Origin of the sequence: Streptomyces sp. NPDC057623, from assembly GCF_042800355.1 — a bacterium.
Classification (GTDB): Bacteria; Actinomycetota; Actinomycetes; order Streptomycetales; family Streptomycetaceae; genus Streptomyces.
This window is the reverse complement of the sequence record NZ_JBHVGZ010000058.1, coordinates 1-56,313: the sequence shown is the minus strand read 5'-3', so window position 1 is coordinate 56,313 and position 56,313 is coordinate 1. Positions and strand designations below refer to the sequence as shown.

51 protein-coding genes, 2 rRNA genes and 2 pseudogenes (1 of these 55 only partly in view) are annotated in these 56,313 nt (G+C 71.7%); 16 read left to right on the top strand and 39 right to left on the bottom strand.

Features of this window, described 5'->3' with window-relative positions:
• Both ACFU95_RS38490 and ACFU95_RS38485 read left to right on the top strand, forming a co-directional pair.
• Positions 1–756, top strand: the 3' portion of a protein-coding gene (locus ACFU95_RS38490; protein ID WP_383838246.1) for a mannosyltransferase family protein. Its footprint begins 414 nt before the window's first position; only the last 756 of its 1,170 coding nucleotides appear in the window; the start codon falls outside the window, past its left edge; it ends in the stop codon at positions 754–756.
• A 238-nt stretch (positions 757–994) separates the two neighbouring features.
• On the top strand, positions 995–2,035 hold the full coding sequence (locus tag ACFU95_RS38485; protein ID WP_383838242.1) for a phosphatase PAP2 family protein: 1,041 nt from the start codon (positions 995–997) through the stop codon (positions 2,033–2,035).
• Between the two features lie 114 nt (positions 2,036–2,149).
• Here the strand turns inward: ACFU95_RS38485 and ACFU95_RS38480 are convergent, their stop codons facing one another.
• Positions 2,150–2,365, bottom strand: coding sequence for an I78 family peptidase inhibitor (locus tag ACFU95_RS38480; RefSeq protein WP_383421615.1), 216 nt, complete (start codon positions 2,363–2,365; stop codon positions 2,150–2,152).
• 446 nt (positions 2,366–2,811) lie between these two features.
• Between ACFU95_RS38480 and ctaD the strand changes: the two genes are divergently transcribed.
• Positions 2,812–4,506, top strand: a complete 1,695-nt coding sequence (gene ctaD, locus ACFU95_RS38475; protein ID WP_383838238.1) for a cytochrome c oxidase subunit I — start codon at positions 2,812–2,814, stop codon at positions 4,504–4,506.
• Here ctaD and ACFU95_RS38470 read toward each other — a convergent pair.
• From ACFU95_RS38470 to ACFU95_RS38455, 4 genes and pseudogenes are all read right to left on the bottom strand, one after another.
• Positions 4,430–5,493 (bottom strand): annotated as a pseudogene (locus ACFU95_RS38470) (helix-turn-helix transcriptional regulator). The gene ctaD and the pseudogene ACFU95_RS38470 overlap by 77 nt on opposite strands.
• 20 nt (positions 5,494–5,513) lie before the next feature.
• Positions 5,514–5,939, bottom strand: coding sequence for a hypothetical protein (locus ACFU95_RS38465; RefSeq protein WP_383838235.1), 426 nt, complete (start codon positions 5,937–5,939; stop codon positions 5,514–5,516).
• 90 nt (positions 5,940–6,029) lie between these two features.
• The gene (locus ACFU95_RS38460) at positions 6,030–7,325 is read right to left on the bottom strand and encodes an ABC transporter substrate-binding protein (RefSeq protein WP_383838232.1); all 1,296 of its coding nucleotides are present in this window, start codon (positions 7,323–7,325) and stop codon (positions 6,030–6,032) included.
• Complete coding sequence (locus tag ACFU95_RS38455) at positions 7,300–7,881, bottom strand: hypothetical protein (RefSeq protein ID WP_383838287.1); 582 nt, start codon at positions 7,879–7,881, stop codon at positions 7,300–7,302. Before ACFU95_RS38455 ends, ACFU95_RS38460 begins: the two co-directional genes overlap by 26 nt.
• Before the next feature lie 167 nt (positions 7,882–8,048).
• Between ACFU95_RS38455 and ACFU95_RS38450 the strand changes: the two genes are divergently transcribed.
• The 3 genes from ACFU95_RS38450 to ACFU95_RS38440 are packed head-to-tail and all read left to right on the top strand — an operon-like array spanning position 8,049 to position 11,878.
• Positions 8,049–8,525: a hypothetical protein gene (locus ACFU95_RS38450; protein ID WP_383838229.1), complete on the top strand. Its 477-nt coding sequence runs from the start codon at positions 8,049–8,051 to the stop codon at positions 8,523–8,525.
• Between the two features lie 12 nt (positions 8,526–8,537).
• Complete coding sequence (locus ACFU95_RS38445; protein ID WP_383838226.1) at positions 8,538–11,204, top strand: ATP-binding cassette domain-containing protein; 2,667 nt, start codon at positions 8,538–8,540, stop codon at positions 11,202–11,204.
• The gene (locus ACFU95_RS38440) at positions 11,201–11,878 is read left to right on the top strand and encodes an ABC transporter ATP-binding protein (RefSeq protein ID WP_383838224.1); all 678 of its coding nucleotides are present in this window, start codon (positions 11,201–11,203) and stop codon (positions 11,876–11,878) included. The genes ACFU95_RS38445 and ACFU95_RS38440 overlap by 4 nt, the downstream gene beginning before the upstream one ends.
• Here ACFU95_RS38440 and ACFU95_RS38435 read toward each other — a convergent pair.
• Both ACFU95_RS38435 and ACFU95_RS38430 read right to left on the bottom strand, forming a co-directional pair.
• The gene (locus tag ACFU95_RS38435; RefSeq protein ID WP_383838221.1) at positions 11,811–12,371 is read right to left on the bottom strand and encodes a transglycosylase family protein; all 561 of its coding nucleotides are present in this window, start codon (positions 12,369–12,371) and stop codon (positions 11,811–11,813) included. The two genes, ACFU95_RS38440 and ACFU95_RS38435, sit on opposite strands and share 68 nt — an antisense overlap.
• A gap of 116 nt (positions 12,372–12,487) precedes the next feature.
• Entirely contained in the window at positions 12,488–13,159 is a 672-nt protein-coding gene (locus ACFU95_RS38430; protein WP_383838218.1) for a transglycosylase family protein, read from the bottom strand.
• A 536-nt stretch (positions 13,160–13,695) separates the two neighbouring features.
• Here ACFU95_RS38430 and ACFU95_RS38425 point away from each other — a divergent pair.
• Together ACFU95_RS38425 and ACFU95_RS38420 are read left to right on the top strand one after the other, a co-directional pair.
• The gene (locus ACFU95_RS38425) at positions 13,696–14,484 is read left to right on the top strand and encodes a hypothetical protein (RefSeq protein WP_383838215.1); all 789 of its coding nucleotides are present in this window, start codon (positions 13,696–13,698) and stop codon (positions 14,482–14,484) included.
• A gap of 85 nt (positions 14,485–14,569) precedes the next feature.
• On the top strand, positions 14,570–14,923 hold the full coding sequence (locus ACFU95_RS38420; protein WP_383838212.1) for a hypothetical protein: 354 nt from the start codon (positions 14,570–14,572) through the stop codon (positions 14,921–14,923).
• Between the two features lie 62 nt (positions 14,924–14,985).
• Here the strand turns inward: ACFU95_RS38420 and der are convergent, their stop codons facing one another.
• From der to aroH, 5 genes are all read right to left on the bottom strand, one after another.
• The gene (gene der / locus ACFU95_RS38415) at positions 14,986–16,464 is read right to left on the bottom strand and encodes a ribosome biogenesis GTPase Der (protein WP_383838210.1); all 1,479 of its coding nucleotides are present in this window, start codon (positions 16,462–16,464) and stop codon (positions 14,986–14,988) included.
• Positions 16,465–16,543: 79 nt separating this feature from the next.
• Positions 16,544–17,131, bottom strand: a complete 588-nt coding sequence (locus tag ACFU95_RS38410) for a lysophospholipid acyltransferase family protein (protein ID WP_383838284.1) — start codon at positions 17,129–17,131, stop codon at positions 16,544–16,546.
• 62 nt (positions 17,132–17,193) lie between these two features.
• A complete protein-coding gene (gene cmk, locus ACFU95_RS38405; protein ID WP_383838207.1) occupies positions 17,194–17,880 on the bottom strand; it encodes a (d)CMP kinase in 687 nt (228 codons plus the stop codon).
• 117 nt (positions 17,881–17,997) lie between these two features.
• Positions 17,998–19,083 carry a prephenate dehydrogenase gene (locus ACFU95_RS38400; RefSeq protein WP_383838204.1) on the bottom strand — a complete coding sequence of 362 codons (1,086 nt, stop codon included), beginning with the start codon at positions 19,081–19,083 and terminating at the stop codon, positions 17,998–18,000.
• Positions 19,080–19,448: a chorismate mutase gene (aroH, locus tag ACFU95_RS38395; protein WP_030050930.1), complete on the bottom strand. Its 369-nt coding sequence runs from the start codon at positions 19,446–19,448 to the stop codon at positions 19,080–19,082. The genes ACFU95_RS38400 and aroH overlap by 4 nt, the downstream gene beginning before the upstream one ends.
• Before the next feature lie 128 nt (positions 19,449–19,576).
• Between aroH and ACFU95_RS38390 the strand changes: the two are divergent.
• The 3 genes and pseudogenes from ACFU95_RS38390 (at position 19,577) to ACFU95_RS38380 (ending at position 21,000) form a co-directional block, all read left to right on the top strand.
• Positions 19,577–19,791: pseudogene (locus tag ACFU95_RS38390) on the top strand (DUF6529 family protein).
• Positions 19,788–20,234, top strand: a complete 447-nt coding sequence (locus tag ACFU95_RS38385) for a Rieske (2Fe-2S) protein (RefSeq protein WP_383838202.1) — start codon at positions 19,788–19,790, stop codon at positions 20,232–20,234. The pseudogene ACFU95_RS38390 and the gene ACFU95_RS38385 overlap by 4 nt, the downstream one beginning before the upstream one ends.
• A 22-nt stretch (positions 20,235–20,256) precedes the next feature.
• Positions 20,257–21,000 (top strand): DNA polymerase beta superfamily protein, encoded by a 744-nt coding sequence (locus ACFU95_RS38380; RefSeq protein WP_383838199.1) that lies wholly within the window; start codon positions 20,257–20,259, stop codon positions 20,998–21,000.
• Here the strand turns inward: ACFU95_RS38380 and ACFU95_RS38375 are convergent.
• From ACFU95_RS38375 to ACFU95_RS38315, 13 genes are all read right to left on the bottom strand, one after another.
• Positions 20,926–21,675 carry a DNA polymerase beta superfamily protein gene (locus ACFU95_RS38375; RefSeq protein ID WP_383838196.1) on the bottom strand — a complete coding sequence of 250 codons (750 nt, stop codon included), beginning with the start codon at positions 21,673–21,675 and terminating at the stop codon, positions 20,926–20,928. The genes ACFU95_RS38380 and ACFU95_RS38375 overlap by 75 nt on opposite strands.
• Before the next feature lie 3 nt (positions 21,676–21,678).
• Positions 21,679–22,701, bottom strand: a complete 1,023-nt coding sequence (locus tag ACFU95_RS38370) for an ADP-ribosylglycohydrolase family protein (protein WP_383838193.1) — start codon at positions 22,699–22,701, stop codon at positions 21,679–21,681.
• On the bottom strand, positions 22,698–23,414 hold the full coding sequence (locus ACFU95_RS38365; RefSeq protein WP_383838281.1) for an NUDIX domain-containing protein: 717 nt from the start codon (positions 23,412–23,414) through the stop codon (positions 22,698–22,700). The genes ACFU95_RS38370 and ACFU95_RS38365 overlap by 4 nt, the downstream gene beginning before the upstream one ends.
• An 80-nt stretch (positions 23,415–23,494) precedes the next feature.
• Positions 23,495–23,722, bottom strand: a complete 228-nt coding sequence (locus ACFU95_RS38360) for a hypothetical protein (RefSeq protein ID WP_383838190.1) — start codon at positions 23,720–23,722, stop codon at positions 23,495–23,497.
• Between the two features lie 419 nt (positions 23,723–24,141).
• Positions 24,142–25,263: a pseudouridine synthase gene (locus ACFU95_RS38355; RefSeq protein ID WP_383838187.1), complete on the bottom strand. Its 1,122-nt coding sequence runs from the start codon at positions 25,261–25,263 to the stop codon at positions 24,142–24,144.
• On the bottom strand, positions 25,263–25,946 hold the full coding sequence (gene scpB, locus ACFU95_RS38350) for an SMC-Scp complex subunit ScpB (protein WP_383838184.1): 684 nt from the start codon (positions 25,944–25,946) through the stop codon (positions 25,263–25,265). Before scpB ends, ACFU95_RS38355 begins: the two co-directional genes overlap by 1 nt.
• Positions 25,943–27,016, bottom strand: coding sequence for a segregation/condensation protein A (locus ACFU95_RS38345; RefSeq protein WP_383838181.1), 1,074 nt, complete (start codon positions 27,014–27,016; stop codon positions 25,943–25,945). Before ACFU95_RS38345 ends, scpB begins: the two co-directional genes overlap by 4 nt.
• Before the next feature lie 18 nt (positions 27,017–27,034).
• Positions 27,035–27,652 carry a hypothetical protein gene (locus ACFU95_RS38340; protein ID WP_383838178.1) on the bottom strand — a complete coding sequence of 206 codons (618 nt, stop codon included), beginning with the start codon at positions 27,650–27,652 and terminating at the stop codon, positions 27,035–27,037.
• Positions 27,637–28,773, bottom strand: a complete 1,137-nt coding sequence (locus ACFU95_RS38335) for a ParA family protein (protein ID WP_078916304.1) — start codon at positions 28,771–28,773, stop codon at positions 27,637–27,639. Before ACFU95_RS38335 ends, ACFU95_RS38340 begins: the two co-directional genes overlap by 16 nt.
• A 399-nt stretch (positions 28,774–29,172) precedes the next feature.
• Complete coding sequence (ald, locus tag ACFU95_RS38330; protein WP_383838174.1) at positions 29,173–30,297, bottom strand: alanine dehydrogenase; 1,125 nt, start codon at positions 30,295–30,297, stop codon at positions 29,173–29,175.
• A gap of 135 nt (positions 30,298–30,432) precedes the next feature.
• Positions 30,433–32,520, bottom strand: coding sequence for a tetratricopeptide repeat protein (locus ACFU95_RS38325; protein ID WP_383838172.1), 2,088 nt, complete (start codon positions 32,518–32,520; stop codon positions 30,433–30,435).
• A 195-nt stretch (positions 32,521–32,715) separates the two neighbouring features.
• Positions 32,716–33,342, bottom strand: a complete 627-nt coding sequence (locus ACFU95_RS38320) for an NUDIX domain-containing protein (RefSeq protein ID WP_383838169.1) — start codon at positions 33,340–33,342, stop codon at positions 32,716–32,718.
• An 83-nt stretch (positions 33,343–33,425) separates the two neighbouring features.
• On the bottom strand, positions 33,426–35,114 hold the full coding sequence (locus tag ACFU95_RS38315; protein ID WP_383838278.1) for a CTP synthase: 1,689 nt from the start codon (positions 35,112–35,114) through the stop codon (positions 33,426–33,428).
• A gap of 532 nt (positions 35,115–35,646) precedes the next feature.
• Here ACFU95_RS38315 and ACFU95_RS38310 point away from each other — a divergent pair.
• Positions 35,647–37,449: a glycoside hydrolase family 15 protein gene (locus ACFU95_RS38310; RefSeq protein ID WP_383838275.1), complete on the top strand. Its 1,803-nt coding sequence runs from the start codon at positions 35,647–35,649 to the stop codon at positions 37,447–37,449.
• 66 nt (positions 37,450–37,515) lie between these two features.
• Positions 37,516–38,895: an FAD-binding oxidoreductase gene (locus ACFU95_RS38305; RefSeq protein ID WP_383838166.1), complete on the top strand. Its 1,380-nt coding sequence runs from the start codon at positions 37,516–37,518 to the stop codon at positions 38,893–38,895.
• A gap of 6 nt (positions 38,896–38,901) precedes the next feature.
• On the opposite strand, the gene ACFU95_RS38300 is transcribed toward ACFU95_RS38305, so the two are convergent.
• A complete protein-coding gene (locus tag ACFU95_RS38300) occupies positions 38,902–39,861 on the bottom strand; it encodes an LLM class F420-dependent oxidoreductase (RefSeq protein ID WP_383838163.1) in 960 nt (319 codons plus the stop codon).
• Between the two features lie 116 nt (positions 39,862–39,977).
• Here ACFU95_RS38300 and ACFU95_RS38295 point away from each other — a divergent pair, with 116 nt between their 5' ends.
• Positions 39,978–41,630, top strand: a complete 1,653-nt coding sequence (locus ACFU95_RS38295) for a PucR family transcriptional regulator (RefSeq protein ID WP_383838161.1) — start codon at positions 39,978–39,980, stop codon at positions 41,628–41,630.
• Positions 41,631–41,662: 32 nt separating this feature from the next.
• On the opposite strand, the gene ACFU95_RS38290 is transcribed toward ACFU95_RS38295, so the two are convergent.
• The 6 genes from ACFU95_RS38290 to ACFU95_RS38265 form a co-directional block, all read right to left on the bottom strand.
• Positions 41,663–42,799, bottom strand: a complete 1,137-nt coding sequence (locus ACFU95_RS38290; RefSeq protein WP_383838159.1) for a glycosyltransferase family 4 protein — start codon at positions 42,797–42,799, stop codon at positions 41,663–41,665.
• A gap of 297 nt (positions 42,800–43,096) precedes the next feature.
• Positions 43,097–43,858, bottom strand: a complete 762-nt coding sequence (locus ACFU95_RS38285; RefSeq protein ID WP_383838156.1) for a hypothetical protein — start codon at positions 43,856–43,858, stop codon at positions 43,097–43,099.
• 48 nt (positions 43,859–43,906) lie between these two features.
• Positions 43,907–45,625 carry a DNA repair protein RecN gene (gene recN / locus ACFU95_RS38280; RefSeq protein WP_383838272.1) on the bottom strand — a complete coding sequence of 573 codons (1,719 nt, stop codon included), beginning with the start codon at positions 45,623–45,625 and terminating at the stop codon, positions 43,907–43,909.
• Between the two features lie 236 nt (positions 45,626–45,861).
• A complete protein-coding gene (locus ACFU95_RS38275; RefSeq protein ID WP_383838154.1) occupies positions 45,862–46,767 on the bottom strand; it encodes an NAD kinase in 906 nt (301 codons plus the stop codon).
• On the bottom strand, positions 46,764–47,579 hold the full coding sequence (locus ACFU95_RS38270; protein WP_383838152.1) for a TlyA family RNA methyltransferase: 816 nt from the start codon (positions 47,577–47,579) through the stop codon (positions 46,764–46,766). The genes ACFU95_RS38275 and ACFU95_RS38270 overlap by 4 nt, the downstream gene beginning before the upstream one ends.
• A gap of 7 nt (positions 47,580–47,586) precedes the next feature.
• Positions 47,587–47,892: a hypothetical protein gene (locus ACFU95_RS38265; protein WP_383838150.1), complete on the bottom strand. Its 306-nt coding sequence runs from the start codon at positions 47,890–47,892 to the stop codon at positions 47,587–47,589.
• Positions 47,893–47,934: 42 nt separating this feature from the next.
• Here ACFU95_RS38265 and ACFU95_RS38260 point away from each other — a divergent pair, with 42 nt between their 5' ends.
• Complete coding sequence (locus ACFU95_RS38260; protein WP_383838148.1) at positions 47,935–48,282, top strand: SCP2 sterol-binding domain-containing protein; 348 nt, start codon at positions 47,935–47,937, stop codon at positions 48,280–48,282.
• On the opposite strand, the gene ACFU95_RS38255 is transcribed toward ACFU95_RS38260, so the two are convergent.
• From ACFU95_RS38255 to ACFU95_RS38240, 4 genes are all read right to left on the bottom strand, one after another.
• Entirely contained in the window at positions 48,266–49,264 is a 999-nt protein-coding gene (locus tag ACFU95_RS38255; RefSeq protein WP_383838147.1) for an ABC transporter ATP-binding protein, read from the bottom strand. The two genes, ACFU95_RS38260 and ACFU95_RS38255, sit on opposite strands and share 17 nt — an antisense overlap.
• Positions 49,261–50,343, bottom strand: coding sequence for a FecCD family ABC transporter permease (locus ACFU95_RS38250; protein ID WP_383838144.1), 1,083 nt, complete (start codon positions 50,341–50,343; stop codon positions 49,261–49,263). The genes ACFU95_RS38255 and ACFU95_RS38250 overlap by 4 nt, the downstream gene beginning before the upstream one ends.
• 32 nt (positions 50,344–50,375) lie before the next feature.
• Positions 50,376–51,419, bottom strand: coding sequence for a FecCD family ABC transporter permease (locus ACFU95_RS38245; RefSeq protein WP_383838141.1), 1,044 nt, complete (start codon positions 51,417–51,419; stop codon positions 50,376–50,378).
• A 118-nt stretch (positions 51,420–51,537) separates the two neighbouring features.
• Positions 51,538–52,566, bottom strand: coding sequence for an HAD hydrolase-like protein (locus ACFU95_RS38240; protein ID WP_383838138.1), 1,029 nt, complete (start codon positions 52,564–52,566; stop codon positions 51,538–51,540).
• 72 nt (positions 52,567–52,638) lie between these two features.
• Between ACFU95_RS38240 and ACFU95_RS38235 the strand changes: the two genes are divergently transcribed.
• The gene (locus ACFU95_RS38235) at positions 52,639–53,931 is read left to right on the top strand and encodes a DUF1015 domain-containing protein (RefSeq protein ID WP_383838135.1); all 1,293 of its coding nucleotides are present in this window, start codon (positions 52,639–52,641) and stop codon (positions 53,929–53,931) included.
• A 54-nt stretch (positions 53,932–53,985) separates the two neighbouring features.
• Here the strand turns inward: ACFU95_RS38235 and ACFU95_RS38230 are convergent, their stop codons facing one another.
• The 3 genes from ACFU95_RS38230 to ACFU95_RS38220 all read right to left on the bottom strand — a co-directional run.
• Positions 53,986–54,750, bottom strand: coding sequence for a hypothetical protein (locus tag ACFU95_RS38230; RefSeq protein ID WP_383838269.1), 765 nt, complete (start codon positions 54,748–54,750; stop codon positions 53,986–53,988).
• Between the two features lie 1,269 nt (positions 54,751–56,019).
• Positions 56,020–56,136 (bottom strand): 5S ribosomal RNA (gene rrf, locus ACFU95_RS38225).
• A gap of 104 nt (positions 56,137–56,240) precedes the next feature.
• Positions 56,241–56,313: ribosomal RNA gene (locus tag ACFU95_RS38220) — 23S ribosomal RNA — on the bottom strand; the annotation flags it as partial.

Below are 56,313 nucleotides of genomic sequence, written 5' to 3'. Positions count from 1 at the left end.
TGCGCCGTGCTGCTGTGGGCCGCCCTGCCCGTCGGGATCGTGCAGTCGATGGCGTACAGCGAGTCACTGTTCACGGCGCTGGCCGCGTGGTCGCTGTACGCGGTCCTGACCGGCCGCTGGATCACTGCGGGCACCCTGGCCCTGCTGGCCGGGCTGACCCGCCCGGTGGGGCTGGCCGTGGTCGCGGCGGTGTGGGTGGCGGGCATCGCCTCGTTCGCGCGGGACCGCAGCACCCCACCGGGGCCGCACGGCGCACGGCACGTGACGCGCGCCCTCGGCCTGTTCCTCGCCCCCCTCGGCGTCGCCGGCTACGTCCTCTGGGTCGGCCACCGCACCGGCAAGGGCCCGCTCGGCTATCTCGACGTCCAGGCCGGCTGGCGCAACGGCTTCGACGGCGGCTACGCCTTCGCCCGGTTCGTCGCGGAAAAGTTCACGTCGTTTCCGTCGGCCCTGGCGGGGGTCGGGCTGATCATCGGCGTCGGGCTGCTGGTCTGGCTGTACATCGTCGGCGTACGGCAGGGGCAGCCGCTCCCGCTCCTGGTGTACGGGGGCGTCGTCACCGCGCTCGCCCTGTGCGCGTCGAGCTACTTCGGCTCGAAACCGCGTCTGCTGCTGCCCGCCTTCCCGCTGCTGCTGCCCCTCGCGATCTCCCTGTCCCGGCTGCGTACCCGCAGGTCGGCGGGGGTGCTGGCCGGGCTCGCGGTGGCCTCGGCGGTGTACGGGGCGTTCTGGCTCAACGGCTCCGGTCCGCCCTGACCGGCCTCCGGCCGCCGGTGAGCACGCGGCTAATTCCGACCCAGCATTCGGTGAACGAATTCATAAGCGGCATAAACAAACACATCAGAATGATCAAAGGAAATGAAGGATACGGCGCCCGGGGATTGTGGATTCCGAGGAAATAAACCCCTCGCTGAGAGGAATCCCACATCACATCGTCATCACAAAGCCGTGGAATCGCCCTTGAACTGCGCTCACTCGCTGTAACGTCGATTGGGTGCGTACCGAACGAAAGCTGACCCGTCTGGACCGGGTCTTCGCCAGGCTGGACCGGGAGCCGGAACGTCCGGCCCACATCGATGTGCCGAAGATGAGCCGGCACCGGATCGTGCTGTTCGCATCGACCCTGGCCTTCTACGGGGCCATCGTGTGGGCCATCGTCATCACCTCGTGGCTCGTCCGGTTCGACTGGCAGGTCATGTTCTTCCGGCCGTACCAGCAGTGGGCCGAGATCCACGCCTTCGTCGACTACTACGTGGTGCTCGGCCAGCGCGGCCCGACCGCCGTGATGGTCGCGGCCTGGCTGGGCTGGCGCTCCTGGCGGCAGCACACGCTGCGCCCGCTGCTCGCGCTCGGCGTCTCGCTGCTGCTGCTGAACGTCACGGTCGGCGCCGCCAAGCTGGGCATGGGCCGCCTCGGACCGCACTACGCGACGACCGTCGGCTCCAACGAGATGTGGCTCGGCGGCGATATATTCCCCAGCGGCCACACCGCCAACGCCGTGGTGACCTGGGGAATCCTGGCCTATCTGGCCTCGACCCCGAGAGCGCGCCGCTGGCTGTCGGCCGTGTCGGCGGTGACCTCGCTGGGCGTCGGCCTGTCCACCGTGTACCTCGGCACGCACTGGCTGAGCGACGTACTGCTCGGCTGGGCCGCCGGCCTGCTGATCCTGCTCGCCCTGCCGTGGTTCGAGCCGCTGATCACCTGGTCCGAGGCCCGCATCTTCGGCCTGCGCGACCGGGTGCGCGAGCGCCGGGCAGGCGCGGTGGCGGTGCCGACCACCCCGGTGGTCGGGGCCCCGGTGCTGCTCAAGCCGCGCCCGGTGCCCGCCGACAGCGAGGCCGCGGCACGCGAGGCCACCCCCGTCGCGCACTCGCCCCGGACGACCGTCCACCCGCCCGCTTACCTGGCCCCCGGCCCGCACACGGCCCGCGCGGAGCGCACCCCGGTCACCCCGGTCGGCAGCCGCCGCCCGCCGCACCCGGACCGCATCGCCCGCGGCGCGCCCCAGCCGGCCCGCCCCCTCACGGGCGGCTGATCCTCCCCGCGGCGGGTTCGGTACGCACCACCACCCCCGCACCACCACCCCCGCACCACGACGGCCCCGGTCCCTCGACAGGAACCGGGGCCGTCGCCCGTCGTCAGCCCGTTGTCAGCCCTTCCAGGCCCGCGCGACCTGGCCGTCCTTCACCTCGAAGTTCAGGCGACCGCTCCGGTACTCCATGGTGATGATCGCCCCCGGCGGCAGCGAACGCACCGTCGACCACCCTCGGTCACGGGCGAGCCGCTCGGCCCGGTCGGCGTCGAGACCGACATATGCGTCCGGGTTGTCCTGGGGTTCTGCGGGTGGTTTCGGAATGGGTGCCATGCCGCCACGCTAGGGCCTGCGCGAGGGATCGGGCCAGAGCGGACCGGGAACCCTTGTACTTGCCATCCAGGTCACACGTACCTCTCGGGTCACGCTTTTGTCACAGAACCACGACACGCGTTTCGACCACTCTTGGTCACACGGACGAGCGGTTCTCTAGGCCTTCCGCAGGCATTCGATCGTAATTTCCGCGTGTCGCGGCGCCCCGCCCAATAAGCCGAAGGAAAAGTTCCCGGGGAACTGCCGCCGGACCCCTTTTCCCTCATATTCCCGTCGGGCCGCGGGAGCCGGTGCCGCACAGAAAGTACATGGTTCCACCACAGAACCCCCGTACGCCCCCTGTCGGAGCGCAGCCGACGCGAGCATCATGGCGTGAGCCCTCGCCGGCACGTGCGGCGCGGGCTTCAGCGGGCCCGGGGCGCGACGAGCGAAGGGGCGAGCGAGCGATGGGGACGCAGACCGTACAGGGGACGGCACGACCCATGCGAAGCAAGCAGCCCGGCGGCCGTGTGGTCGTCGACTGGCTGACCACGACCGACCACAAGAAGATCGGCCATCTCTACCTGATCACGTCGTTCGGGTTCTTCCTGGCCGGTGGTGTCATGGCGCTGCTGATGCGGGCCGAACTGGCTCGGCCCGGGATGCAGCTGCTGAGCAACGAGCAGTTCAACCAGCTGTTCACCATGCACGGCACGATCATGCTCCTGCTGTTCGCGACCCCGACCTTCGCGGGCTTCGCCAACGAGCTGATGCCGCTCCAGATCGGCGCCCCGGACGTGGCCTTCCCACGGCTGAACATGTTCTCGTACTGGCTGTTCCTGTTCGGCGGCCTGATCGTGATGGGCTCGCTGATCGTGCCGGACGGTCCGGCCTCCTACGGCTGGTTCGCCTACGCGCCGCTCAACAGCCTGGAGCGCTCCCCCGGCATCGGGCCCGACCTGTGGATCATGGGCCTGGCGCTCGCCGGTTTCGGCACGATCCTCGGCGCGGTCAACTTCATCACCACGATCATCGGGATGCGCGCCCCGGGCATGACGATGTTCCGGATGCCGATCTTCGTGTGGAACACGCTGTTCACGTCGATCCTGATCCTGCTGGCGTTCCCGGTGCTGGCGGCGGCACTGCTGGTGCTGGAGGCGGACCGCCGGTTCGGCTCGGTGGTGTTCGAGGCGGCCAACGGCGGGGCACTGCTGTGGCAGCACCTGTTCTGGTTCTTCGGGCATCCCGAGGTCTACATCATCGCCCTGCCGTTCTTCGGCATCATCACGGAGATCATCCCGGTCTTCAGCCGCAAGCCGATCTTCGGCTATCTGACGCTGGTCGGGGCGACGATGGCGATCACCGGTCTGTCGATCGTGGTGTGGGCGCACCACATGTTCGTCACGGGGGCGGTGCTGCTGCCCTTCTTCTCCTTCATGAGCTTCCTGATCGCCGTGCCGACGGGCGTGAAGTTCTTCAACTGGACCGGGACCATGATCAAGGGGTCCCTGTCCTTCGAGACCCCGATGCTGTGGGCGACCGGCTTCCTGGTGACGTTCCTCTTCGGCGGCCTGACCGGGGTGATCCTGGCGTCGCCGCCGATGGACTTCCACGTCTCCGACTCGTACTTCGTCGTCGCCCACTTCCACTACGTGGTCTTCGGCACCGTCGTCTTCGCGATCTTCGCCGGGTTCCACTTCTGGTGGCCCAAGTTCACCGGGAAGATGCTCGACGAGCGGCTGGGCAAGATCCACTTCTGGACGCTGTTCGTCGGCTTCCACACCACGTTCCTGGTGCAGCACTGGCTGGGCGCGGAGGGCATGCCGCGCCGGTACGCCGACTATCTCGCCGCCGACGGCTTCACGGTGCTGAACACCATCTCGACGATCGGCGCGTTCCTGCTCGGCCTCTCGACGCTGCCGTTCCTCTACAACGTCTGGAAGACCGCCAAGTACGGCAAGAAGGTCGAGGTCGACGACCCCTGGGGCTACGGCCGTTCCCTGGAGTGGGCGACCTCCTGCCCGCCCCCGCGGCACAACTTCGACGCGCTGCCGCGGATCCGCTCGGAGTCCCCGGCGTTCGACCTCAACCATCCGGCGCACGCGTTGGAGGCTCCGCAGCCCGAGCCGAAGAGCGAGCAAGCCGGCCGTGAGCCGTCCTGATCGCCTCCACCAGCTCGGCCGGCTCCAGGACCTCGAACTCGAAGCCCGTCAGCATCACATGGATCACCATCACGTCGAGGTTCCCGGCGCCGGTCCGCAACAGGCAGCTGTCGGGCCCCTCCGCCTCCAGCTGCCCGTCGGAGGGCGAGATGTGCTCGGCGGCCTCCTCCAGGGGCACCAGCAGCCGGACGACGGCATGCGAGGCGTACGCGCGCGTGGAGACGCCCCGGGAGACGTACGCGGCGAGGTCCTCGGCGGGCGGGGTGCGCGGGGTGAAGCGCGGGCCGTGCGGCGGCCTGGGACGGACGCGGTCGACACGGAACGTACGCCAGTCCTCGCGGTCGAGGTCCCAGGCGACCAGGTACCAGCGGCGCTCACTGCACACCAGGCGGTGCGGCTCGACACTGCGGCGGGTGGCGGCGCCCATGGGGGTCCCCCCGGTCGAGCATGTTCGAGACTGGGGGAGGTCGCGGTACTCGAACCGCAGGCGTTCGGCGTCCCGGCAGAGGTGGGCGAGCTCGGTCAGGACGGCCGGGTCGACCGCGGAGTTCTGGGTGCCGCGCAGCATCGGCACGGTGAAGGCGTTGAGGGCGCCCACGCGGCGGCGCAGCCGGTTCGGCAGGACCTGCTCCAGCTTGGCCAGGGCCCGTACGGAGGTCTCGCCGATGCCCTCGATGCCCTGGCCCGCGGCCGTGCGCAGGCCGACGGCGACGGCCACGGCCTCGTCGTCGTCCAGCAGCAGGGGCGGCAGCTCGGCGCCGGCACCCAGCTGGTAGCCGCCGCCGGTGCCGGGGCTGGCGTTGACCGGATACCCCAGTTCGCGCAGCCGGTCGACGTCGCGGCGGACCGTGCGCGGGGTGACGCCGAGGCGTTCGGCCAGTGCGGCGCCGGACCTCCCCCACTGCCTCAAGGGCGTGGGCGGTGCCCCCAGCGGTGGCCCTGGAGAAGGGAGAGGAGGCGCAGGAGCCTGGCGGAGGTGTCCAGCATGATCCGAGGCTGCCAGTCGCCTAACGGCTCGGAGGTGCGGATATCGCGGGCGGGTGCGCCCCTAACGGCGTCGGCCTGAACGGCGTCTGCTCGTACCGGCATTCCACGCTGAGGTTGCCGCCGCGGGTCTCGTACGGGACCCGGGAGGCCGACGGATGCACCTGCATGGCGCCCGGTACGAGACGGTCCGGGTGCTCGTCCCGGACGTTGGCGTAAGCGTCCCAGTGGCCCTCCGGCAGGGGGACGCTGCTGGGCAGAGCGGCGCGCAGACGGCCGGTCGTGGCCGGGGTCAGGGGCAGGGTGACCTCCTCGTCGCCCTCGCGGTGGCGCAGCACGAGACGAGCCTCCATGGCGGGCCCGACGGCGGTGACGTCGAAGGTCAGTCCGCCGGCCGAATCCGCGATGCAGTCGGCGCGCAGTGGTGCGGCGTGCGACACGGGCGTCATGCGCTGCGGTACCTCCCTGGGCTCGCTGCTGCGTCTACTCCCTGTTCCGTTCCGTCGGTTGGACCGGTGATGCGGCCTTTTGGTTGCCCGTCACGGCTGATACGACAGTTGCGGGACGTCGAAGCACGTGGTGTCCATGTCTCCTTGGGAGACCCAGCCCCGGCCGTCCTCCCAGCGGGCCACCGACAGACAGGTCCGGCGGTCCTTCGGCGGTTCGGCCAGCCGCTCGAACCTGACCGGGATCAGCAGTCCGTCGGCGCTGTAGCCCTGGCTGTGGTTCATGTGGTCGTCGACGCACGCGCGCGTGACGCCCTGTCCGGCGCACGACTTCGCCGCGTCCGTGAACCACCTGGCCGCCGCCCAGCCCTCCAGCTGCCACTGGGAGTGCGTCTTCAGTGACCTGGTGGCGTCCCGGAACTCCCGTACCGCGTCCTGGTCCGTGTCCTCGTGGTTGCGGGACGCCCCGGTCGCCCACAGGGCGTTGCGGCAGCGGGGGGCGTCCTTGTAGTCCTCGGCGACGGTGGACGTCCAGTTCTGTACGTTCGTCACCTTGGCGGTGACCTCGGCGCCGACGTCGTCCATCGCCTCGCACAACCGGGCGTTGCCGTGGCTGTCAATGGCGTCGAAGACCAGGTCGGCGCCCTGCTCCTTCAGATCGGCCGCCACCGCGCGGAAGTTGGGCAGCGCGAAGTCGACCTGCTCGGAGACCACCTTGTAGCCCTCGGCCTTCAGGCCCCGCTCGACGAGCCGGGCGTAGGCGGCGGACGCGGGCTGGTTGTACGAGACGACGGCGGCCGTACGGGCGCCGTGCTCACGCTTGAAGTAGCGGTAGACCTCCGTGCCGCCGTACTGCTTGCCGTCCCAGCCCGTGGTGCCGTCGCGGGGCGCGAGGCTGCCGTAGATGCCGTACAGGTGCGGGTAGGTGTCGTAGGCGGCCCCGATGGGCTGGCCGCCGATGTCGGGCACGCGCGCGCGTGCGACGCGCGGGGCTCCGGCGTAGTCCAGGGCGGTGGTGGCGACCAGGGCGACGACCTTGTCCTCGTCGATCAGCCGGTGCACGCACTCGTTGTTGCCGACACCGCTGCCGCCGTCGTCGCACAGGCGCACCTCGACGCGGCGGCCGTCGATGCCGCCGCGCGCGTTGAGACGGTCGAACCAGGCTCTGGCACCGTCGCGCGGGCCGGTGAAGGCGTTGCCGCCGACCGGGCTGGTGGCGCTGGTGATGACGCCGACCCGGATCGGGGTACGGTCGCCGGCCGACGCCGAGGAGCCGCCCCGGTCACGGTGCTCGAAGTCGCTCTCCGGCAGCCGGCTGCCGCACGCCGTAACCAGAGTCAGCAGCAGCACGGCGACCGCCGCCTCAGCAGCCGGGGACCGGCGACCCATTGCCGCTCAGCTGGACCAGCGCGCACAGCGTCTTGACGGACACCTTCCAGGAGCCGTCCTGTTCGACGGCCGTGCCGGAGGCGTTCGGCAGGGCGGTCGCGCCCTTCAGCGTCAGGTCGTAGGTCACGTCGGCCTCGGTCGGCGAGGTGAACTCGACCTTGGAGACCTTCGCCTCGACCTGCCCGCCGCGCTCGTCACCGCTGAACGCCTCCAGGACAGACCCCATCCGGTCGCCGTTCTCCAGTACGGCCTGCTTCTCCTCCATGGACGTCGCCGGGTCGAAGAACTTCTGCCAGTTCTGCTTGATCTCCGTCTCGGCCGCCCCCAGGTCGGCGGGCGCCGTCGCGGCCGGAGACTGCTCGGTCCCCTCGGTCCGCTCGACGGTCGGCGTAGGCGGCGTCTCGTTGCCGCCGCCGCCCTCGTCGTCGCTGCAGGCCACGAGGGCCGGGGCGAGGGACAGGAGCAGTGCTGCCGCCAGGGCGGCCCCCCGTCCCGCCGCGCGTGGACCGCGCCGCCCGTGTGCGTTGCTCCGCCTGAGGTCGCTCCCGAGAACCATCTGGCTCACCGCCGGGGTGTCGATCCGGGCCGTGTGCGCCCGGTGCTTTCAGGGTCAGCTTGCAGGAGGCATAGTGCAAGGCCAGTGGCAGACATGGAATAGGGCCAGGCACATGCGCGCAAAGCCGACGCGCACGCACACAAAAACCCGACGTGGGGGAGCCAGCGATGCGGACAGCCCGACTGCGGACCGTGCACCCCGTCCTGTGGGCCGGCTGGGCCGCGCTCGCCGTCGGCGCGGTGCTGTGCGTCATCGGCTGGTACGGCGTCTCCGGCGAGCGGTTCGCCGAGCGGCAGCTGCCGTATCTCGCGTCCTGCACGGTCCCCGGCGCCGCGCTGATCATCGCCGGTTCGGTGCTGCTGACCCACGGGCGGGGCGCGCTCGCCGCGGCACGGGTGGAGGAGCTGTACGGCCTGCTGGTGGCCGTCGAACCGGCCGACGCCGAGAGGTCCGGGCAGGCGGGCGCGGCGCCGGCGGCGGTCAGCGGGGACCTGCTGATGGTGCCCGGTGGCACCCTCTGGCACCGCGCGGACTGCCCGCTGGTCGCCGGGAAGGCGGAGGCCGTACCGGTCGACGCGAAGCTGGTGCGCGGCGGCGGACTGGGCCCGTGCCCGATCTGTGAGCCCGCCGGAGCGGACGACTGAGACGGACGACCGATGTCCTCGCTGACGTACGACCTCACGCTGGCCGGTCTGTCGGTCGGCAGCGCCGCCGCGCTCACCGGGATCGGCCTGGTCGTGACGTACCGGGCGACCGGCGTGCTGAACTTCGCGCACGGGGCGATCGCGATGGTGTGCGCGTATGCGCTGCGGCAGTGCGTGGTGGAGTGGGGCTGGCCGCTGTGGGCGGGCGCGACCGTGACCCTGCTGGTGCTCGCGCCCGGTATCGGGATGCTGCTGGAACGGTTCGTCTTCCGGCCGCTCGCGGTCCTGGGCAGCGACCCGGCGCAGACCCTGGTCGCGTCCATCGGGGTGTTCGTGCTGCTGGTGGGCGGCGCGGTGCTGCTGTGGGGCCAGGGGGCGCGGGACGACGCGCCGGAACTGGTCCCGGCGGACCCCTGGGGCCGGCTGGCGGTGGCCCTGCTGCTGGCGGCCGGGGTCGGGGCGGTCATCCGCTGGACGCGCTTCGGCCGGGAACTGCGTGCCGTGGTCGACGACCGCCGGCTGGCCGTCCTCGGAGGCATCGACGCGGACCGGGTGGCGGCGGCGGGCTGGGCGTTCGGCGCGTTCACGGCGGGTCTGACGGGCGTGCTGCTGGCGCCGTACGTACGCCTGGACCCGTACGGCTTGCCCCTGCTGGTGATGGAGGTCGTGGCGGTCGCGGTCGCCGCCCGGATGCGCAGTCTGCCCGTCGCGGTGGCCGCGGCGCTGGCCATCGGGGTGGCCCAGAGCCAGCTGACGCGCCTGCACCCCTCGGGCTGGGGCGCGCCCCTCCTGCAAGCCGTCAGCACGAACCTCTTCGTCGTCGCCCTGCTGGTCGCGGCCCTGGCCCTCCCGCGCGTCGGCACCCGGGACGCCCTCCCCCGCACGGCCACCGCGCGCGTGCCGACGCCTCCGGGCGCCTGGATCGTGGCGGTCGTGCTCTTCCTGCTCCCGCTCGGCTTCGCGGGCTCGGACCTGCACACGTCCGTGCAGGTGCCGGCGCTGGCCGTGGTGCTGCTCTCCCTGGTCGTCGTCACGGGCCGCGGCGGTCAGCTCTCCCTCGGTCAGGCGGCCTACGCGGGCCTGGGCGCCCTGTTCACGGCCCTGCTGGCGGCGGGCCGCTTCCCGGGCCTGCCCCGTCTGCCGGAGCTCGCCGCGCTGGCGCTGGCGGTCTTCCTGGTGGCACCGCTGGGCCTGCTCACGGGCTGGCCCGCGATCAGTCGCCGGGGCCTGGCGTTGGCGCTGGCGACCTTCGCGGTGGGCGTCGGCGTGAGTCGCTTCGTCTTCACCCAGCCGTACGCGATCTCGGGCCTGTCCCTCGGCCGCCCGGCGGGCTTCGAGGGCGACCGGGCCTACTACGTCCTCGAACTGTCCCTGCTGACGGCCGCCCTGCTGGCCACCTGGCTGCTGCGCCGGGGCCGCACGGGCCGGGCCCTGGCGGCGATGCGGGACCACGAGTCGGGGGCGTCGGCGGCAGGCGTCCAGGTCCCCTCCCTCAAGCTTCTGGCCTTCGTCGCGGGCGCCGCCCTGGCGGCCCTGGGCGGCGGCATGCTCGGCATGGGCCTGCGCGCCTTCGACCCGGCCGCCTACGACCCCGTCCGCGGCCTCCTCTGGTTCGCCGCGGTGGTCGTCCTGGGCGCCGACAGCACCCTGGGCGCCCTGGCCGCGGCGGCCCTCCTGGTCGGCCTGGACGCGGGCACCCGGGGCGGGGTGGCGGCGGCACTGATCGGAGTGCTGGCGGTGCTCGTGGGCCGCTTTCCCGGGGGGCCGTACGAGGCGTTGCGGGCGGCGGCGCAGCGGCTGCGGCCGCGGCGTGGAACGACGCTCACGGCGCTGGGGGTGGGGGTGCGCGGACAGCTGACGGCAGCAGGCGCGGCGCGGACGGCACAAACCCCGGCCGCCGAAGAAAGCGGGACGGGCGGTGCGGGTGGGGCCCCCAACGCGGCCGAAGGCCGCGTGCCCACCCACAAGCCCGCGCCCAAGGACACCGCCCTCACCACCCACCGCCTCCAGGCCCGCTACAACGGCTTCACCGCCCTCGCCGACGTGACTCTCACCGTCCCACCCGGCAAGATCACCGCGATCGTCGGCCCCAACGGCGCGGGCAAGACCACCCTGTTCCACTGCCTGGCCGGCACCCACCGCCCCGCCCACGGCCAAGTCCTGCTCGGCCCCCGTGACATCACCCGCCTGCCCGCGCACACCCGCACCCGCCTGGGCATCGCCCGCACGTTCCAGCAACTGGCCGTGTTCCCGTCGTTGACCGTGGCCGAGAACGTCCGCGTCGGCGCGGAGCAGGGAAGGAGCCGGGACCCCTCGGCCGTGGAGCGCTCCCTGCGGCTCCTCGGACTGGACGGCCCCGTGAGAGCCCTGCCCGCCGCGGACCTCCCCACCGGCACGCTGCGGCGCGTCGAACTGGCCCGAGCCCTCGCGGGCGACCCGCGCGTGCTGCTCCTCGACGAACCCGCCGCCGGCCTCGACACCGCCGAAGTCACCGCCCTGGCCCGGATCCTGAAGGCCCTCGCCGCCGACGGCCTGGCTCTGCTCGTCGTCGAGCACGACCTGGACCTGGTCGCCGACCTGGCCGACACGGTGCACGTCATGGCGGCGGGCCGCATCGTCGCCTCGGGCCCTCCCGACCGCGTTCTCGACGCGGCGACCTCCCAGGAGACCCCCGCATGACCACGATCTCCCTGCGCGACGCGCGCGTGCGATACGGCCCCCTGGAGGCCCTGCACGGCATCACGATCGCCGCCCCCGGCCCGGGCCTCACCGTTCTGCTGGGACGCAACGGATCAGGCCGTACGACCGCCCTGCACGCCCTGGCCGGAACCGTGCCGCTGTCCGGCGGCGCGGTCGTGTGGGACGGCGCCGACGTGACCCGGCTGCCCGCGCACGAGAGGGCCCGGCGCGGACTGTGCCTGGTCCCCGAGCGACAGGCGGTGTTCGGCTCCCTCACCGTGCGCGAGCACCTCGAACTCACGGCCGGGTCGTACGACATCGCTCTCGATGCCTACCCCCGGCTGGAGCCGCTCCTCGCGCGCCGCGCCGGCACCCTCTCCGGCGGCGAGCAGCGCATGCTCGCCCTCTCCCGCGCCCTGTCTGCACGCGCGCGTGTCGTGCTCGTGGACGAACCCGCGCAGGGCATGTCGCCCACGGTGGCCGCCCGTACGTACCGACTGCTGAGCGAACTCGACGCGTGCGTGGTCGTGGCCGAGCAACGGCTGCCGCCCGCTCTGCACGGGCGGGCGGCGCTCGTCTACGAACTGCGGCGCGGTGCGGTCGTGTTCAGCGGCGAGTCGGGCGAATGGGAGCGCCGTGCCGGGCACCGAACCGGGTCGAGCCCTTCCGGATGACCAGCGAGGTCTTCGCGGTCAGCCGCGCCGTGACACTCGGTCCCCCCAACTCCATACGGCCCTGGAGTCCGTACCGTCTGGAGCAGTGCGGCCAGGCTCCCCACCCTTGCGAGGCCACCACCTTCCGGGCGATCTCGATCTGCTCCTGACGGCTGGCGAGATCCGCGCGCGCGGCGAATTTCGCCCCGCCGAAGCCCTCCCAGGTCCGCTGCGAGAACTGGAGTCCCCCGTAGTGGCCGTTGCCGGTGTTGATGTGCCAGTCGCCGCCGCTCTCGCACTTGGCGACGCAGCCCCAGGGCCACTGGTCCTTGGCACATTCGTACTTCGCGCGTTTGGGCGGCGGTCCGGGGGCCGGTCGAGGCGCCGTATGGCTTGCGCGTGTCGCATACGTGGCCTGTGCCGCGTGCGTTGCGTGTGTCGCGTGCGTCGTGCCCGGGGCCACGGCGGTGAACAGGGCGGCGGCCAGGACGATCTTGAGCGGTGTGCAATTCATATGAGCACGCTAGGCAGCTTATTGCGGCCTGCCGGGGCGGCGCGTCCGACGACCGCGAGTGCCCCACCCGGTCGGCGGACCGGGTGGGGCACGATGCCGGGAACAGGAAGCGTCACTCAGAGTTCGAGGCGCTGCCCGGGCACGATCAGGTGGGGATCGGCGCCGATGACGGACTTGTTGGCGTCGTGGAGCTGTCGCCAGGTGGTCCCGTGCCGGGCGGCGATGCCGCTCAGCGTGTCGCCCGTACGGACGGTGTAGTCACCGCGGGACGAGCTGCGGTTGGTGTGTCCCGACGAACGCTCCGGCGTCTGCGACGGAGTCGACGGGGCTGCCTCGGTCGAGGAGGAGGCCGAGCCGGGGTCGGAAGCCGCGGGTGCGCTTCCGTACGCTCCGGCCCGGGCCGAACAGGTCGGCCAGGCGCCCCATCCCTGGGCGCGCTGGACCTTGGTGGCCACGGCGATCTGCTGGTCCCTGGTCGCCCCGTCCGCAGTCGCCGCGTAGGCCGTACCGCCATAGGCGCGCCAGGTCGAGGCGGCGAACTGAAGTCCGCCGTAGTAGCCGTTGCCGGTGTTGATGTGCCAGTCGCCGCCGCTCTCGCACTGGGCGATGCGGTCCCACACTGCGCTGTCCGCCGCTGTGGCGTTGCCGGTCGCGGCCAGCAGTCCGAGCGGGGCGAGCAGTGCCGCCCCGGCGAGGACCGCCGTCGTACGAGCCCGGTTTCCGTTCGGAGCCGGAGTCTTCGGCGTCTTCCGAGCGTTGTCGCGCGTGTTGTCGGCACATTCGGACATGTAGTTCCCTCTCGAAACACCCGGGGTCCCCCAAGGCGGAACGCCCCTCGCCACGCCATGGGGCGCGTGAGGGACGCCGGCCCCGTCCGCCGGAGGCTGTGCTGTGAACTGGCTGGTGCTGGTCGGCGGACGTACCCGAGCGGTGCTCGTTGCACACGGCCGAGGAATCTAGGGACAGCGGGCGTTCGGCATCAACCAACTCCTTGTCACTCCAGGCCAGTTCGCCGTTACCTCGGGTATCGGCGATTTTCAGCCACCCACTTCATTCGCTGATTTCAGGATTTGTCGACCAACCGCCCTGCCGATCTGTGACACACCCCACGCAACCAACTCCCTTGGGTTTCCAAGGACTTGACCGTGAGTGGGCGATTCCGCACCCGACGTGACCGTGCGCGATGGATGGTTCGATTCCGTTCGCCTTGGTGCGTGACTCCCGCCACAGATCGTCCGTTGTCATCTTCATGAGCCCGGGACCGCCCGGTTCACGGGCCGGGAGCCAACCGGTCCCGCCACGCCACATCCCGAGGGAGCCACCCGTGCCGCGCATGCTCGACGTCAGCGACGAGGTACGTGCCGAGATCGGCGACGAAGAAGCCGACCGGCTGCTCGCCGGAGAGAACGCCCCGGGCAGTTACGACTGCACCTCCTGCCGCACCCCGGGCGACTCCGAACAGGAGCGCACCAGCACCGTCCTGTTCATCGGGGACGAGACGGCCGTCCTCGCCTTCGCCCACGCCACCTGCCTGCCCTCCCAGGTCGTCCAGGTCACCGAGGACCAGCTGCGGGGTGCCGTGAAGTCCATCACCGGCGACCGGGTCGACCTGGAACCGGAGGCGATCGTGCCGGAGCAGGCCGTGCTCGGCGTGACCAGCGGACTGGTGCTGATCGCCGGGGAGCTGCACCCCGCCCTGGTCGTGGAGCCGACCGGCCCCATCATGCGCCCCGGGGCGATCGACGCCGGGGACGACTTCCTTCCGCTGCTGATCGAGCAGGGGTTCATGCCGGTGACGGAGCTGGCCGAGGTGCCGCCGGTACTGCACGGCTGGTCCGTGCTGTTGGCCATGGGCCAGCTGCACGCGGTGCTCCAGCCGGGGACTGGCCCTTCCGGGGGACAGCCGGTCGCCTGGTGGCAGGCGCATCAGCCGCTCCAGGTGACCGACGGCTGGCGGGCCGCCGCGAACAAGCACCAGCAGGTGCTGATGTTCGCGGCGCCGGTGGGCTCCATCGGGCGTCAGCCCCGGGAGGACCTGCTGCGGGGCGCCCTGGACAAGGCCGCGGCGAACGGGAAGCTGGTCGGAGCCGCTCTGCCTCTGGCGGGAACCTGATTCGTAGCTGGTCGCGCCGCTCCCCGCACCCCCAAAGGGACGTGACCAACCGCATCTCATCAGGCTCGGGGTCGTTTGGACATACGTGCATGCATACGACGTTCCCCGCCATCAGGGCAGCCCCTCGCCCACGCCGATCTACGACGCGCTCTACGCCGAGTACGTCAAGTCCTTCCGTTCGCTGCCGGGTGATCGCAGCGGTGAGGAGGACCTGGGGTTCGTCGCGTTCGGGAACATCCAGCGGAGCACCGGAACCTACGGCGGCCATCGCCCGGGATCGTTCAGCAGCTCGTACAGCGCCTACAGTGCGGGGGCCCACAGCGCCCGCCACGGCAACCACCAGCAGCCGCAGTGGCAGCGCGTCGGACACATCGGCCCGCAGGGGAACACGGGGATGCAGCACGTCCCGGCCGCGCTGCCGCCGGCGCGCAGAGGCTGAGCACACAAAAGGGCGGCCCTCACCGGGCCGCCCTTCGCCATGTCCGCCGCGTCCTGCGGCGGCTACTTCTTCTTGCCGCGCTTCTCGCGCACCCGCACCGAGAGATGGATCGGCGTTCCCTCGAAGCCGAACTCCTCGCGCAGTCGGCGTTCGATGAAGCGGCGGTAGCCCGCCTCGATGAAGCCGGAGGCGAAGAGCACGAACCGCGGGGGCTTGGTGCCGGCCTGGGTGCCGAAGAGGATGCGCGGCTGCTTGCCGCCCCGGATCGGGTGCGGGTGGGCGGCGACCAGCTCGCCGAGGAAGGCGTTGAGGCGGCCCGTCGGAACGCGGGTCTCCCAGCCGGCCAGCGCGGTCTCGATCGCGGGGACCAGCTTCTCCATGTGCCGGCCGGTGTACGCGGAGACGTTGACCCGCGGCGCCCAGGCGACCTGACCGAACTCGGTCTCGATCTCCCGCTCCAGGTAGTAGCGGCGCTCCTCGTCGAGGGTGTCCCACTTGTTGTAGGCGATGACCATCGCACGGCCTGCCTCGACCGCCATGGTGACGATGCGCTGGTCCTGCACCGAGATGGACTCGGAGGCGTCGATCAGGATGACCGCCACCTCGGCCTTCTCGACGGCGGCCGCGGTGCGCAGCGAGGCGTAGTAGTCGGCGCCCTGCTGGAGGTGGACGCGCTTGCGGATGCCCGCCGTGTCGACGAACTTCCAGGTCACGCCGCCCAGTTCGATGAGCTCGTCGACCGGGTCACGGGTGGTGCCGGCCATCTCGTTGACGACGACGCGCTCCTCGCCCGCCACCTTGTTCAGCAGGGAGGACTTGCCGACGTTCGGACGGCCGATCAGGGCGATGCGGCGCGGGCCGCCGATGCCGCCCCCGCCGAACGACTCGCGCGGAGCGTCCGGCAGCGCCTCCAGGACGGAGTCCAGCATGTCGCCGGTGCCACGGCCGTGCAGGGCGGACACGGGGTGCGGCTCACCGAGACCGAGGGACCACAGGTAGGTGGCGTCCGCCTCACCGCTGGGGCCGTCGACCTTGTTGGCGCACAGCACCACGGGTTTGCCGGCCTTGCGCAGCAGCCGTACGACGGCCTCGTCGGTGTCGGTGGCACCCACCTTGGCGTCGACGACGAACACGACGGCGTCGGCGGCCTCGATGGCGTACTCGGCCTGCGCGGCCACGGAGGCGTCGATGCCGAGGACGTCCTGCTCCCAGCCGCCGGTGTCGACGACCTTGAAGCGGCGGCCGGCCCACTCGGCCTCGTAGGTCACGCGGTCGCGGGTGACGCCGGGCTTGTCCTCGACGACCGCCTCGCGGCGCCCGATGATGCGGTTGACAAGAGTCGACTTGCCGACATTCGGCCGCCCGACGACGGCGAGGACCGGCAACGGCCCGTGCCCGGCCGCCTCGATGGCACCCTCGACGTCCTCCAGGTCGAAGCCCTCTTCCGCGGCGAGCTCCATGAACTCCGCGTACTCGGCGTCGCCAAGCTCTCCGTGGTCGTGCTCTTCGCGCGAGCCCTCGGAGTGGATGTGGTCGTTCATGAAGTCCGTACCTCGTCGTTCATCGTGGTGATCGGTGGACCGTCCGGTTTCTCCCGGCTGATCCACTACTCAGTGTCGCCTAGCGACCGGTCAGTCGCCTTGCGTTTTCCAGGTGCGCGGTGAGCTGCTTCTGGATGCGCTCGGTCGCCTCGTCCAGCGCCTTGCGCGTACGTCGTCCGCTGCCGTCGCCCGCCTCGAAGGGGTCGCCGAAGACGACGTCGATACGGCTGCGCAGCGGAGGCAGCCCCTTTATCAACCGCCCCGGCCGGTCGGAGCTTCCCAGCACGGCGATCGGGACGATCGGCGCCCCGCCGCGTACCGCGAAGTAGGCGAGCCCGGCGCGCAGCGAGGCGAAGTCGCCCTCGCCGCGAGTGCCCTCGGGGAAGATACCGAGGACCCCGCCGGCCGACAGGACGTCGAGGGCCTGCGTGATCGCCGTACGGTCGGTGGTCTCGCGGTCCACCTTCAGCTGGCCGATCCCGGTCAGGAACGGGTCCAGCGGCCCGATGAACGCCTCTTTCTTGATCAGGAAGTGCGTCGGCCGGGGCGCCACACCCATGACCATCGGGCCGTCGACGTTGTGCGAGTGGTTGACGGCGAAGATCACCGGACCGGTCGCGGGCACCTTCCAGGCGCCGAGCACGCGCGGCTTGAACAGCCCGTACATCAGGCCGACGCCGATGCGCCGCCCGACCTCGGCACCCCGCTCCGAAGACACGGACGGACGGTTCACCTCGCGGCCCGCTTCTCCTCGACGAGCGTGACGACGCACTCGATGACCTGCGACAGCGTGAGCTCGGTGGTGTCCACCTCGACCGCGTCGTCCGCCTTGGCGAGCGGCGAGGTCTTGCGGCTTGAGTCGGCCGCGTCCCGCTTGATCAGCGCCTCCCGGGTCGCGTTGACGTCGGCGCCCTTCAGCTCGCCGCTGCGGCGGGCCGCGCGGGCCTCCGGGGAGGCGGTGAGGAAGATCTTCAGGTCGGCGTCGGGCAGCACGGTCGTACCGATGTCACGGCCCTCGACGACGATGCCGATCTCCGCGGACCTGGCCAGGGAGCGCTGCAGCTCGGTGATCCGCGCCCGCACCTCCGGTACGGCACTCACCGCGCTGACCTTGGAGGTGACCTCCTGGGTGCGGATCGGGCCGGCGACGTCGGTGCCGTCGACGGTGATCGTCGGGTTGCCCGGCTCGGTGCCGGAGACGATCTCGGGCTTGCCGGCCACGGCCGCGATCGCGGAGGGGTCCTCGATGTCGATCTCGTTGGCCACCATCCACCAGGTGATCGCCCGGTACTGGGCACCGGTGTCGAGGTAGCTCAACCCGAGCTGCGCGGCAACGGCCTTCGACGTGCTCGACTTGCCCGTGCCGGAGGGGCCGTCGATGGCGACAATCACGGGCTTGGCGGCACCGTTTTCCACGGGGGGACACCTTCCAGATGCGGTGTGGCGGGAGTGTGGGGACGCGAGGGCGCCCCGCACAAGGTTACTGGGTGCGCGTCACTCGTCCGGCCGCGCGGCCGCTGACCGGCGCCGGACCTACTGCCGGATCGCCCAGCCCCGCTCCCGCAAGGCCGCGCTGAGCACCGGCGCCGTCTTCGGCTCCACCATCAGCTGGACCAGACCGGCCTGCTGCCCCGTCGCGTGCTCGATCCGCACGTCCTCGATGTTGACCCCGGCCCGCCCCGCGTCCGCGAAGATCCGCGCCAGCTGCCCCGGCTGGTCGTCGATCAGGACGGCCACGACCTCGTAGATCCGGGGAGCCGCCCCGTGCTTGCCGGGAACCCGGTCCTGCCCGGCGTTCCCCCGCCGCAGCACGCCCTCGATACCGGCCGTGCCCTCCAGCCGCTTGTCCTCGTCGGACGACTGCAACGCCCGCAGCGCCCGCACCGCCTCCTCCAGATCGGCGGCGACGTCCGTGAGCAGGTCGGCGACGGGCCCCGGGTTCGCGGAGAGGATGTCGATCCACATCCCGGGATCGGAGGCCGCGATCCGCGTCACATCGCGAATGCCCTGGCCGGACAGTCGTACGGCCGACTCCTCGGCGTTCTCCAGCCGCGCGGCGACCATGCTGGACATCAGATGCGGCATGTGGGACACGAGCGCGACCGCCCGGTCGTGGGCGTCGGCGTCCATCACCACCGGCACCGCGCGGCAGTGCGAGACCAGCTCGAGGGCGAGGTTCAGCACCTCGGTGTCGGTGTCGCGGGTAGGCGTCAGCACCCAGGGGCGGCCCTCGAAGAGGTCGCCGGTCGCGGCCAGCGGCCCGGACTTCTCCCGGCCCGACATGGGATGCGTACCGATGTACGACGACAGGTCGATCCCGAGCGCCTCCAGCTCACGGCGCGGCCCGCCCTTGACGCTGGCCACGTCGAGGTAGCCGCGGGCCACGCCCCGGCGTATGGCGCCCGCGAGCACCCCGGCCACGTGCGCGGGCGGGGCGGCGACGATCGCGAGGTCCACGGGCCCCTCGGGCGCCTCGTCGGTGCCGGCGCCGAGCGCTGCCGCCGTACGGGCCTGCTCGGGGTCGTGGTCGGCGAGGTGGACGGCCACCCCCCGGCCGGCCAGCGCCAGGGCGGCGGACGTACCGATGAGGCCGGTGCCGATGACGAGTGCGGTTCTCACTGGGCGATGTCCTTGCGCAGGGCGGCCGCGGCGCCGAGGTAGACGTGGGCGATGTCGGCGCGGGGCTTGTCGGACTCGATGTGCGCGAGGACGCGTACGACACGGGGCATGGCGCCCTCGATGTCCAGCTCCTGGGCGCAGATCAGCGGGACGTCGGCGAAGCCGTCGCCGAGCTTGCGGGCGGCGGCCGCGGGGAAGTCGCAGTGCAGGTCGGGCGTGGCCGTGAACCAGATGCTGATCAGGTCGTCCGCGGCGAGGTCGTTCCGCTCCAGGATCGCGGTGAGCAGGGCCCCGACCTGCTCGTCCATGTGGCCGGCTTCGTCCCGCTCCAGCTGGACGGCCCCCCGGACCGCTCGTACCGCCACGGCGCTGCTCCTTGCTCCTGTACGGATCGGCTCTTCGACTGTCCAGCCTAGTCAGCCCTGGTACGGCGGACGCATCGCGCCCGCCCGCTGAGACGACCGTGCCGGTGGCGGTGCGCTGCCTCTGGACCATGGGCCACCAGACGTACGAAATGCACCTTTCTCTACACCCTGCCCTGAGTTACTTCTTCTTTGCCGCTTTCAGTGCAAAGATGCTGTTGATCCGCTCGGGGCGACTCCCGGTCGGCTGCCGCCCATCGTCGGCGGGTCGGCCCGCACCGCTCTCACGTCCATCCGGCTCACATCCGCCCTCTGGTTCTTCCGCACCTTCGGAGTGACGACATGACCTACCGTCCGACGCGGCGCACGATCCTCATCGCGACGGGCGCGACGGGCGCGACCGCGCTCGTCGCCGGCTGTGGCGGTTCCGACGACAACGGCGACTCGACCTCCACCACCTCCCCCGGTCAGGACGACCAGGACGGCCAGACCGGCCAGGAAGGCAAGGAGCTGGCCACCACGTCCGAGATCCCGGTGGGCGGCGGCACGATCTTCAAGGCCGACGAGGTCGTGGTGACCCAGCCCGAGCAGGGCCAGTTCAAGGCCTTCTCCGCCATCTGCACGCATCAGCAGTGCACGGTCGGCACCGTGGCGGACGGGACGATCAACTGCCCCTGCCACGGCAGCAAGTTCAAGATCACGGACGGCTCGGTGGCCCACCCTCCGGCGACCAGGCCGCTGCCGGAGAAGAAGATCACCGTGGACGGAAATTCGATCCGCCTGGTGTGATCCGCCGCGTACGCTCCCGGGCATGCGCCCCGAGACCCTGGTCCGCGACCACACGATCTACGCCTGTGTGATGGGCTCGCGCGCCTTCGGTCTGGCCACGGACGGCAGCGACACCGACCGCCGGGGCGTGTTCCTCGCTCCCACACCCCTCTTCTGGCGCTTCGACAAGCCGCCGACCCATGTCGACGGCCCGCTGGAGGAGCAGTTCAGCTGGGAGCTGGAACGCTTCTGCGAGCTGGCCCTGCGCGCCAACCCGAACATCCTGGAGTGCCTTCACTCCCCGCTCGTGGAGTACGTCGACGACACCGGCCGCGAGCTCCTCGCCCTGCGCGAGGCGTTCCTGTCCCGCAAGGCCCTGGAGACGTTCACGCGCTACGCGCTGGGCCAGCGCAAGAAGCTGGAGGCGGACGTCCGCACGCACGGGGCCCCGCGCTGGAAGCACGCCATGCACCTGCTCCGCCTCCTGACGAGCGCCCGTGACCTGCTGCGCACCGGTCACCTGACGATCGACGTCGGCGACCGGCGCGCACCGCTGCTGGAGGTCAAGCGCGGTGAGGTCCCCTGGCCGGAGGTGGAATCGCGGATGAGCCGTCTGGCACGGGAGGCGGAGGAGGCCGCCCGTCGCAGCCCGCTCCCGGCCGAGCCGGACCGCCGCCGGGTGGAGGACTTCCTGATCGGCGTCCGCCGCGCGTCAGCGCTCCAGCCGGAGCCGTACGACGAAGGCGTGCAGGGCGTCGTGGACGGTCGGCGCATCCGGCAGCGCTGAGGCGGCCTGCGCCTCGTCCAGCACGCCGTGCAGCCGCTCCACGTCGGCCACCACGCGCGCGTGGTCGACGTCGGCGGCTCCGTGCTCCTGCTCGGCCTTGGCGGTGATCAGCTCCGGCACGTAGCCGGGGGCGTCGCCTTCCCCGATCAGCGTCGGCAGATGCGGCTGCACCTCGCCACTGCGCATCAGGTGGATGCCGGTGAGCAGGACACGGAAGGTGTAGAGCAGCGGCTTGAGTTCCCCGGTCTTCTCGAACAGCCGCCACTGCGTGTTCGCGAACCCGCGGTAGTGATGGGCGTGATGGCTGGTCAGGACGCCGGGCGCGAGCTCGAACAGCTCCCGGTGGGCGTCCGTGGTGTGCACGACGAGCGGCGAGAGCAGCTGCTCCAGGACGTAGCCGTTGCGGCGCAGCATCAGCCGCACGAACTTGCGCAGGTCGTGCGTGACCAGGTCCATCTCGACGCCGTCGCGCACCCACATCCGCGACCGCGTCTCGTCCGGCTCCCGCAGCCCGACGAGGTCGGCGGTCGGCAGCAGGTGCACGCCCCGCAGGTCCACGTCCGAGTCACGCGACGGGAAGCCGTACAGATGCGCGCCGGAGACCGTCGCGAACAGCACCGGGTCGGGCTGCTCGGCGATGACGGGGGCGAGGTCGATGTCCAGGGCGTCGATCATCCGTCAAGCGTCCCAGAGCGCTCCGAGGGTCAGCAGATCCCCCCGGTACTCGATCCGGTCCGCCCACTGTGTCGGCCACGCGTCGGCGCCCAGGTAGGCGCCGGCGAACGCGCCGGCCAGGCATGCGATCGAGTCGGAGTCACCGGACGTACAGGCGGCCCGGCGCAGGGCCGTCAACGGCTCGTCGACGAACCACAGGAAGCAGAGCAGCCCGGTGGCCATGGCCTCTTCGGCGATCCAGCCCTCGCCCGTGGCCAGGCAGGGGTCGGTCTCGGGCGAGACGGTCCGTACGGCCTCCTGAAGGCGGTCCAGGATCCCCAGGCACTCGTCCCAGCCGCGCGCGATGAAGTGCTCGGGCGTCGGGTCCTGGCTGCGCGTCCACAGATCGCCGAGCCAGCGCTCGTGGTACCGGCTGCGGTTCTCGTGGGCGTACGACCGCAGCAGCCCGACCAGTCCGGTCGGCTCGGCGCCCTGCGCGAGCAGGCGTACGGCGTGCGCGGTCAGGTCGGACGCGGCGAGCGCCGTCGGATGCCCGTGGGTGAGGGCGGACTGCAACTGGGCGGCGCCCGCCCGCTGTTCGTCGCTGAGGCCGGGGATGAGCCCGAGCGGCGCCACGCGCATGTTGGCACCGCAGCCCTTGGAGCCGATCTGGCTGGCGTCCTGCCAGGGCCTGCTCTCGTCCTTCAGCAGATTGCAGGCGACGAGGCAGGTCCGGCCCGGAGCGCGGTTGTTCTCCGGTGACTGGTACCAGTCGACGAACTCCTCCCGCACCGGCCGCTCCAGCCGCTTCGGCCCGAGCACCCCTCGGTCCATCGCCGTCCGCAGCCCCTTCCCCAGCGCCAGCGTCATCTGCGTGTCGTCGGTGACGATCGCCGGGGTCGGCAGGTCCATCTCGGCCCACGGTCCGCACTTGGCGAGGATCGAGGGGACGTCGTTGAACTCGGTCGGGAAGCCGAGCGCGTCCCCGAGGGCGAGGCCGAGCAGGGAGCCGGTGGCGGCGCGCTTGCGGACGGTGGTCGTGGTCATGTGGGGCGTCCTTCCGAGGTCGGCCGGAACAGGGGCGGGTGGAGGGTGGCGGCGGTGCCGGCGCGGTACAGCGCGGCCGGTTTGCCGCGGCCGCCGGTGAGCCGGGCGGCGCCGGGCACGGCTTCGACGAAGCCCGGCGTGGCGAGGACCTTGCGGCGGAAGTTGGGCCGGTCGAGGGCGGTGCCCCACACCGTCTCGTACACCTGTTGCAGCTCGCCGAGCGTGAACTCGGGCGGGCAGAAGGCGGTGGCGAGACAGGTGTACTCGAGCTTGGCGCCGACGCGGTCATGGGCGTCGGCCAGGATCCGGTCGTGGTCGAAGGCGAGGGGGCGCGCCGTGTCGTACGGCACCCAGCGCGCCTGTGCCGCGTCGCTGCCGCCGTGCGGTTCGGGCGGATGGGGCAGCAGCGCGGCGAAGGCGACCGTCACGACCCGCATCCGGGGGTCGCGGTCGGGCTCGCTGTAGGTCCGCAGCTGCTCCAGGTGCAGCCCGGATACGTCCGACAGGCCGGTCTCCTCGGCGAGTTCACGCCGGGCCGCCGTCTCCGCCGACTCGTCGGGCTGCACGAAACCGCCGGGCAGCGCCCAGTGGCCCTGGTACGGCTCCTGCCCGCGTTCCACGAGCAGGACGTGCAGGGCGCCGTCGCGGAGGGTGAGGACGGCGAGGTCGGCGGTGACGGCGAAGGGTTCGTGCGCGTACTTGTCGTACTCCATGTCCATGCGAACCCACCCCCTCGACAGCCTTTATAGTCACCACGACTATAAAGAGGGCGGGGGTAACGGCACAACCCCGGTCAGGCAAAGGACTCGCGACGGCCCAGGAAGGCCAGCAGCAGGACATCGGCACGCGCGCGTGCCGGCACCTCGACCGGCGCGGCGAACCGCACCCCCCGGTCCTCCTCCGCGACCACGCGGCGGCCGACGGCCAGCAGGTCGGCCGCGAGGGCGACCGGGATGGTTCGCGGCCTACCGCCGGCCTGGGCGACGTCCCACCCGTGCACGGCGATCTCGACGGCGCCCACGGCTGCCGCGCGCGTGCGCGGTGGGATACGGCCCGATCCGACCGCCGGTCAGGCCCTCGTACAAGGCGTCCAACGAGTCGTCGAGGTGCCCGAGCAGCTCCCCCGGATCCCACTCGGCACACGGCGTCCCGCGCCTCAGGCTCCCGGCCTGCACACCAGCGACGCTGCCGAGCGCGTAGGCGAGTGAACGCTCCAGCAGCTCGCCGGAGTTCATGACAGACCCCACAAGGCCCTCACCGGCCCCTCAGACGCCGTACGAGGCTCCTGAGGGCTGGTGGGGCGTACGCGCTCCCCGCGTTCCGTCGTGGTCGTCCTCATGCCCGCTCCCTCCGTCACGGACAACGACCGGCGGAGAGGCGAAAACACATCGGCCGGTCCCGGGACACCACCCGGAACCGGCCTGTGCGCACGCGTACGGACTACAGATCGACTTCCTGCATCAGCATGCCGACCTCGGTGTTCGACAGCCGCCGCAGCCAGCCCGACTTCTGGTCGCCGAGGGTGATCGGCCCGAAGGCGACGCGCACCAGCTTGTCGACCGGGAAGCCGGCCTCCGCCAGCATCCGGCGCACGATGTGCTTGCGCCCCTCGTGCAGGGTCACCTCGACGAGGTAGTTCTTGCCGGTCTGCTCGACGACCCGGAAGTGGTCCGCGCGCGCGTACCCGTCCTCCAGCTGGATGCCGTCCTTGAGCTGCTTGCCCAGGTCGCGCGGGATCGGGCCCACGATGTGCGCGAGATAGACCTTCTTCACGCCGTACTTGGGGTGGGTCAGCCGGTGGGCCAGCTCGCCGTGGTTGGTGAGCAGGATGACGCCCTCGGTCTCGGTGTCGAGCCGCCCGACGTGGAACAGCCGCGTCTCGCGGTTGGTCACGTAGTCACCGAGGCACTGCCGGCCCTCGTTGTCCTCCATCGTCGACACGACACCGGCCGGCTTGTTCAACGAGAAGAACTGGTACGACTGCGTGGCGACCGTCAGCCCGTCGACCCTGACCTCGTCCTTCTCCGGGTCGACCCGCTTGCCCTGCTCCAGCACGATCTCGCCGTTGACCTCGACCCGCGCCTGCTCGATGAGCTCCTCACAGGCACGCCGCGAGCCGTAACCGGCGCGGGCGAGGATCTTCTGAAGCCGCTCGCCCTCCTGCTCGGCACCCGGGAAGGTCTTGGGCAGCTTGACGTCCTTCTTGCCCGCGTACCGCTCCCGGTTGCGCTCCTCGGCGCGCGCGTCGTACTCACGCGAGGTCGCCGGGACCGAACGGCCGCGCCCGGTGCCCTGGCCCTGCCGGGGCCCGCCCTTGGCGCCACCGCGCGCGGACGCGCCGCGCCCCGTCTTCGGCCCTTCCTGGGAGGCCCCGGGGCCCACGTCGTAGCGCCGCTCCTCCGGGCGCGGCTTCTTCGGCCGGCCGCCCTGCTTGTCGTCGCGGTTGCCACCGGCGCCACGGGGATTACCGCGGCCACCGCTGCTCCCGCCGCGGCCGCCGCTGTTGCCACCACGGCTCCCGCCGTTGTTTCCGCTGCTGTTCCTGCCGCTGCTGCTTCGCATCAAAGTTCCGTCTGGTCGTCTACGTCGTCGGTACCCCGGCTCACCGAGGTGCCCGGACCGTCATCTGGAGCGTCCGGGTCGAACGACGGCACTCCTTCCTGGGTCTCGGCCTCGATCGCCTCAGCCTCCGGGAGGAAGGGCGCGAGCTCCGGGAGCTCGTCCAGGCCGCGCAGGCCCATCCGCTCCAGGAAGTAGTTCGTCGTCCTGTACAGGATCGCACCTGTTTCGGGTTCCGTGCCCGCCTCCTCGACCAGCCCGCGCTGGAGGAGGGTGCGCATGACCCCGTCGCAGTTCACTCCGCGCACGGCCGAGACCCGGCTGCGGCTGACCGGCTGGCGGTAGGCGACGACCGCGAGCGTCTCCAGTGCGGCCTGGGTGAGCCGGGCGGTCTGCCCGTCCAGCACCAGCCGCTCCACGGCGGCCGCGTACTCGGGGCGGGTGTAGAAACGCCAGCCGCCCGCGACGAACCGCAGCTCGAAGCCGCGCCCCTGCGTGACGTAGTCGTCGGCCAGCTCCCGCAGGGCGTCGGCGATCTGCCGGCGCGGCCGCTCCAGAAGCTTCGCGAGACGCTCCTCGGTCGCGGGCTCGTCCACGACCATGAGCATCGCCTCCAGGGCGGGCTTGAGGTCGAGGTCGGCGACGCCGCGCAGCCCGACCGGAAGCCCGGTGATCTCCTCACTCACGCCTTCTTCTCCTCCTTGGGCAGCTCGGGCGGCCGGTCGAACTCGTCGGTCACCGTGGGCGCCTCTTCCCCGTCGCCGCCGGTCCAGCGCACGACGAGCTCCCCGAGCGCGGTCTCCTGGTCGAGGGCCACGGCCTTCTCCCGGTACAGCTCCAGAAGTGCCAGGAATCGCGCTACGACGGTGAGGGTGTCGTCGGTGTCCTCGATGAGCGCCCGGAAGCTGGCCTCGCCGAGTTCCTTGAGCCGCGCGACGACGATCCCGGCCTGCTCCTGCACGCTGACCAGCGGCGCGTGGATGTGGTCGACGTAGACCTGCGGCTTGGGCCTGGGCTGCATCGCCTTGACGGCGAGCTTGGCGAATCCTTCCGCCCCGATGCTGATGACGACTTCGGGCAACAGCTCGGCGTGGTGCGGCTCCAGCCCGACGGTCCGCGGATACCGCCGGGCCTCGTCGTCGAGCCGCCGGCTGAAGATATCGGCGATCTGTTTGTACGCCCGGTACTGCAGCAGCCGCGCGAACAGCAGGTCCCTCGCCTCCAGCAGCGCGAGGTCGCCCTCGTCCTCCACCTCGGCGGCGGGCAGCAGCCGGGCCGCCTTCAGGTCGAGCAAGGTGGCCGCGACCACGAGGAACTCGGTCGTCTCGTCCAGGTCCCAGTCGGACCCCATCGCCCGGATGTGTGCCATGAACTCGTCGGTCACCTTGGACAGAGCGACTTCGGTGACGTCGAGCTTGTGCTTGGAGATCAGCTGGAGGAGGAGGTCGAAGGGGCCCTCGAAGTTGGAGAGGCGGACCTTGAAGACACCGTCGTCGGGTTCCTGGGCGTCGGCGCCGACTTGTGGAGGCTCAGGGGCGGCCGACGGCGGTCCGGGATCCGGCTCCGGGAGTTGTGCCGGTTCGGCGACCGGCGGCTCGTGCTCCGGCTCGGCGTCGACCACCGTCGAGCTCTCCGCGGGAGGCTCGCCCGGCTCAGCCGGTGGAGCCGGCGGTGCCGCCCCCGGGCCCCGCCCCAGCGCACGCCGTCGGCCGGCTGCTGCGCCGGAGGCCGAGGCGGGAACGTCGTTCGAGGTCATGGCCCCCGCAGGCTACCGCTACCGCCCGCGAAGTCGTCGTACGAGGATGCTGGCGTCTCCCCGGCTCTCCAGATCCGCGAGGACCACGGCCACCGCCTCGCGGACAATCCGCCCGCGGTCGACGGCCAGCCCGTGCTCACCGCGGAGCACCAGACGAGCGTGCTCCAGATCCATGAGCTCCTCGGCGGAGACGTACACGGTGATCTTCTCGTCGTGCCGTTCGCGACCACTGGGCCGACGCGAGGCGGACCGCCCGCGCTTGCGCGGCGCAGCCGCGGCGGCACCGGAGCCGGCGGAACCGCCGGGGGCACCCGCCCCCGCGGGGGCGGCAGAACCTTCCTGCGCCCCCTGACGCCGCCCGGAGCGCTCCGTGGCCGCGCTCCGGCTGCGCGACTCACCGGCGTCGACCGACTCCGCGTCGGCCGCCACATGTTCCGCGCCGTCGCCGTCACCGCCCTGCACGGGCACCGACTGCGGCGCGTCCTCCGCGGCGGCAGCGGCATCGCTCTCCCCCGCGGGAGCCGGCACCCGGGCCTCGCCGTTGGCGGGGCGCCGGGGAGTGGACGGCTGGAGCGCCATACCCCCTGTCGTACGGAACAGTTCGTCGGCCCCCGGCAGACTCACTCGGCGTGACACCGGGCGAGCACCTCCCTGGCGAGCTGGCGATAGGCGGCGGCACCGACGGAGTTGGACGCGTACGTGGTGATCGGCTCACCGGCGACCGTGGTCTCCGGGAAGCGGACCGTGCGCCCGATGACCGTGTGGTAGACGTGATCGTCGAAGGCCTCGACGACGCGCGCGAGCACCTCGCGACTGTGCACGGTGCGCGAGTCGTACATCGTGGCCAGGATCCCGTCGAGCTCCAGCTCGGGGTTGAGCCGCTCCTGGACCTTCTCGATGGTCTCGGTCAGCAGCGCCACGCCTCGGAGGGCGAAGAACTCGCACTCCAGGGGCACGATCACCTTGTGGGCGGCCGTCAGCGCGTTCACCGTGAGCAGACCCAGCGAGGGCTGACAGTCGATGACGATGAAGTCGTAGTCGGGCAGCAGCGGCTTCAGGGCGCGCTGGAGCGTCGACTCGCGCGCGACCTCGCTCACCAGCTGGACCTCGGCGGCGGACAGGTCGATGTTGCTCGGGAGCAGGTCCATGTTGGGGACCGCCGTCTTCAGGAGCACCTCGTCGGCCGACATGCCCCGCTCCATGAGCAGGTTGTAGACCGTGAGGTCGAGCTCCATCGGATTGACGCCGAGTCCGACCGAGAGCGCGCCCTGGGGGTCGAAGTCGACGAGCAGGACCCGGCGTCCGTATTCCGCGAGTGCCGCACCCAGGTTGATGGTCGACGTCGTCTTGCCGACGCCGCCCTTCTGGTTGCACATCGCGATGATCTTCGCGGGGCCGTGGTCGGTCAGCGGACCCGGGATCGGGAAGTACGGCAGCGGACGCCCGGTCGGGCCGATGCGCTCGCGGCGCTGGCGGGCAGCGTCGGGCGCGAGGGTGGCCGCGTACTCGGGGTCGGGCTCGTACTCCGCGTCGGGGTCGTAGAAGTGCCCGTCGGGCAGTTCGTCGTAGTCGGCGAATTGGTTGTGGGGCGCGCCACTTCCGTCGCCGGCCATGGCGTTCACGTGATGGCCATCCATGCTCTGGTGTGCTGTCTGAGTCAACCCTGAGATCTGGTGACTCTGGTGGGCTGCGAAGGTGCGCACCGCAACGGAGCCGACAGCCTCGAATCCCGCGGGACCCTGGCCCCGTACCGGCATTCCTGGTTGACCACCCCCGGGAGAAAATGTCGACTCATTCACAAGTCGTCTTACCTCCTTGGTGACCAGGAAACTTCTAGACAGGTCAGCGTGGCACCATGCCGACAGTCGGCGACTCTATGGCGTGTCGGTGGTCCGCAGCAACACAATCCGCCGGACCGAGCAGATGTGTCGACAATGAAACATCCCGCTGTCAAGGGCGTACGGCCGTCGCACGGCAGGTTTCACGGGTGTGCGAATCGGGCGAAGGGTTGCGTTCGAGGCGAGTTGACCGAGAGTCGCAAAGTGACCATACACACATCCGGCCGGACCTTTTCGGGCAAGGTCCGGCCGGGTGCGTGCGGTTGACGACTCGTGTTGACGTATCGCCTTTACCAGATAGTGACTTAACCGATCGGCTCAGCCGAGCAGCGTTTCGAGCTCCACGTGCTCCAGGCCGTGCGCCTCCGCGACCTCCCGGTAAACCACCTTGCCGTCATGCGTGTTGAGGCCCTTGGCCAGCGCGGCGTCGCGGCGCAGCGCCTCCGCCCAGCCCTTGTTGGCGAGTTCGAGGATGTACGGCAGCGTGGCGTTGGTCAGCGCGTAGGTGGAGGTGTTGGGTACCGCGCCCGGCATGTTGGCGACGCAGTAGAAGACCGAGTCGTGGACCGGGAAGGTCGGCTCGGCGTGCGTGGTGGGACGCGAGTCCTCGAAGCAACCGCCCTGGTCGATCGCGATGTCGACAAGGACACTTCCCGCCTTCATCCGGGAGACCAGCTCGTTGGTGACGAGCTTCGGGGCCTTGGCGCCCGGGATGAGGACCGCACCGATGACGAGGTCGGCCTCGAGGCAGGCCTTCTCCAGTTCGAGGGCGTTGGAGACGACGGTCTGGATCTTCGTGCCGAAGACCTTGTCCGCCTCCTTGAGCTTGTTGATGTCCTTGTCGAGCAGGGTCACGTGGAAGCCCATGCCGATGGCGATCTGCGCGGCGTTCCAGCCGGAGACGCCACCGCCGATCACGACGGCCCGGCCGGCCAGCACACCCGGGACGCCGCCCGGCAGCACTCCGCGGCCGCCGTTGGCGCGCATCAGGTGGTAGGCGCCGACCTGCGGGGCGAGCCGGCCGGCCACCTCGGACATGGGGGCGAGCAGCGGCAGGGCCCGGGAGGGCAGCTCGACCGTCTCGTAGGCGATCGCCGTGGTGCCGGACTCCACGAGGGCGTCCGTGCACTCCTTGGAGGCGGCCAGGTGCAGGTAGGTGAAGAGCGTCTGGTCCTTGCGGAGGCGGTGGTACTCCTCGGCGATGGGCTCCTTGACCTTCAGCAGCAGGTCGGCCACGGCCCACACCTCGTCGGCGGTCGCCAGGATCCGGGCGCCTGCGGCGACGTACTCGCTGTCCGGGATCGACGAGCCGACACCGGCGCCCTGCTCGATGACGACCTGGTGGCCGTGGCGCACCAGCTCGTGCACGCCTGCGGGGGTGATGGCCACCCGGAACTCGTTGTTCTTGACCTCGCGGGGGATGCCGACCTTCACGTCGATCACGGTCCTTGGCTCAGAGGGTGTGGGGCATTACAAGACATACCCAGGCATGCGGGGGCACACCGGGGTACACCGCAGGAGAAGGTGCGGCAGAGCCAGTCTAATGAAGGTGTTCCCGCTGTCTAGCCTTTCATTGCATCAATCTTCAGCGGATGCACTACGGATTTCGTAGGCGTTAGTGCCGTGTTCCGGCTTGAATGCCTGTTGCCGGGGCTCAGACGCTGCCGCATCGGACTCCAGAGGGTCCTCCTTCAGCATCCGCTCGGCCGCGCCGCGGTGCAGCTGCGCGGCCGATGAATCACCGAGGCGGTCCAGGGTGTCGGCGAGCCGCAGATGCAGGGCGCCCTGGAGCCGTACGTCCTCGGCACGCCGCGCGCACTCCACCGCCTCCTGGCAGGTGCGCAGCGACTCCTCGGGCCGCCCGGCGTACTCCTGGACCCGCGCCAGCTCGCTCAACGCCCTCGCGTGCCCGGCGACATCGCCGTGCTTGCGGTGCCCGGCGATGGCGGCCCGCCAACTGCGCAGGGCGTCGCCGTACCGCCCCGCGTAGGTGTGCGCCTCGCCGATACGGCCGTACAGCCGGGCGACGTCGGGCCGCTCGCCGCGGGCCAGCCGCTGGGCCAGGGCACGGCCGAACCAGTCGGCGGCCCGGTCGTAGTCCCCGAGCTCCAGGTGGGCGCCGCCTACGGATTCCATCGCGCGGCCGGTGGCATACGGGTCGTTCGCCTCCCGTCCGGCGTCCAGCGCGGCCCGGTAACGCACCAGCGCCTCGCGGGTACGCCCCGTCCGGGCGTCGAGGTCGCCGAGGTTCAGCAGGGCGGCGGCCTTCTCGCGGGGCAGCTTCCGGCGCTCGGCCACGTCGAGGACCAGCGCGTGGATGTCGTACAGGTCACCGGCGGCCGCCTGGGTGCCGTGGTGCGCCACCATCGCCCTGACCAGCTGGGACATCAGGCGGCGCGCGAGGGTGTCCAGCTCCCCGTCGGCGACCGCGGCACGGGCCGAGGCCAGCAGGGCGGGCCTGCGGATGCTCAGCCACTCGGCGGCCGCCCGCGGGTTGGGGAAGCGCAGGGCCTGGGGCAGGCCGAGGAGCTTCTGCCGGGTCTCGGGGCTGTCGGTCTCGGTGATCGCCCGGCAGGACTGAAGCAGCCGCACGGTCCGCTCCAGCATCCGGGCGCGGGCGAGCTGGAGCTCGGCGGGACGGTCCTGGGTCTCGGTGAGGGCCTTCAGGAACCGGTGCAGGCACGCCGGGACCTCGTACTGCGGCAACGGCGAGTCGACGGGGCGCAGCAGGCCGATGGCGACGATGTCCTCCAGCGTGGCGCGGGCGCCGTCCACCGAGCAGCCGGCGAGCGCGGAGGCGGTGTGCGGGTCGACGAGGCCGCCGGGGGCGAGGGTGAGCAACCGCAGCATCCGGGCGGCGGGGGTCGGCAGGGCGCCGTAGACGAGGCGGAAGACCCGGCCGAGCGGTGTGCCCTCCTCGCCCTCGGCGCGCAGCTGCTTGGCCAGGTCGGAGACGGCCACCTTGGGGCGGGAGGCGAGCCAGCCGCCGGCCAGGGTCAGCGCGGCGGGCTGGCCCTGGCACACCTCGACGAGGCCCTCGGCGGCACTGGGATCGACGGTGATGCGGACCGATCCGGCGTGCCGGGACAGCAGCTCCACCGCCGACTTGATGTCGAGGCCGCCGAGCGTGCAGGGCCGCACGTCCGAGATCCCGGTCAGCGGGCCCTGGGAGACGGCGACGGCCAGGCACTCCGGGGTGTCCGGCAGCAGGGCGTCGACCTGCTCGGCCTCGGCCGCGTCGTCCAGCAGGAGCAGGACCCGGCGGTCGGCGAGGGCCTCGCGGAGCGCCGCCGTCAGGTCGTCCTCGGCGGCGCCGGCGGGGGTCGGCCGGTCCAGGGCGGTGAGCAGCGCGCGGGCGGTGCGCCCGACGGGGACGGGGGTGCCGTCGGGCTCGCTCAGGCGGGCGCGCAGCACGCCGTCCTCGTAACGGTCCGCCACCTGCTGGACGAGCTCCTCGGCGAGCGCCGAGCGACCCGAGCCGGGGCGGCCCGCGATGAGCAGCACGCGTGCGCGTGGCGCCTTGCGGCCGGAGAGGGTGTCCAGGCCCGCGCGCTCGATGTCGGCGCGAAGCTCCTTCAATTCGCGGGTGCGGCCCAGGAATTGGTGCGCGGCGGAGGCCCGGCCGAACACCTGCACGCCGCCTGTGTCCACGACCTGATCCGTCACGGGGCCACACTCCCGTCCCACCGCACGCGCAAGCCCGCCGGGACTCCGGTTCGGGCGTATTCAGAGCCTAGTTCACGCTCTGCTACGTTCCGGGCGGAGCGTGGCGGGCACGGCGGGGACATCCCCCGATCGGATCAGCCGATCTTCACACCGACGGCAGGCGGGGTGCGCGCGGGCAGCGAGGCCCGCGCTCGCTCAGGACTCGAAGGGGCGCGCCGGCCAGGGCGCCTCCGCCGGGCGCAGCGCGTCGAGCCCGTCGCCGCCCCGTGCGGCGGCCAGTGACAGGACGCCCACGACGAGGCAGTTGTTGTGCAGCTCGCCCGCGAGGACGCCCCGGAGCAGCTCGTCGACCGGCACGCGCGCGTGCTCCATGTCGGCCTCCTCGTCCTCCACCTCGAAGCGGTCGCCGTCCGCCTCGGACAGGCCACGGGCGAGGAAGATCCGCACGGCCTCGTCGCAACCGCCGGGGGTCGTGTAGACGTCCGTGAGCACCCGCCAGTCCTCGGCCTTGACGTGGGCCTCCTCGTACAGCTCACGCTGCGCGGCGTGCAGCGGGTTCTCGCCCGGGATGTCGAGCAGTCCGGCCGGGATCTCCCACAGCTTCTCGCGCACCGGGTGGCGGTACTGCTTGATGAGCAGGACGCGGTCCTCGGCGTCCAGGGCGAGGACGGCCACGGAGCCCGGGTGGACCTGGTAGTCGCGTCGCACCACCGAGCCGTCGGGCATGACCACGTCGTCCGTGCGGACGGAGGTCTTGTTGCCCACGAACGGGGTGTCCGTCGCGCGGATCTCCCACTCCTCGGGGGTGTCCTTGATCGTCATGCCCTGCCCTTCCACGTGCGCAAAGGAAAACCGGGGTGCCCACCTTTGAAGGTTTGCGCCCCGGCCACCGTACAACTGTCGTGCTACTTCGAATTCTTGCCGACGCCCTCGGCCTGCTGGCGCTCGACGGACGCCTTCACCAGCCCGGCGAACAGCGGGTGCGGGCGCGTCGGGCGCGAGCGCAGTTCGGGGTGGGCCTGCGTGGCCACCAGGTAAGGGTGGACCTCGCGCGGGTACTCCACGTACTCCACGAGCTTGCCGTCGGGCGACGTGCCGGAGAACAGGATGCCGGCCTTCTTCTCCAGCTCCGCGCGGTAGGCGTTGTTCACCTCGTACCGGTGACGGTGCCGCTCCTCGACGTACTCCTTGCCGTCGTACACCTCGCGCACGATCGAGCCCTCGGCCAGCTTGGCCGGGTACATGCCCAGCCGCATGGTGCCGCCCATGTCGCCCTCACCGGCGACGATGTCGAGCTGCTCGGCCATGGTGGAGATCACCGGGTGACCGGTGGCCGGGTCGAACTCGGTGGAGTTGGCGTCGGAGATGTCGGCGAGATGACGGGCCGCCTCGATCACGATGCACTGCAGGCCCAGGCAGAGGCCGAGCAGCGGGATCCGGTTCTCGCGGGCGTACTTGATCGCGCCGACCTTGCCCAGCACACCGCGGTCGCCGAAGCCGCCCGGGATGCAGATGCCGTCCACGTCGCCGAGCTGCTGCTTGGCGCCGGCCGGGGTCTTGCAGTCGTCGGACGTGACCCACTTGATCTTGACGCGGGCCTTGTTGGCGAAGCCTCCGGCCCGCAGCGCCTCGGTCACCGACAGGTAGGCGTCGGGCAGGTCGATGTACTTGCCGACCAGCGCGAGGGTGATCTCGTGGTCGGGGTTGTGGACGCGGTCGAGGAGGTCGTCCCAGGTCGTCCAGTCCACGTCGCGGAACGGCAGGTCCAGCTTGCGGACGACGTAGGCGTCCAGGCCCTCGCCGTGCACGGTCTTCGGGATGTCGTAGATGGAGCGGGCGTCGGGGCAGGCCACCACGGCCGCCTCGTCGACGTCGCACATCAGGCTGATCTTCCGCTTGATCGCGGTCGGCACCTCACGGTCGCAGCGCAGCACGATCGCATCTGGCTGAATACCGATGTTGCGCAGCGCCGCAACCGAGTGCTGGGTCGGCTTCGTCTTCAGCTCTCCCGAGGGACCGATGTACGGCAGGAGCGAGATGTGGACGACGAAGACGTTGTCACGGCCGACCTCGTGACGGACCTGGCGGACGGTCTCCAGGAACGGCAGCGACTCGATGTCGCCGACCGTGCCGCCGACCTCCGTGATCACGACGTCGACCTCGTCCGTCGCCATACGACGGATGCGGTGCTTGATCTCGTTGGTGATGTGGGGGATGACCTGCACGGTGTCGCCGAGGTACTCGCCGCGCCGCTCCTTGGCGATCACCGTCGAGTAGACCTGACCGGTGGTGACGTTCGCGGAGCCGTCGAGGTCGCGGTCGAGGAACCGCTCGTAGTGGCCGATGTCCAGGTCGGTCTCGGCGCCGTCGTTGGTGACGAACACCTCGCCGTGCTGGAAGGGGTTCATCGTGCCAGGGTCGACATTGAGGTACGGGTCCAGCTTCTGCATGACGACGCGCAGGCCCCGCGCCTTGAGGAGCATGCCGAGGCTGGAGGCCGTCAGGCCCTTGCCGAGCGAGGAGGCGACACCCCCGGTGACGAAGATGTGCTTGGTCGTCGTGGCTGCGTTGGATCGAAAAGCAGCGGGCGGCATAGCCAAGAGGGAACTCCCGTGGTCGCGTTCTGGAGTGCGGTGCGGCTGCCTGCCCGGAGATTCCGGGGGTGGTGCCGTCGCTGCGGTTCGGGGGTTTGTCGCCCACCCGTCCACGGGCTACCAGGGTATCAGCGACCGAGACCGATGGCTTCCGGCCACGCTCCGCACACGAGTCGCCACGAACCTGCACAGGAGTATCGGTTTCCCACCCGTTGCTCACCCGTTCGGCCGACCCGGGTTGCCCGGAGCGGCACACAGATCATCTACGTGCGTCGTATCCTGCTCGGACATTCGCTGCCGAGCCCGGCCGGCCACACGGCACCACCCCTCGCCCGTAAGCACCGGAACAACGCGAGCTCGTCAGTTCGTTGAGCAGAGATCGTCGAGAAGAGACTGTCGTTTTGCCTCACGGCCGAGACGACTGCTTTGCTTCACCGCTCAACGACGCACTACAAAACCCACCCCTTGACCGCACTAAGCGAGAGCCCCCTTGCCAGAAGGGGGTGACGTGGCCGTTCGACTGGAGTTGCACGTGGCCGGGCGCATCGAAGACTACGCACTCATCGGAGACATGCAGACAGCGGCGCTGGTCTGCCGGGACGGCACAGTCGACTGGCTGTGCCTGCCCCGCTTCGACTCGCATGCCATCTTCGCCGGACTGCTGGGCACCGAGGAGCACGGCTTCTGGCGGCTCGGCCCCGCGCACGCCTCCGACGCCCCGCCGCCCACCGCGGCCCGGCGCACCTACCGCGGCGACTCCCTGATCCTGGAATCGGAGTGGGACACGCCGCGCGGCACGGTCCGGGTGATCGACTTCATGCCGCCGCGTGACGGCGCGCCCCAGCTGATCCGCATCGTGGAGGGCGTCTCGGGCCGGGTGCCGATGCGCTCGGCCCTCAGGATGCGTTTCTCGTACGGCCGGGTCGTGCCGTGGGTGCACAAGCACGAGGGCCGCACGGTCGCCGTCGCCGGCCCGGACTCCGTGTGGTTCGACGCGGAGACCGAGACCTACGGCAAGTCGCTGACCACGTACTCGGACTTCACGGTCGCCCCGGGTGAGCGGATCGCGTTCACCATCTCCTGGGAGCCCTCGCACAAGCAGCCGCCGGCGCTGCCGGAGCCGGAGCAGTCGCTGGAGGCGACGGAGGACTTCTGGCGCGAGTGGGTCGAGCACTGCACGTACCACGGTCCGTACCGCGAGGCGGTGATCCGCTCGCTGATCACGCTGAAGGCGCTGACGTACGCCCCGACCGGCGGCATCGTCGCCGCCCCGACGACCTCCCTGCCCGAGGACATCGGCGGCGTCCGCAACTGGGACTACCGCTACACGTGGCTGCGTGACGCGGCCATCACCCTGTCCTCGCTGCTGCGCACCGGCTACCGCGAGGAGGCCCGCGCCTGGCGCGAGTGGCTGCTGCGGGCGGTCGCGGGCGACCCCGAGAACCTCCAGATCATGTACGGCATCGCCGGCGAGCGCGAGCTGGGCGAGGCCGAGCTGGACTGGCTGCCCGGCTACGAGAACTCCGCGCCGGTCCGGGTCGGCAACGGCGCCGCGCACCAGCTCCAGCTGGACGTGTACGGCGAGGTCACCGAGGCCCTGCACCTGGCGCACATGACGGGCCTGGCCCGCAACGACTACGCCTCGCTGCTCCAGCTCAAGCTGATCCGCTACCTGGAGGACCACTGGGACGAGCCGGACGAGGGCATCTGGGAGGTGCGCGGCCCGCGCCGCCACTTCGTGCACTCCAAGGTGATGGCCTGGGTCGCCGTCGACCGCACCATCAAGCTCATCGAGTCCGGCGACGCCGACGGCCCGCTGGAGCGGTGGCGCGAGCTGCGCGACGACATCCACCGGGACGTGTGTGAGAAGGGTTACGACAAGGAGCGCAACACCTTCACGCAGTCGTACGGCTCGAAGGAGCTGGACGCCTCGCTGCTGCTGATCCCGCAGATGGGCTTCCTGCCGCCGGACGACAAGCGCGTCATCGGCACCATCGAGGCGATCCAGCGCGAGCTGTCCACCTCGGACGGGTTCATCCTGCGCTACCCGACACAGGGCGACGACGAGGGCGTCGACGGCCTCCCCGGCGACGAGGGCGCCTTCCTCGCCTGCTCGTTCTGGATGGCGGACGACCTGGCGATGATCGGCCGCGTCGACGAGGCCCGCAAGCTGTTCGAGAAGCTGCTGTCGCTGCGCAACGACCTCGGGCTGCTGGCCGAGGAGTGGGACCCGGGCCTCCAGCGCCAGGTCGGCAACTTCCCGCAGGCGTTCAGCCACGTTCCGCTGATCGACACCGCGCTGCGGCTGACGGCGTCGGGGGCCTACGGCGGCTGAGCGGGCCCGTCGGCCGAAGCCTGCCTACGCTGGGATCCTCAGCCCCTGCACGGAAGGGGGCGCCCCATGGCCTCCCCATCGAAGGCGGGCGCGGCCCTCACCGCGCTGCGCGAGGATCTGGTCGGCGACGTGTTCGCTCCGGGGGATCCGGGCTACGACGAGGCCCGGACCGTCTTCAACTCGATGATCGACCGCCGGCCCGCGGTCATCGCCCAGTGCGTGGACGAGGACGACGTCGTACGGGCCGTGCGGTTCGGGAGGGACCTGGACCTGCACATCGCGGTGCGCGGCGGCGGGCACAGTGTCGCGGGCATGGCGGTGAACGACGCCGGCCTGGTCGTCGACCTGCGGCACATGCGCGCGGTCGGCGTCGATCCCGCGGCCGAGGCGGTACGGGTCGCGGGCGGGGCCACGATGAGCGATCTGGACCGCGCCTGCCAGCCGCACGGGCTCGCCACGACCGGCGGCCGGGCCTCGACGACCGGTGTCGGCGGCTTCGTCCTCGGCGGCGGCTCCGGCTGGCTGGACCGCTGGTGCGGACTGGCCGTCGACAACCTGCTCGGCGTCGAGCTCGTCACCGCGGACGGCGAGCGGGTCCACGCGAGCGCCGACGAGAACCCGGAGCTGTTCTGGGGCCTGCACGGCGGTGGCGGCAACTTCGGCGTCGCGACCGCGCTCACCCTGAAACTCCATGAGCTGCCCGAGTTCTCCATCGCGCTGGTCCTGTACCTGCCGGAGTTCGGCCCCGAGGTCGTGCGCACCTACCGCGAGCTGATCGCCGTGGCCCCGGACGAGGCGAGCGGCGGCGTGCTGTACCTCACCGGCCCGCCCGAGGAGTTCGTACCGCCGCACCTGGTCGGCACCGTCCTGTGCGGTGCGCTGCTGACGTACGCCGGGTCCGAGGCGGACATGCGCAAGCTGGCCGAGCCGTTGCTGGCGCTGCCGCACGAGTCGGAGATCGTCGGGGCGATGCCGTACGCCGATGTCCAGTGCATGCTCGACGATCCGCCGGGGATGCGGAACTACTGGTCGGCGGAGTACCTGACGAGTGCGCCCGACGCCTACCTGGAGGCGTTCTGCGCCGGGGGCGAGGCGATGCCGCCGACCGGGACCATCCATGTGCTGTTCCCGCTGGGCGGGGCGATCGCAGCGGGCCCGCGCGAATACCCGGTGCCCTACCGCGACGCGCCCTGGGCCGTCCACCCGTTCGCGATCTGGGAGGACCCGGCGGACGACGAGCGGTGCGTCCAATGGGTCAGGCAGGTCCGTGCCGACGCGCGCCCGTGGAGCACCGGCGCGGTCTACCTCAACTTCATCGGCGACGAGGGCGCCGAGCGGGTCGTGGCGGGGGTGGGCACCGAGAACACCCGTCGGCTGGCCGGTCTGAAGCGCCGCTACGACCCGGACAACGTCTTCAGGTTCAACCACAACATCAGGCCGGCCTGAACACCGTCACCAGGCTCGCGTGAACGCCGTCAACGTCCGCTCCCCGCCCGGATCACCCGCCGTCGCCGGTACGAGGGCGATCTCGTCGAGCCCGGCCTCGGCGTACTCCGCGACACGCGCCCGTACGGCGTCCAGGTCGCCCACCAGGCCGACCATGTCCGCCGCAGCGGCGGGCAGCGCCCGGAGCAGCGTGCCGGGGTCGGCACCGGTACGGGCCAGCTCGACCGCCTCCCCGAATCCGGCCGCCTCGAACATGTCGCTGTAGCCGGGCACCGTCAGATACCCGGCGATGCTCCGCAGCACCTGCGCGAGGGACTCCGGGTCCGGGTCGACTGCGGCAGGCAGCCAGGACACCAGCGCCGGCGGCGTCCGGCCGACGCGCTCGGCGGCCGCCGTCAGCTTGGCCCGCAGCGTCCGCACCTGCTCCGGCGAGACGATGTCCAGGAGCATCCGGTCGGAGTGGGCCGCCGCCGTGGCGATCGCGCGGTCGCCGAACGCCGCCACGGTGAGCGGGCCGCCGGGCGGCTGGAGACGGCGCGGGAAGACGCTGCCGGGGACGATCGGCTCACCGGGCCTGCCGTGCAGGAAGACGCGCAGGGCCGCCGCCGAGGCCTCCAGCGCCGCCGCGGGCCGTTCTCGCGGCACCCCGTGCACGCCCTCGACGACCCGCTTGCTGGACGTCCCCAGCGCCACCCCGACCGGCCGCCCGGTGACGGCGGCGACCGAGGCGGCACCCCGCGCGATACCGAACGGCTCGCGCACCGACACCGCCACGGGGCCGGCCGTCAGCGCGACCCGCTCGGTGGCCCGCCCGATCGCCGCGGCGAGGACGAAGGAGTCCCAGGTCGGCCCCTCCCCCGCCCACACCTCGCGGTACCCGAGCCGGTCGGCGACCACCGCCACCCGCAGCGGCTCCTCGACCGGACTGTCGTCCTCCCGTGCCACGGCAACCACGCTGAAGTCCATGCCGACGCCGCTACCCCGCCGGCAGCGCCCCAACCCGGCGCTGATCACCGCAGCGACAGGGGCGCGCGACGGTCCGGATATGTCACCGAGGCAGGGCCACGGGTAGCGTCCGCCTCATGGACAGCGGTACGGGCGGTATGAGCAGCGGATTCGACACCCACAGCGCCGGAATCACCGTGCGCCGGGCGCTGGAGCTGCCGGGCCTGCGCAGCGGGCTCCCCGAGGTGCTCGCGGGCGCCGACCGGCTGGGGCGCACCGTGCGCTGGGTGCACGCGGGCGAGGTGCCCAACATCGCCTCGCTGCTCAAGGGCGGGGAACTGCTGCTGACCACGGGCTACGGCATCGGCACCCGTCCCGCCGACCAGCGCGCGTTCGTGCGCACCCTGGCCGAGCGCGGCATCGCGGCCCTCGTCATCGAGCTCGGCACCCGCTTCACCCGGCTGCCCGCCACGCTGGTCGACACGGCACGTGTGGCCGGGCTGCCGCTGGTCCAGCTGCACCGCGAGGTGCCGTTCGTGACGGTCACCGAGGAGATCCACACCGAGATCGTCAACGGCCACTACGCGCTGCTGCAACGGGCGGAGGAGGTGCACCGCCGATGCACGGAAGCACTGCTCGGCGGCGGTGGAGTACCCCAAGTGCTCGGCATCCTCGCGGAGTTCAGCGGCAACCCGGTCTTCCTGGAGACGACGAACGGGCAGCTGCTGTACGCCGCCGGGTCGGGTCCCGAAGGCGCGGACCCGCTCCAGGTGTGGGAGGGGCTGCGAGGGCAGCACAAGGACGGGCCGCCGCCCGCCGGGTCGGTGCTGGTGGACGTTCCGGGAGGCGGCCCGGGAACGGTGTCGGTCCGGGCCCGGCTGGTTCTGCTCCCCGTACGCGGCCCGCTCGCACCGGTGCACCGGATCGCCGCCGAGCGGGCCGCGGGCATCCTGGCCGTGGTCCTGATGCAGGCACGGCAGGAGGAGGAGCTGGCGGCGCGTGGGCGAGGCGACTTCCTGACCGACCTCGCGGAGGGCCGTGTCGCCGCCGAGGACGCCCCGGCACAGGCGCGCGTACTGGGCTTCAAGCCGGGTGACGGCCCGCTGCTGCCGGTCGTGATGCGGCTGGGGGACGCGCTGTCGCCGGGCGGTGGCTGGGCGGTGCTGGCGCGTGCGGTCGGCGAGGAGCTGGCCTCGGTGGGGGTGCCGGTGCTGTTGGGTGTGCGTCCGGTGGAGGGCCGGGTGCCGCTGCTGCTGGGGCTGCGCGCGGAGTCGGACCGCCCGGCGGTCGCGGACCGGGTCGCGGTGGCGCTGCGGGCGGGTGTGGAGCGGGCCGGGATCCAGCGGCCCGGGGCGCCGCCGCCGGTCGTGGTCGTCGCGGTGGCCGGCGGCTGGGCGGCGGCCTCGGCGGGCCTGCGGCACGCGGCGGAGACGGCGACGGCGGCCCAGGGCCTGTCCGACCGCCCCTGGTACGACGCCCGGCGCCTGGACATCGACCTGCTGCTGTGGCGACTGCGCGACCACCCGGATCTCGCGGCCTTCGTGGACCGCGCGATCGGCCCGCTGCGCGAGCACGACAACCGGTCGAAACCGCCCCTGCTGCCCACCCTGGAGACGTACTTGGCCCACGCGGGCCGCAAGGCGGAGACCGCACGCGAGCTGCACCTCAACCGGCAGACGCTCTACAACCGCCTCGCCCGCATCGGCGAGTTGCTCGGCACCGACCTCGACGACCCGCAGACCGTACTGGCGTTGAGCCTGGCGCTGCGGGCGCGCAGACACGCGGGGTAGGCATCAGGGGCGTGGGCCACTCGTGTCGGCGGCTAGACCACGAACCGCGGCTGCGTCAACTCGTCATACACGCTGAGGACTTGGGCCACCGTCTCGTCCTCGGTCGGCCAGGTGGCCGTCTGCCGCACGCCGCGCTCCCTGAGGAGTTCCCGCCTCGCGGGATCGTCGAGCAGCCGTACGACGGCGTCGGCGAGGGCCTTCGCGTCGCCGTACGGGACGAGTTCGGCCGCGTCGCCGACGAGTTCCGGCACTCCGCCCACCTCGGTGGCGACGAGCGGCACGCGCGCGTGCAGGGCCTCCTGGGCGAGGACGGACCGCGACTCCCAACTGCTGGGCAGGAGCGCCACGTCGGCCGCGGCGAGCAGCTCGGAAACGTCGTCGCGGCGCCCGATGAGCCGCACGGGCAGCTCCTCGTCCTCGATACGCCGCTGGAGATCGGCCCGCAGCGCCCCCTCCCCCGCGATCACGACCAACGGCACGGGGTCGAGCCTCAGCCACGCGCGTGAGGCGTCCAGCAGCACGTCGTATCCGCGATGCCGCTCCAGCGAGCCGACGGCGATCAGCAACGGCCGCCCGGTGGCCCCGAGTTCGGCCCGGACCTTGGGCCGCAGCCGGTCGGGGTCGTCCTGCTCGACGGCTTGGTGGGGGCCGGGCATGGCGACGGCCGCGAGGCGCGCGTCCCGGGCGCCGGTCCGGCGGGCCCGGTCCACGAGCGCCGAGGTCGTCCCGAGCACGACGGCGGCGGCCTTGACGACCCGGCGCTCCAACAGCCGTACGAGATGGGCGCGGGCGCCCTCGGCGTGTGCCCGGTCGTGCCAGGTGACGACGAGTGGGGTACGCCGTCCGCTCAGCGCGAGCACGGCGCGGAAGGAGGCGTGCAGTCCGTGCGCGTGCACCAGGTCGGCGTCCACGCAGGCCGCCCGCAGGGCCGCCACGGAGGAGGGGTCGCTGCTGCGCGGCACATGCACATGGTCGGCGCCGGCCCCCGTGAAGTCATAGAGGTGATCGGCCTCGACGGGGGCGCACACGGTGACCCGCACGCCCCGCGCGACCAGCCCCGAGGCCAGCGAGCGCACATGCGCGCTACTGCCGGCGTTGCCACCGCCCAGCACCTGCACGGTGCGCAGCGAGGACTGGCCGTGCGGTGCGTGGCTGCTCACGGGGGTCACGTGGCCGGGGCTCCTGCTTCGGGTCGGGCGGTCACGAAGAACGTACAGAAGGATCGGGCGGACGGGGTGTACCGCGCGAATCGCTACGCGTACGACGTGTTTACGCCAAGGATGCCAGGACGTACGGCTGTTCCGGGAACGGCGGGAGGCCCAAGACGGCGCGGGCGCCGGGCAACGTGGCGCACGGAGTCACCTGCACGAGTGATCCCGGGTGGGGGTTGTGGCCGAACATGCGCGCGTGGAGCAACGCGCGGCGGCTGTGCCGTCCCGACGCGCCGTCCGTGCGTCCCGGCGGCCTCACCTCACCGCGCGGTCGGCGCCTCGCGCCAGCTCGCTCACCTTCTCGCCGTACACCGCCGCGGCCACGACGGCGGCGGCGTGAGCGACCAGACCGGCCCGCCCGTTCCCGGCGACGACGGCGGCGCCCAGGGCCGCACCCAGCGCGTGCGCCCCGGTGTCGCCGATCATCGCCCGCTCCCCGAGGTCGTCGGGCAGTACGGCCGCGGCGGCCCCCATGGCTCCGGCGGCCAGTTCGGCACCGGGCCCCGAGCGCAGCAACCCCGGCGCACCGAGCGCGAGCACCGCGGCGGCGGCCCGCCCGGGTCGTACGTCCACGAGATTGACGAAGTGCGCGGCACCGGCGATCACGACCCCGGCGAGCAGCCTGTCCAGGGGCCGTTCCTTCAGGACCGCCCCCGCGACGAGCCCGGCGGCGGAGATCCCGAACAACTTGACGGCCCCACTGGTGACTTCGCCGTCCCGCAGAGCGGAGAGATGCGCCCGGAACCCGCGGCGGGAGTCACCGGCCCCGGCGACGTCGTCGTACGCCCCGCAGGCCCCCGCGACAGCCGCGGCGGCGCCGACGGCCGGCGAGATCCTTCCGGCCCCGACCGCGGCCGCCAGGGCGGAGACGGGCGCAGCGTACAACTCCACCGTCCGCCCGGCGTAGTTCTTCCGCTCCCAGCGGTCACGGCCGCCGGGTGCCTTGGCGCGCAGGGCGGCGACGGCGACGCGGGTGAGGGCGGCGGAGAGGCCGAAGGAGACGGCTTGCTTGATCATCCGGCCACCTTACGGGCCTCTTGGCCGCCCACCGCCTCGCAACAGGCCCTAGCCGTCTGCCCGAGCCGTCTCCAGCAGTTCCTCCGCGTGCGCCCGCGCCGTCTCCGAGTCCTCCTGCCCGGCGAGCATCCGGGACAGCTCCCGGATCCGCTCCTCGCCCTCCAGGACCTTCACGCCGGACCGGGTGACCGACCCGTCGTTGGTCTTCTCGACGAGCAACTGCCGGTCGGCGAAGGCGGCGACCTGCGGCAGATGGGTCACCACGACGACCTGCGCGGTCTTCGCCAGCCGGGCCAGCCGCCGCCCGATCTCCACGGCCGCCTTGCCGCCGACACCGGCGTCGACCTCGTCGAAGAGATACGTCGGCACGGGATCGGTGCCCGCGAACACGACCTCGACGGCGAGCATCACGCGCGAGAGCTCACCACCGGACGCGCCCTTGGCGATGGGCCGGGGCGGCGCTCCCGGGTGGGGGGCGAGCAGCAGCTCGACCTCGTCCACGCCGGACGGCCCGTAGGCGACCGCGCGCCCGCCGACCTCCACGCCCTCCGGGTCCTCGGTCTGGCGAATGTCGAAGGACACGCGCGCGTGCGGCATCGCGAGCGAGGCCAGCTCCGCCGTCACCGCGGCCGCGAACCGCTCGGCGGCGTCCGTCCGCGCGTCGGTCAGCGCCTGCGCCAGCCCGCCCAGCTCGGCCCGCAGCGCATCGCGCTCGGCGGTCAGCTCCCCGATCCGCTCGTCGTCGCTGTCCAGCTCGCCCAGCCGCGCCGCGCTCTCCTCGGCCCAGGCGAGCACGGAGGCGACGTTCTCGCCGTACTTCCGGGTGAGCGCGTTCAGCGCGGCCCGCCGCTCCTCCACGGCCGTCAGGCGCAACGGATCCGCGTCGAGGTCATCGGCGTACCCCGCCAACTCCCCGGCGACATCGCCCAGCAGGATCCCGATCTCCCCGATCCGGTCGGCCAGCGCGGCCAGCGCCGGATCGTGCGACCGCACGGCGTCCAGGGCCCGGTGCGCGCCCGCGACGAGCGTCGCCGCGTCGATGCCCTCGGGGTCCTCCGGATTTCCGGCGAGCGCGGCGTGAGCGGCCGTGGCGGCGGACGACAGCGCCTCCGCGTGCCCCAGCCGCTCGGCCTCCTCCGCGAGCTCCGCGTCCTCCCCGGCCCGCGGCTCGACACCGGCGATCTCGTCGAGCCCGAACCGCAGCATGTCGGCTTCCTGGGCCCGCTCACGCGCGCGCGTGACGATCTCGTACAGTTCGACGGAGGCGGCCCGCAGCCGCCGGTAGGCCTCGCCGTACTTGGCGAGCGGCACCGCGACGGCGTCCCCCGCGTACCGGTCGAGCGCCTGCCGCTGCCGGGCCGGCTTCAGCAGCCCCTGCTGGTCGGTCTGCCCGTGCACGGCCACCAGCTCGTCGGCGAGCTCGGCCAGCATCCCCACGGGCACGCTGCGCCCGCCCAGATGCGCTCGCGAGCGCCCCTCGGCGGAAACGGTACGGCTGAGAAGCAACGCCCCGTCGTCGAGCTCCGCCCCGGCCTCCTCGACCCGTACGACGACCGGCGCGCCCGAGGGCACGGCGATCCGCCCCTCCACGACCGCTTTCTCGGCCCCGATCCGCACGAGCGCCGGGTCCGCCCGCCCACCGAGCAGCAGCCCCAGGCTGGTGACCACCATGGTCTTGCCCGCACCGGTCTCACCCGTGACGGCGGTGAACCCCGGCGACAACTCGACGACAGCGTCGTCGATGACTCCGAGCGACCGTATCCGCATCTCCTCCAACACGGACACGACCTTACGAGGTCGGGCACCGGGAGTGCGACGCCCCCCGGTCCCAGTCATGTGAAGGTCCAGGTGACGAATGTATATCGGCAGCACATTGTCACCCAGGCGAGTGGAGCTACTCAGGGGCGCGGGGCTGTATCGATCTGCGGCTCCGCCGCGTGGGCGCGACCAGCCACAACGGACCCGCAGCCGCCGACGCACCCTCACACGCCACGGCGAGACGGCTAGTGAGGCGCCCCCCGCCACCCGGACACCGGCAACGCGAACTTCGCCACAAGCCGGTCAGTGAACGAAGCGTGATGCAGCCGAGCCAGCCGCACCGGCACAGCCCCCCGCCGCACCTCGACCCGCGCCCCCGGCGGCAGCTCCACGGTCCGCCGCCCGTCACACCACAACACCCCCGGCGGGACGTGCGGCAGGACCTCCACGGCAAGCACCGAGTCCGGCGAGGTCACCAACGGCTTGGCGAACAGCGCGTGCGCCGAGATCGGCACCATCAACAGCGCCTCGACCTCGGGCCACACCACAGGCCCACCCGCCGAGAAGGCATACGCCGTGGACCCGGTCGGCGTGGACAGCACGATGCCGTCGCACCCGAACCCCGTCACCGGCCGCCCGTCGATCTCCAGCACGACCTCGAGCAGCTTCTCGGCGCCGGCCTTCTGCACGGCGGCCTCGTTCAGCGCCCAGTCCGTGTGCACGATGTCGCCGTTCTGGTGCACGACGACGTCGACGGTCATCCGCTCCTCGACCTCGTACGCCTTGGTGACGACCCGGTCGACAACCTTGTCGAGATCGTCCCGCTCGGCCTCCGCGAGGAACCCGACCCGTCCGAGGTTGACGCCGAGCATCGGCACCCCGGACGCCCGGGCGAACTCGGCGCCCCGCAGCAGCGTCCCGTCACCGCCCAGCACTATCAGCAGCTCGCACCCGTCGAGGCACTGCGGAGTCGCTTCCTTGACGAGCCCCACCTCGGGCGGCAGCGGCAGGTCGGCCGCCTCGTACTCCAGGACCCGTACGCCGATCCCCGACCGCAGCAGTCCCTTGACCACCAGCTCGGCGCTGCGGATGGCCGCGGGCCGCCCCGTGTGGGCGAGCAGAAAAACAGTACGAGCTCGGTTCTGTGTCAACGCGGCCCCTCCGCAACTGCACGGTCAACGTCGGCCGGGTCCGGAGCGGGCGCCCCGGCACGCAGCCACAGAAAGTACTCGACATTCCCGGAGGGTCCGGGCAACGGACTCGCCGTAACGCCCTTCACTCCGAGCCCGAGTTCCCACGCCTTCTCGGCGACTTGGCGCACGGCCTCCGCCCGCAGCTGCGAACTCCGTACGACTCCCCCACTGCCCAGCCGTTCCTTCCCCACCTCGAACTGCGGCTTGACCATCATCACCAGATCGGCGTCCGGCTTCACGCACCGCACCAGGGCGGGCAGTACCAGTCCGAGCGGGATGAAGGACAGATCCCCCACGACAAGATCCACTGGTTCCCCATCGATCGCTTCGAGCGTCAACTCGCGTACGTTCGTACGGTCCTTGACGGTGACGCGTTCATCACTCTGGAGAGTCCAGGCGAGTTGTCCGTATCCGACGTCCACGGCGACGACATGCGCGGCCCCCGACCGCAGCAGGACGTCGGTGAAACCCCCGGTGGACGCGCCGGCGTCCAGTGCCCGCCGTCCTTCCACCACGAGCCCCCGGGGCACGAAGGCCGCCAGCGCGCCCGCGAGCTTGTGCCCGCCCCGCGAGACGTAGTCGGGATCGCTGCCATCGGTGGACACCACGATCGCCGCCGCCGTCTCCACCTGCGTGGCCGACTTGGTCGCGACGGTCTTGCCGACGGTGACCCGCCCTGCGGCGATCAGCTGGCCGGCGTGCTCGCGCGAGCGCGCGAGCTTCCGGCGGACCAGCTCCGCGTCGAGACGGCGGCGTGCGACTCCTGCCACGTTCGGTTCAGCTCCTATGTCCGTACGACGGTGAGGGCGCCGGAGGACCCGGGCGGGCGTCGAGCGCGGTGAGCGCGTCGCGCAGCCCCCGGTGTACATCCTCGTACACCTCGAGGTGCCCGTCCGTGGCGAGGTGGTCGGCATCACCAAGCCGCTCCAGCCGGGCGTCGACGTCGGCGTTGCCGGTAGGGGTGCGGGGGACGTTCAGCGGGGCGGGGGCGGCGGGGTCGTACTCGGGTTCGACCGCTGTGACCGCGTACTCGTCCGCCGCCGCCTCCGCCGGGATCTCCGTCTCCGGAACCGTGTCGCTCATGCCCAGACGCTACCCCGAACAGCTGGGGTACCGTCGATCGCGATGGCCACGACTGAGGAGTGCCGCGCCGCACTCGAAAAGCTCTCGGACAACATGCAGCGCGCCGAAGGGGACGCCCGCACGGCGGCGGCCCTGGACCGCTCGGTGAGCTGCCACATCACCGACCTGGACGTCACGTTCGCCGGCCGCATGGCGGGCGGCCGGATCCATGTCCAGGACACCCTCCAGGGCCCGCCCCGCGAGAAGGCCCAGATCAGACTCAGCATGGCCGGCGACGACCTGGTCGCCCTGGTCGACGGCGAGCTGCACTTCGCCAAGGCCTGGGGCTCGGGCCGGGTGAAGCTGCACGCGGGCGTGCGCGACCTGCTGGTGCTCAGGAAGCTTCTGTAGCCGCGACCTTCTTGACGTCGGACGTCTCGGCGTCGGACGTCTTGGCGTCGGACGTCTCGGCATGCGACGTCCTGGCGTCGGAGAGGTCGGCGTCGGCCTCGCCGGGGCCCGCCTTCCTGGCGCCTGCCTTGCCACCGGTCCGTGCCTGCCGAGCGGCCGGCACCACCAGCGGCGTGCCCGTCTCCGGGTCGTCGATGACCTGGCACCGCAGCCCGAAGACCTCCTCGACCAGCTCGGCCGTGACGATGTCGTTCGGCGCGCCCTCGGCGATGATCTCCCCGCCGCGCAGGGCGATGAGGTGCGTGGCGTAGCGGGCGGCGTGGTTGAGGTCGTGCAGGACGGCGACCAGCGTGCGCCCCTGCTCCTCGTGCAGCTCCGCGCACAGGTCCAGGACGTCGATCTGGTGCTGGATGTCGAGGTAGGTCGTCGGCTCGTCGAGCAGCAGCAGCGGCGTCTGCTGGGCGAGTGCCATCGCGATCCACACGCGCTGCCGCTGACCGCCGGAGAGCTCGTCGACATAGCGGTCCGCGAGCTCGGCGACCCCGGTCTGCTCCATCGACTCCTGGACGACCCGCTCGTCCTCGGTCGACCACTGGCGCAGGATGCCCTGGTGCGGGTACCGGCCGCGGCCCACCAGGTCGGCCACGGTGATCCCGTCGGGCGCGATCGACGACTGCGGCAGCAGGCCCAGTGTGCGCGCGACCTTCTTCGCCGGCATCGACTGGATGACCTGCCCGTCCAGCAGGACCCGGCCCTGGCTGGGCTTGAGCATCCGCGACAGGGCCCGCAGCAGCGTGGACTTGCCGCACGCGTTCGGGCCGACGATCACGGTGAAGGAGTTGTCGGGTATCTCCACCGACAGCTGCTCGGCGATGACCCGCTGGTCGTAGGCGAGGGTGACGTTGTCGGCGGACAGGCGGTTCACAGTGCTCCTTCGGTTGTTCGGCCCGCTGCTGTTCTTGTCGGTACTTCCGGTGCTCATATCCGGCCCGCCTTGCGTTCGGTGACCAGCAGCCACAGCAGATACACGCCGCCGAGCACGCCGGTGACCACGCCCACGGGCATCTGGTCGGCTCCGAAGACCCGCTGGGAGATCCAGTCGGCGGTGACAAGGAGGGCGGCGCCCATGCAGAGGGAGGGCAGCAGGTTCGGCCCGGGCGAGCGGGTCAGGCGCCGGGCGAGCTGCGGGGCGGTGAGCGCCACGAAGCTGACGGGACCGGCGGCGGCGGTGGCGGCCGCGGTGAGCAGGACGGCCGCCAGCATCAGCAGCAGCCGTACGCGTTCGACACGTACCCCGAGGGCGTACGAGACGTCGTCGCCCATCTCCATCATCCGCAGCCCGCGCGCGTTGGCGAGGACGAGCGGGACGAGTACGGCGCACAGCGCGAGCAACGGCCAGACCTGGGCCCAGTCACGGCCGCTGAGGGAGCCGGTCATCCACACGACCGCGCGGGCCGCGTCGACCAGGTCGGCCTTGGTCAGCAGATAGCCGTTGACCGCCGTCATGATCGCGGACATGCCGATACCGACCAGGACCAGTCGGTATCCGTGCACGCCCCGCTTCCAGGCGAGCAAGTAGATGGCGAGCCCGGTCCCGAGTCCGCCCAGGAGCGCACCGCCCGTGACCTGGGTGGAGTCACCGGAGAACAGCACGATCACCACGAGCGCGCCGGCTGTCGCCCCCTGCCCGAGACCGAGGATGTCCGGGCTGCCCAGCGGGTTGCGCGACAGCGCCTGGAACAGGGCACCGCCGAGCCCGAGCGAGGCACCGACCAGCAGCCCGACGAGGACCCTCGGCAGCCGCAGCTCGTTGACGATGAACTCCTGCCCCGCGTTCCCGTCGCCGAGCAGCGTCCTGAGCACGTCGCCCGCCGAGATCGGGAAGTCGCCGGTGCCGATCAGCACGACGCTCGCGCCGAGCGCGGCGAGCAGCAACAACACGACGACGGTCAGCGCCCGCACGTCCAGCCGGACGGAGAACCCACCGGGGGTCCGCACGGCACGGTTGCCCCGGCCGGGCTTCCCCAGGCTCTTCACCGCGCTCTTCGCAGTGACCTTCACTTCGCTCTTCGCTACCCTCTGCACCGCGGTCTTCACAGCTGGGCCGTCCTCCGCCGTCGTACGAGAAAGATGAAGACCGGTCCGCCGAGGATCGCGGTGACGATGCCGACCTGGAGTTCCGAGGGCCGGGCCACCATCCGGCCCAGCACGTCGGCGCCGAGCAGCAGCACGGGCGACAGGACGGCCGCGTACGGCAGGATCCAGCGCAGGTCGGGCCCGGTGAAGGAGCGCACGACGTGCGGCACCATCAGGCCGACGAACACGATCGGGCCGCAGGCGGCGGTCGCGGCCCCGCACAGCACGGTGGCCGCGAGCATCGACAGCACCCGGGTGCGGTTCAGGTTCGCGCCGAGCGCCTGGGCGGTGTCGTCGCCCATCTCCATGGCGTTGAGCGGCCGGGCGAGCGCGAGCGCGAGCACCATGCCGACGACGAGGAACGGCAGCACCTGCTTGATCGTCGAGTCCGTCGCCGAGGTCAGCGAACCGACCGTCCAGAAGCGCATCTTGTTCAGCGCCGCGTTGTCCGTGATCATCACGGCCTGGAGATAGCCGTACAGCGCGGCGCTGATCGCCGTACCGGCGAGCGCGAGCCGCACCGGTGTGGCACCCCGGCTGCCGCCGAGGAACCAGACCATCGCCCCGACCGCGGCCGCCCCGAGGAAGGCGAACCAGACATAGCCGCTCAGGCTGGTGACGCCGAAGAAGGTGATGGCGGTGACCACCGCGGCGGACGCCCCCGCGTTGATGCCGAGCAGACCGGGATCGGCCAGCGGGTTGCGGGTGAGCGCCTGGAGCACGGCCCCGGCCAGACCGAGCGCGGCGCCGGCGAGCAGACCGAGGACGGTGCGCGAGATCCGGTCGTCGACCACGACGTCGCCATAGGTCCCCGATGCCTCGAACAGGCCGTGCCAGACCTCCCCGAGAGACAGCTGTTTCGCCCCGACCGCGATACTCGCCAACACGACGACCAACAGGATCAGGACAGAGACGAGCAACCCAACGGCACGTATCGCCCGTCGGGTTGGGGGCACGGACTGGGACTCCGCGCGCTGTTCGGGAGGACTGTCGACCAACACGCAGTTAGGTTAGCCTACCCTCCCATTCAGCCACGATCCCGCCGCACGCCGTCACAACCCCGGTGACGATCCCGCCCTCCGACGTCACAAACCCCGGCCGCGACGCGCCCCTCCGGCGTCACAGCCCCAGCCGCGCCAGCGCCTTCCCCGCGTCCAGCGCACAGGAGCCGTCCCCGGCCGCGGTCCAGGCCGCCGCGCACAACGCCCGCAGGCCGTCCAAGGCCTCACCGTCACCGTCGAGTTCCAGCCGCTCCGCCCCGGCCGTCGCCGTCCAGCCACCGCACCGGAAGCCCTCCCCGGCCGCCACGACGTCCGGCTGCCCGGTGAGCAGGCCCCGCAGATCGGCGTCGACATACGTCGGCCGGTGCTGCGGCGGCGCGGCGAGGAGCTGGGCACCGTCGGTCACACCGGTCAGCACGAGCAGCGAGTCGACCTCCCCGTTGAACGCGCCTTCGATGTCCGTGTCCAACCGGTCCCCGACCACCAGCGGCCGCTCGGCACCGGTCCGCAGGATCGTCTCCCGGTGCATGGGAGGCAACGGCTTGCCCGCGACCTGCGGCTCGGCGCCGGTGGCGATCCGTACGACCTCCACCGCCGCGCCGTTGCCCGGCGCGATCCCCCGCCCGCTCGGAATCGTCAGGTCGGTGTTGGACGCGAACCAGGGCACCCCGCGCGCGACGGCGTACGAAGCCTCCGCGAACCGTCCCCACGGCAACTCGGGCCCGCCGAACCCCTGCACGACCGCCGCCGGATCGTCGTCCGCCGACTCCACAGGCTCCAGCCCGCGCTCCCGCAGCGCCACCCGCAGCCCCTCCCCGCCGATCACCAGCACCCGGGCGCCCGCCGGCACCTGCTCACTGATCAGCCGCGCGACCGCCTGCGCCGAGGTGATGACATCGTCCGCCCCGGTGGGTATGCCGAGCTCCGTCAGATGCGTGGCCACGGTGTCCGGAGTCCGCAGGGCGTTGTTCGTGACGTACGCGAGACGCATCCCGCCCGCACGGGCCACGGCGAGCGAGTCGACGGCATGCGCGATCGCGTTGCCGCCCGCGTACACCACACCGTCGAGGTCGAGCAGCGCCGTGTCGTACGCCTCGCTCAGGGCCTGGCCGCTTCCCTCGGGCCTCGTCCTGACGCTCTGGCTCATTCCGCATCGCTCCTCGTTCGACGGCTTTCCCCCGATCATCCCCCATGCCACTGACACCCGTACGATGCCGGGATGAACACAGCAGGTCACCCGGAAGCAACGGCGCGCCGAGGCCTCGAACTGACCCCGTTCCGAGGGCTTCGCTACGACCCCGACCGGGTCGGCAGCCTGGCCGCCGTGACATCTCCTCCGTACGACGTCGTAGTCCGCCCGGACGGCCTGCACCAGCTCCAGGACTCGGACCCGTACAACATCGTCCGCCTGATCCTCCCCCAGGCCGACACCGCCGGCGCCCGCAACGAACAGGCGGCCGACACCCTGCGCCGCTGGCTCTCCGAAGGCGTGCTGACCACCGAGTCCGAGCCCAGCCTCTACGTCTACGAACAGCACGACGGCGACGGCATGCTCCAGCGCGGCATCATCGGCGCCCTGCGCGTCACAGAGCCCGCGGAGGGCCTGGTCCTGCCGCACGAGGACGTCATGCCGCACGTGGTCGCCGACCGCGCGGCCCTGATGCGCGCCACGTCCGCGAACCTCGAACCCCTGCTGCTGACCTACCGCGGCAACGGCACGGCGAGCGACACGACCGCCGTCATCGAGCGCACGGTCGAGCGCCCGCCGCTCTTCTCGACCACCACGGAGGACGGCTTCAACCACCGCCTGTGGTCGATCACCGACCCGGCCGACCTGGCCCGCGTCCAGTCCGACCTGACCCGCCACCAGGCCCTGATCGCCGACGGCCACCACCGCTGGGCGACGTACCGCCGGCTACGCGCGGAGCACCCCTCGCCCAGCCCCTGGGACTACGGCCTCGTCCTCCTGGTCGACACGGCCCGCTACCCCCTGCGCGTCCGCGCCATCCACCGCCTCCTGCACGACGTCGCGGTGCCGGACGCCCTGGCCGCCCTCGACGGCCTGTTCCGCGTACGCCGCCTCGAAGTCCCCCTGCCCGAGGCCCTGGAGGCGCTTGCCGACGCGGCCTGCGCGGGCAACGCCTACCTCCTCGCCGGAGACGGCGCCTTCCACCTGGTCGACGCCCCGGACCCGGCCCTTCTCGACCGCACGGTCCCCGCCGACCGCCCCGCCGCCTGGCGCACCCTGGACGCCACGGTCCTGCACGCCACGCTCCTCGCCCACGTCTGGCACATCCCCGAGGACGACCCCACCCGCATCGCCTACATCCACGACACCACCGCCACCGTCGACAAGGCGGAACGCGACGGCGGTACGGCCGTCCTGATGCACCCGGTCCGCGAGGACGTCGTACGCGACCTCGCCCGCCAGGGCGTCACGATGCCCCGCAAGTCGACCTCGTTCGGTCCGAAGCCGGCCTCGGGCCTGGTGCTGCGCGCACTGGACCTCTGAACGCCGAAGGGCGGGACCCCTGTCCGGAATCCCGCCCTTCACTTCACGCGTCGCTCACTCCTTGTCGCCCTCGTCGGGATCGGCCGGAGCCTGCTCGTCACCGTCGCCCCCGGACTCGGTCCGGTCCACGCCCTCGTCCTCGTCGAGGGCGTCGACGAACTCGACACCGTCCATCTCGGCGAGCCGGTCGGACGCGTCCGTGCTGCCGTCCTTGTCGGCCTCGACGGCCTTGGCGAACCACTCCCGTGCCTCCGCCCGCCGCCCGGCCGCCAGCAGCGCCTCGGCATACGCATACCTGAGCCGCGCGGTCCACGGCTGGACGGAGTTGGAGGCGAGCTCGGGGCTCTGCAACGTCACGATGGCCGCGTCCAGCTGCCCCAGGTCACGCCGGGCACCGGCCGCGACGAGCCGCATCTCGACCTGCCCGGCCTTGTCCAGCTTGTGCACCTCGGGTGCACCGGCCATGTCCAGCGCCTTCTCCGGCCGCCCGAGCCCACGCTCGCAGTCGGCCATGAGCGGCCACAGGTCCACGGTCCCGGTCATCCGCCGCGCCGCCCGGAACTCGGCCAGCGCCTCGGCGTACTTCTGGTTCGCGTACGCCGCGAACCCGCCCGCCTCACGTACGGCAGCGACACGCGACGCCAGCCGCAGGGCCACCTTGGAGTAGCCGTAGGCCGCCTCGGGGTCCTCATCGATGAGCCGCGCGACCATCACCAGGTTCTTGGCGACATCCTCCGCGAGCGTCTTCGGCAGGCTCTGCAATTCCTGCCGTACGTCCTTGTCGATCTCCTCGCCCGTGACGTCCTCGGGGATCGGCAGCCGCTTGATCGGCTCGCGGTCCCGGTCACGATCCCGCTCGTCACGGAACCGGCCGCCACCACGCCGGTCGTCACCACCGCGTCGGTCGTCCCGCCCACGGAACCCACCGGGCCGTCCACCACGGTCGTCCCTGCGGGGCCCGCGCCCGCCACGGTCGTCCCGCCGGTCGTCCCGCCCACGGAACCCGCCGCGCTCGCCCCGGTTGTCATCACGACGGAAGCCGCCGCGGTCCCCACGGTCACCGCTGTCACGGCGGTCGTCCCGCCGGAAGCCACCACGGTCGTCGCCGCGACGGTCATCACGACGCTCAAAGCCGCCGCGGTTGTCGTCACGACGGAACCCACCGCGGTCACCACGGTCATCGCCGCGACGGTCATCACGACGCTCAAAGCTGCCACGGTTGTCGTCACGACGGAACCCACCGCGGTCACCACGGTCATCGCTCCGGCGGTCATCACGGCGCTCGTAACTGCCGCGGTTGTCGTCGCGACGGAAGCCGCCACGATCACCACGGTCGCCGCCGCGGTCGTCACGCCGGAAGCCGCGGTCGCGGTCGTCACGGCGGCCGTAGCCACCGCGATCGCCGCGGTCACCACCGTCGCGGCGGTCATCACGGCGCTCGTAGCTGCCGCGGTCATCGCTCCGACGGTCATCACGGCGGTCGTCGCGGCGGACGTAACCACCGCCACCCCGGTTGTCATCACGACGGAAGCCACCACGGTCGCCGTCGCGCCGCTCCCCGCGCTCGCCTCGATCGTCCCGGCGGAAGGCAGGACGGTCGCCGTCACGCCGGAACCCACGGTCACGGTCGTCGCGACGGGGCCCAGCAGGCCGGTCATCGCGCCGGAACGGCGGCCGAGACCCGCGGTCGTCGCCGCCCCGCCGGTCGTCACGGCGGACGTAACCACCGCCACCGCGGTTGTCATCACGACGGTTGTCATCACGACGGAAGCCACCCCGATCACCGCGGTCATCGCGGCGGTCATCGCCTCGGCGGTCGTCACGACGGTCATCACGTCGCCCATACCCGCCACGGCCGGCGCCGCTGCCACCACGGTCGTTGTCACGACGGAATCCGCCGCGCTCCCCCCGGTTGCCACGGTCACCGCGGTCACCACTGTCCCGTGGCCGCTGGTCGCGCTCCGGTCGGTCGTCGGGAGAGTTGGGGGACATCGGTGACTCCTGTCTTCGGTACTGCAAGCATTGTAAAAACAAAAGGACCCCTGGTCCCAGCTGAACGCTGGGGACCAGGGGTCCTTCCCAAAGATTGTTCGGCGGCGTCCTACTCTCCCACAGGGTCCCCCCTGCAGTACCATCGGCGCTGTAAGGCTTAGCTTCCGGGTTCGAAATGTAACCGGGCGTTTCCCTCACGCTATAACCACCGAAACCCTAATGGTTTCGAGCGAACAAGCACACTCTTCTTTTGTCTGTTCTACTCAAAGCCGACAACGGTCGTTGTCTCAGAACTAACACAGTGGACGCGAGCAACTGAGGACAAGCCCTCGGCCTATTAGTACCGGTCACCTCCACACGTTACCGTGCTTCCAGATCCGGCCTATCAAC

What these genes read in the sequence shown, in the direction of transcription:
- ACFU95_RS38480 (WP_383421615.1), bottom strand. Translation starts at nt 2,365, where the DNA reads ATGGCACCCATTCCGAAACCACCCGCAGAACCCCAGGACAACCCGGAC.
- ctaD (WP_383838238.1), top strand. Translation starts at nt 2,812, where the DNA reads ATGGGGACGCAGACCGTACAGGGGACGGCACGACCCATGCGAAGCAAG.
- ACFU95_RS38465 (WP_383838235.1), bottom strand. Translation starts at nt 5,939, where the DNA reads ATGACGCCCGTGTCGCACGCCGCACCACTGCGCGCCGACTGCATCGCG.
- ACFU95_RS38460 (WP_383838232.1), bottom strand. Translation starts at nt 7,325, where the DNA reads ATGGGTCGCCGGTCCCCGGCTGCTGAGGCGGCGGTCGCCGTGCTGCTG.
- ACFU95_RS38455 (WP_383838287.1), bottom strand. Translation starts at nt 7,881, where the DNA reads ATGGTTCTCGGGAGCGACCTCAGGCGGAGCAACGCACACGGGCGGCGC.
- ACFU95_RS38450 (WP_383838229.1), top strand. Translation starts at nt 8,049, where the DNA reads ATGCGGACAGCCCGACTGCGGACCGTGCACCCCGTCCTGTGGGCCGGC.
- ACFU95_RS38445 (WP_383838226.1), top strand. Translation starts at nt 8,538, where the DNA reads ATGTCCTCGCTGACGTACGACCTCACGCTGGCCGGTCTGTCGGTCGGC.
- ACFU95_RS38440 (WP_383838224.1), top strand. Translation starts at nt 11,201, where the DNA reads ATGACCACGATCTCCCTGCGCGACGCGCGCGTGCGATACGGCCCCCTG.
- ACFU95_RS38435 (WP_383838221.1), bottom strand. Translation starts at nt 12,371, where the DNA reads ATGAATTGCACACCGCTCAAGATCGTCCTGGCCGCCGCCCTGTTCACC.
- ACFU95_RS38430 (WP_383838218.1), bottom strand. Translation starts at nt 13,159, where the DNA reads ATGTCCGAATGTGCCGACAACACGCGCGACAACGCTCGGAAGACGCCG.
- der (WP_383838210.1), bottom strand. Translation starts at nt 16,464, where the DNA reads ATGAACGACCACATCCACTCCGAGGGCTCGCGCGAAGAGCACGACCAC.
- ACFU95_RS38410 (WP_383838284.1), bottom strand. Translation starts at nt 17,131, where the DNA reads ATGTACGGGCTGTTCAAGCCGCGCGTGCTCGGCGCCTGGAAGGTGCCC.
- ACFU95_RS38385 (WP_383838202.1), top strand. Translation starts at nt 19,788, where the DNA reads ATGACCTACCGTCCGACGCGGCGCACGATCCTCATCGCGACGGGCGCG.
- ACFU95_RS38380 (WP_383838199.1), top strand. Translation starts at nt 20,257, where the DNA reads ATGCGCCCCGAGACCCTGGTCCGCGACCACACGATCTACGCCTGTGTG.
- ACFU95_RS38375 (WP_383838196.1), bottom strand. Translation starts at nt 21,675, where the DNA reads ATGATCGACGCCCTGGACATCGACCTCGCCCCCGTCATCGCCGAGCAG.
- ACFU95_RS38370 (WP_383838193.1), bottom strand. Translation starts at nt 22,701, where the DNA reads ATGACCACGACCACCGTCCGCAAGCGCGCCGCCACCGGCTCCCTGCTC.
- ACFU95_RS38365 (WP_383838281.1), bottom strand. Translation starts at nt 23,414, where the DNA reads ATGGAGTACGACAAGTACGCGCACGAACCCTTCGCCGTCACCGCCGAC.
- ACFU95_RS38355 (WP_383838187.1), bottom strand. Translation starts at nt 25,263, where the DNA reads ATGCGAAGCAGCAGCGGCAGGAACAGCAGCGGAAACAACGGCGGGAGC.
- ACFU95_RS38345 (WP_383838181.1), bottom strand. Translation starts at nt 27,016, where the DNA reads ATGACCTCGAACGACGTTCCCGCCTCGGCCTCCGGCGCAGCAGCCGGC.
- ACFU95_RS38335 (WP_078916304.1), bottom strand. Translation starts at nt 28,773, where the DNA reads ATGCCGGTACGGGGCCAGGGTCCCGCGGGATTCGAGGCTGTCGGCTCC.
- ACFU95_RS38320 (WP_383838169.1), bottom strand. Translation starts at nt 33,342, where the DNA reads ATGACGATCAAGGACACCCCCGAGGAGTGGGAGATCCGCGCGACGGAC.
- ACFU95_RS38315 (WP_383838278.1), bottom strand. Translation starts at nt 35,114, where the DNA reads ATGCCGCCCGCTGCTTTTCGATCCAACGCAGCCACGACGACCAAGCAC.
- ACFU95_RS38305 (WP_383838166.1), top strand. Translation starts at nt 37,516, where the DNA reads ATGGCCTCCCCATCGAAGGCGGGCGCGGCCCTCACCGCGCTGCGCGAG.
- ACFU95_RS38300 (WP_383838163.1), bottom strand. Translation starts at nt 39,861, where the DNA reads ATGGACTTCAGCGTGGTTGCCGTGGCACGGGAGGACGACAGTCCGGTC.
- ACFU95_RS38295 (WP_383838161.1), top strand. Translation starts at nt 39,978, where the DNA reads ATGGACAGCGGTACGGGCGGTATGAGCAGCGGATTCGACACCCACAGC.
- ACFU95_RS38285 (WP_383838156.1), bottom strand. Translation starts at nt 43,858, where the DNA reads ATGATCAAGCAAGCCGTCTCCTTCGGCCTCTCCGCCGCCCTCACCCGC.
- recN (WP_383838272.1), bottom strand. Translation starts at nt 45,625, where the DNA reads ATGCGGATACGGTCGCTCGGAGTCATCGACGACGCTGTCGTCGAGTTG.
- ACFU95_RS38265 (WP_383838150.1), bottom strand. Translation starts at nt 47,892, where the DNA reads ATGAGCGACACGGTTCCGGAGACGGAGATCCCGGCGGAGGCGGCGGCG.
- ACFU95_RS38260 (WP_383838148.1), top strand. Translation starts at nt 47,935, where the DNA reads ATGGCCACGACTGAGGAGTGCCGCGCCGCACTCGAAAAGCTCTCGGAC.
- ACFU95_RS38255 (WP_383838147.1), bottom strand. Translation starts at nt 49,264, where the DNA reads ATGAGCACCGGAAGTACCGACAAGAACAGCAGCGGGCCGAACAACCGA.
- ACFU95_RS38240 (WP_383838138.1), bottom strand. Translation starts at nt 52,566, where the DNA reads ATGAGCCAGAGCGTCAGGACGAGGCCCGAGGGAAGCGGCCAGGCCCTG.
- ACFU95_RS38235 (WP_383838135.1), top strand. Translation starts at nt 52,639, where the DNA reads ATGAACACAGCAGGTCACCCGGAAGCAACGGCGCGCCGAGGCCTCGAA.